The 56563-nt window shown below is 60.8% G+C and carries 53 protein-coding genes, 1 tRNA gene, 1 pseudogene and 1 riboswitch (2 of these 56 only partly in view); of the genes and pseudogenes, 31 read left to right on the forward strand and 24 right to left on the reverse strand.

The genetic code is table 11. From position 1 onward, the window contains the following. Both emhB and emhA read right to left on the reverse strand, forming a co-directional pair. Positions 1-2564, reverse strand: the 5' portion of a protein-coding gene (gene emhB, locus AB4N41_RS15100; RefSeq protein ID WP_252879566.1) for an efflux RND transporter permease subunit EmhB. The gene continues 601 nt to the left of window position 1, outside the view; 2564 of the gene's 3165 nt are visible here — the first part of the coding sequence; its start codon is at positions 2562-2564; the stop codon falls past the left edge of the window. Between the two features lie 3 nt (positions 2565-2567). Then, positions 2568-3725: an efflux RND transporter periplasmic adaptor subunit EmhA gene (gene emhA, locus AB4N41_RS15105; protein WP_039762673.1), complete on the reverse strand. Its 1158-nt coding sequence runs from the start codon at positions 3723-3725 to the stop codon at positions 2568-2570. A gap of 266 nt (positions 3726-3991) precedes the next feature. Between emhA and emhR the strand changes: the two genes are divergently transcribed. Continuing rightward, positions 3992-4624 (forward strand): efflux system transcriptional repressor EmhR, encoded by a 633-nt coding sequence (emhR, locus tag AB4N41_RS15110; RefSeq protein ID WP_016771330.1) that lies wholly within the window; start codon positions 3992-3994, stop codon positions 4622-4624. Between the two features lie 211 nt (positions 4625-4835). Here emhR and AB4N41_RS15115 read toward each other — a convergent pair whose 3' ends face one another. Genes AB4N41_RS15115 through AB4N41_RS15125 form a run of 3 tightly spaced genes read right to left on the reverse strand, consistent with a single transcriptional unit; the run spans position 4836 to position 7422 of the window. After that, positions 4836-5885, reverse strand: a complete 1050-nt coding sequence (locus AB4N41_RS15115) for an alkene reductase (RefSeq protein ID WP_016771329.1) — start codon at positions 5883-5885, stop codon at positions 4836-4838. A 33-nt stretch (positions 5886-5918) separates the two neighbouring features. Continuing rightward, a complete protein-coding gene (locus tag AB4N41_RS15120; RefSeq protein ID WP_150636450.1) occupies positions 5919-7085 on the reverse strand; it encodes an MFS transporter in 1167 nt (388 codons plus the stop codon). 34 nt (positions 7086-7119) lie between these two features. Beyond that, the gene (locus AB4N41_RS15125) at positions 7120-7422 is read right to left on the reverse strand and encodes an ArsR/SmtB family transcription factor (RefSeq protein ID WP_016771327.1); all 303 of its coding nucleotides are present in this window, start codon (positions 7420-7422) and stop codon (positions 7120-7122) included. A gap of 168 nt (positions 7423-7590) precedes the next feature. On the opposite strand from AB4N41_RS15125, the gene AB4N41_RS15130 reads away from it, so the two are divergent. Next, on the forward strand, positions 7591-8175 hold the full coding sequence (locus AB4N41_RS15130; RefSeq protein ID WP_095180569.1) for an acyl carrier protein phosphodiesterase: 585 nt from the start codon (positions 7591-7593) through the stop codon (positions 8173-8175). A gap of 105 nt (positions 8176-8280) precedes the next feature. Here the strand turns inward: AB4N41_RS15130 and AB4N41_RS15135 are convergent, their stop codons facing one another. Continuing rightward, positions 8281-9075: a lysophospholipid acyltransferase family protein gene (locus tag AB4N41_RS15135; protein WP_122691696.1), complete on the reverse strand. Its 795-nt coding sequence runs from the start codon at positions 9073-9075 to the stop codon at positions 8281-8283. Next, the gene (olsB, locus tag AB4N41_RS15140) at positions 9075-9830 is read right to left on the reverse strand and encodes an L-ornithine N(alpha)-acyltransferase (RefSeq protein WP_016771324.1); all 756 of its coding nucleotides are present in this window, start codon (positions 9828-9830) and stop codon (positions 9075-9077) included. Before olsB ends, AB4N41_RS15135 begins: the two co-directional genes overlap by 1 nt. Before the next feature lie 153 nt (positions 9831-9983). Between olsB and AB4N41_RS15145 the strand changes: the two genes are divergently transcribed. From AB4N41_RS15145 to AB4N41_RS15165, 5 genes are all read left to right on the forward strand, one after another. Beyond that, positions 9984-10862 (forward strand): acyl-CoA dehydrogenase middle domain-containing protein, encoded by an 879-nt coding sequence (locus tag AB4N41_RS15145; protein ID WP_252868924.1) that lies wholly within the window; start codon positions 9984-9986, stop codon positions 10860-10862. Positions 10863-11026: 164 nt separating this feature from the next. Further along, positions 11027-12106 (forward strand): serine hydrolase domain-containing protein, encoded by a 1080-nt coding sequence (locus AB4N41_RS15150; RefSeq protein ID WP_252877619.1) that lies wholly within the window; start codon positions 11027-11029, stop codon positions 12104-12106. Next, positions 12103-12399, forward strand: coding sequence for an amidase (locus tag AB4N41_RS15155; RefSeq protein ID WP_252868926.1), 297 nt, complete (start codon positions 12103-12105; stop codon positions 12397-12399). The genes AB4N41_RS15150 and AB4N41_RS15155 overlap by 4 nt, the downstream gene beginning before the upstream one ends. A gap of 170 nt (positions 12400-12569) precedes the next feature. Then, positions 12570-13160: a YceI family protein gene (locus AB4N41_RS15160; protein WP_016771320.1), complete on the forward strand. Its 591-nt coding sequence runs from the start codon at positions 12570-12572 to the stop codon at positions 13158-13160. 1 nt (position 13161) lies between these two features. Beyond that, entirely contained in the window at positions 13162-14319 is a 1158-nt protein-coding gene (locus tag AB4N41_RS15165; RefSeq protein WP_252877620.1) for a phospholipase D-like domain-containing protein, read from the forward strand. A 197-nt stretch (positions 14320-14516) separates the two neighbouring features. Here AB4N41_RS15165 and bglX read toward each other — a convergent pair whose 3' ends face one another. Beyond that, positions 14517-16808 carry a beta-glucosidase BglX gene (gene bglX, locus AB4N41_RS15170; RefSeq protein WP_252877621.1) on the reverse strand — a complete coding sequence of 764 codons (2292 nt, stop codon included), beginning with the start codon at positions 16806-16808 and terminating at the stop codon, positions 14517-14519. 258 nt (positions 16809-17066) lie between these two features. Here bglX and AB4N41_RS15175 point away from each other — a divergent pair, with 258 nt between their 5' ends. The 6 genes from AB4N41_RS15175 (at position 17067) to AB4N41_RS15200 (ending at position 21782) form a co-directional block, all read left to right on the forward strand. Then, positions 17067-17675, forward strand: a complete 609-nt coding sequence (locus AB4N41_RS15175; RefSeq protein ID WP_095180575.1) for a LemA family protein — start codon at positions 17067-17069, stop codon at positions 17673-17675. A gap of 13 nt (positions 17676-17688) precedes the next feature. Beyond that, positions 17689-18441 (forward strand): TPM domain-containing protein, encoded by a 753-nt coding sequence (locus AB4N41_RS15180; RefSeq protein WP_252877622.1) that lies wholly within the window; start codon positions 17689-17691, stop codon positions 18439-18441. 33 nt (positions 18442-18474) lie between these two features. After that, entirely contained in the window at positions 18475-19092 is a 618-nt protein-coding gene (locus AB4N41_RS15185; protein WP_252877623.1) for a TPM domain-containing protein, read from the forward strand. Between the two features lie 256 nt (positions 19093-19348). Then, positions 19349-20575 (forward strand): class I SAM-dependent methyltransferase, encoded by a 1227-nt coding sequence (locus AB4N41_RS15190; RefSeq protein ID WP_252868929.1) that lies wholly within the window; start codon positions 19349-19351, stop codon positions 20573-20575. Between the two features lie 200 nt (positions 20576-20775). Next, positions 20776-21357 carry a DJ-1/PfpI family protein gene (locus AB4N41_RS15195; protein WP_460137848.1) on the forward strand — a complete coding sequence of 194 codons (582 nt, stop codon included), beginning with the start codon at positions 20776-20778 and terminating at the stop codon, positions 21355-21357. An 80-nt stretch (positions 21358-21437) separates the two neighbouring features. Next, entirely contained in the window at positions 21438-21782 is a 345-nt protein-coding gene (locus AB4N41_RS15200) for a YegP family protein (protein WP_076566339.1), read from the forward strand. Positions 21783-21893: 111 nt separating this feature from the next. On the opposite strand, the gene AB4N41_RS15205 is transcribed toward AB4N41_RS15200, so the two are convergent. Beyond that, on the reverse strand, positions 21894-22913 hold the full coding sequence (locus AB4N41_RS15205; protein WP_252877625.1) for a DUF4917 family protein: 1020 nt from the start codon (positions 22911-22913) through the stop codon (positions 21894-21896). Between the two features lie 154 nt (positions 22914-23067). On the opposite strand from AB4N41_RS15205, the gene yiaY reads away from it, so the two are divergent. After that, positions 23068-24216 (forward strand): L-threonine dehydrogenase, encoded by a 1149-nt coding sequence (gene yiaY, locus AB4N41_RS15210; protein WP_150636475.1) that lies wholly within the window; start codon positions 23068-23070, stop codon positions 24214-24216. On the opposite strand, the gene AB4N41_RS15215 is transcribed toward yiaY, so the two are convergent. Next, positions 24177-24851: a hypothetical protein gene (locus AB4N41_RS15215; protein WP_252877626.1), complete on the reverse strand. Its 675-nt coding sequence runs from the start codon at positions 24849-24851 to the stop codon at positions 24177-24179. The genes yiaY and AB4N41_RS15215 overlap by 40 nt on opposite strands. A 216-nt stretch (positions 24852-25067) precedes the next feature. Here AB4N41_RS15215 and AB4N41_RS15220 point away from each other — a divergent pair, with 216 nt between their 5' ends. From AB4N41_RS15220 to AB4N41_RS15265, 10 genes and pseudogenes are all read left to right on the forward strand, one after another. Continuing rightward, positions 25068-26372 (forward strand): NHL repeat-containing protein, encoded by a 1305-nt coding sequence (locus AB4N41_RS15220; RefSeq protein WP_252877627.1) that lies wholly within the window; start codon positions 25068-25070, stop codon positions 26370-26372. Between the two features lie 62 nt (positions 26373-26434). Continuing rightward, complete coding sequence (locus tag AB4N41_RS15225) at positions 26435-27340, forward strand: LysR family transcriptional regulator (protein ID WP_122505788.1); 906 nt, start codon at positions 26435-26437, stop codon at positions 27338-27340. Between the two features lie 252 nt (positions 27341-27592). Then, entirely contained in the window at positions 27593-28786 is a 1194-nt protein-coding gene (locus tag AB4N41_RS15230; RefSeq protein WP_252877628.1) for a CaiB/BaiF CoA transferase family protein, read from the forward strand. Then, positions 28783-29709, forward strand: coding sequence for a hydroxymethylglutaryl-CoA lyase (locus AB4N41_RS15235; protein ID WP_056783466.1), 927 nt, complete (start codon positions 28783-28785; stop codon positions 29707-29709). The genes AB4N41_RS15230 and AB4N41_RS15235 overlap by 4 nt, the downstream gene beginning before the upstream one ends. A 187-nt stretch (positions 29710-29896) precedes the next feature. After that, complete coding sequence (locus AB4N41_RS15240; protein ID WP_252877629.1) at positions 29897-31228, forward strand: MFS transporter; 1332 nt, start codon at positions 29897-29899, stop codon at positions 31226-31228. A 192-nt stretch (positions 31229-31420) separates the two neighbouring features. Next, positions 31421-32155: a PA3715 family protein gene (locus AB4N41_RS15245; RefSeq protein WP_252877630.1), complete on the forward strand. Its 735-nt coding sequence runs from the start codon at positions 31421-31423 to the stop codon at positions 32153-32155. Next, positions 32154-32285 (forward strand): annotated as a pseudogene (locus AB4N41_RS15250) (glutathione transferase); the annotation flags it as partial. The gene AB4N41_RS15245 and the pseudogene AB4N41_RS15250, both read left to right, overlap by 2 nt. A 60-nt stretch (positions 32286-32345) precedes the next feature. Continuing rightward, positions 32346-32984: a LysE family translocator gene (locus AB4N41_RS15255; protein WP_041478891.1), complete on the forward strand. Its 639-nt coding sequence runs from the start codon at positions 32346-32348 to the stop codon at positions 32982-32984. Between the two features lie 75 nt (positions 32985-33059). Then, the gene (locus AB4N41_RS15260; RefSeq protein WP_252877631.1) at positions 33060-34409 is read left to right on the forward strand and encodes a sensor domain-containing protein; all 1350 of its coding nucleotides are present in this window, start codon (positions 33060-33062) and stop codon (positions 34407-34409) included. Positions 34410-34562: 153 nt separating this feature from the next. Then, on the forward strand, positions 34563-35066 hold the full coding sequence (locus tag AB4N41_RS15265) for a DUF4142 domain-containing protein (RefSeq protein ID WP_110644971.1): 504 nt from the start codon (positions 34563-34565) through the stop codon (positions 35064-35066). A gap of 162 nt (positions 35067-35228) precedes the next feature. On the opposite strand, the gene AB4N41_RS15270 is transcribed toward AB4N41_RS15265, so the two are convergent. Next, positions 35229-35639 carry a low affinity iron permease family protein gene (locus AB4N41_RS15270; protein ID WP_016771301.1) on the reverse strand — a complete coding sequence of 137 codons (411 nt, stop codon included), beginning with the start codon at positions 35637-35639 and terminating at the stop codon, positions 35229-35231. A 176-nt stretch (positions 35640-35815) separates the two neighbouring features. Between AB4N41_RS15270 and tam the strand changes: the two genes are divergently transcribed. Together tam and AB4N41_RS15280 are read left to right on the forward strand one after the other, a co-directional pair. Further along, a complete protein-coding gene (gene tam / locus AB4N41_RS15275) occupies positions 35816-36586 on the forward strand; it encodes a trans-aconitate 2-methyltransferase (protein WP_236167987.1) in 771 nt (256 codons plus the stop codon). Between the two features lie 587 nt (positions 36587-37173). Further along, positions 37174-37533 carry a DUF6124 family protein gene (locus AB4N41_RS15280; RefSeq protein WP_252877632.1) on the forward strand — a complete coding sequence of 120 codons (360 nt, stop codon included), beginning with the start codon at positions 37174-37176 and terminating at the stop codon, positions 37531-37533. Between the two features lie 64 nt (positions 37534-37597). Here the strand turns inward: AB4N41_RS15280 and AB4N41_RS15285 are convergent, their stop codons facing one another. Then, positions 37598-37807, reverse strand: a complete 210-nt coding sequence (locus AB4N41_RS15285; protein WP_374046327.1) for a hypothetical protein — start codon at positions 37805-37807, stop codon at positions 37598-37600. A gap of 299 nt (positions 37808-38106) precedes the next feature. Between AB4N41_RS15285 and AB4N41_RS15290 the strand changes: the two genes are divergently transcribed. Both AB4N41_RS15290 and AB4N41_RS15295 read left to right on the forward strand, forming a co-directional pair. Beyond that, a complete protein-coding gene (locus AB4N41_RS15290) occupies positions 38107-38403 on the forward strand; it encodes a helix-turn-helix domain-containing protein (RefSeq protein ID WP_095180586.1) in 297 nt (98 codons plus the stop codon). Continuing rightward, entirely contained in the window at positions 38403-39686 is a 1284-nt protein-coding gene (locus tag AB4N41_RS15295) for a type II toxin-antitoxin system HipA family toxin (protein ID WP_095180587.1), read from the forward strand. The genes AB4N41_RS15290 and AB4N41_RS15295 overlap by 1 nt, the downstream gene beginning before the upstream one ends. A 145-nt stretch (positions 39687-39831) precedes the next feature. On the opposite strand, the gene AB4N41_RS15300 is transcribed toward AB4N41_RS15295, so the two are convergent. The 12 genes from AB4N41_RS15300 to AB4N41_RS15355 form a co-directional block, all read right to left on the reverse strand. Continuing rightward, positions 39832-39905: transfer RNA gene (locus AB4N41_RS15300), tRNA-Gly, on the reverse strand. Between the two features lie 157 nt (positions 39906-40062). Further along, on the reverse strand, positions 40063-40947 hold the full coding sequence (locus AB4N41_RS15305) for an alpha/beta fold hydrolase (RefSeq protein ID WP_041478884.1): 885 nt from the start codon (positions 40945-40947) through the stop codon (positions 40063-40065). Positions 40948-41263: 316 nt separating this feature from the next. Further along, complete coding sequence (locus AB4N41_RS15310; RefSeq protein WP_056783483.1) at positions 41264-41956, reverse strand: pseudouridine synthase; 693 nt, start codon at positions 41954-41956, stop codon at positions 41264-41266. A gap of 33 nt (positions 41957-41989) precedes the next feature. Then, a complete protein-coding gene (locus tag AB4N41_RS15315) occupies positions 41990-42220 on the reverse strand; it encodes a cysteine-rich CWC family protein (protein WP_150636490.1) in 231 nt (76 codons plus the stop codon). Further along, the gene (locus AB4N41_RS15320) at positions 42213-43700 is read right to left on the reverse strand and encodes a sensor domain-containing diguanylate cyclase (protein ID WP_252877634.1); all 1488 of its coding nucleotides are present in this window, start codon (positions 43698-43700) and stop codon (positions 42213-42215) included. Before AB4N41_RS15320 ends, AB4N41_RS15315 begins: the two co-directional genes overlap by 8 nt. A gap of 217 nt (positions 43701-43917) precedes the next feature. Beyond that, positions 43918-45690 carry an allophanate hydrolase gene (atzF, locus tag AB4N41_RS15325; RefSeq protein ID WP_252877635.1) on the reverse strand — a complete coding sequence of 591 codons (1773 nt, stop codon included), beginning with the start codon at positions 45688-45690 and terminating at the stop codon, positions 43918-43920. Positions 45691-45715: 25 nt separating this feature from the next. Further along, the gene (gene uca, locus AB4N41_RS15330; protein WP_252877636.1) at positions 45716-49351 is read right to left on the reverse strand and encodes an urea carboxylase; all 3636 of its coding nucleotides are present in this window, start codon (positions 49349-49351) and stop codon (positions 45716-45718) included. A gap of 283 nt (positions 49352-49634) precedes the next feature. Further along, the gene (locus AB4N41_RS15335; protein ID WP_125917748.1) at positions 49635-50276 is read right to left on the reverse strand and encodes an urea amidolyase associated protein UAAP2; all 642 of its coding nucleotides are present in this window, start codon (positions 50274-50276) and stop codon (positions 49635-49637) included. Positions 50277-50287: 11 nt separating this feature from the next. Continuing rightward, positions 50288-51013 (reverse strand): urea amidolyase associated protein UAAP1, encoded by a 726-nt coding sequence (locus tag AB4N41_RS15340; protein WP_252877637.1) that lies wholly within the window; start codon positions 51011-51013, stop codon positions 50288-50290. A gap of 13 nt (positions 51014-51026) precedes the next feature. After that, complete coding sequence (locus tag AB4N41_RS15345; RefSeq protein ID WP_252877638.1) at positions 51027-51815, reverse strand: ABC transporter ATP-binding protein; 789 nt, start codon at positions 51813-51815, stop codon at positions 51027-51029. After that, positions 51812-52627 (reverse strand): ABC transporter permease, encoded by an 816-nt coding sequence (locus AB4N41_RS15350; protein WP_024011982.1) that lies wholly within the window; start codon positions 52625-52627, stop codon positions 51812-51814. Before AB4N41_RS15350 ends, AB4N41_RS15345 begins: the two co-directional genes overlap by 4 nt. 18 nt (positions 52628-52645) lie before the next feature. Continuing rightward, positions 52646-53713 carry a putative urea ABC transporter substrate-binding protein gene (locus AB4N41_RS15355; protein ID WP_095180593.1) on the reverse strand — a complete coding sequence of 356 codons (1068 nt, stop codon included), beginning with the start codon at positions 53711-53713 and terminating at the stop codon, positions 52646-52648. A gap of 63 nt (positions 53714-53776) precedes the next feature. Continuing rightward, a riboswitch (guanidine-I (ykkC/yxkD leader) is annotated at positions 53777-53877 on the reverse strand. A gap of 349 nt (positions 53878-54226) precedes the next feature. On the opposite strand from AB4N41_RS15355, the gene AB4N41_RS15360 reads away from it, so the two are divergent. The 3 genes from AB4N41_RS15360 to AB4N41_RS15370 all read left to right on the forward strand — a co-directional run. Next, the gene (locus AB4N41_RS15360) at positions 54227-54631 is read left to right on the forward strand and encodes a hypothetical protein (protein ID WP_039760873.1); all 405 of its coding nucleotides are present in this window, start codon (positions 54227-54229) and stop codon (positions 54629-54631) included. A gap of 196 nt (positions 54632-54827) precedes the next feature. After that, positions 54828-56072: a glycosyltransferase family 4 protein gene (locus AB4N41_RS15365; RefSeq protein WP_150636496.1), complete on the forward strand. Its 1245-nt coding sequence runs from the start codon at positions 54828-54830 to the stop codon at positions 56070-56072. Position 56073: 1 nt separating this feature from the next. Further along, positions 56074-56563, forward strand: partial view of a hypothetical protein gene (locus AB4N41_RS15370; protein WP_056783506.1) — the 5' portion only. 365 nt of this gene lie beyond the right edge of the window; the window shows 490 of its 855 coding nt (coding positions 1-490); it begins with the start codon at positions 56074-56076; the stop codon falls past the right edge of the window.

Raw genomic sequence — 56563 nt, forward strand, 5'->3', positions numbered from 1 at the left:
GGCAGCTTCTTGGCAATCGCTTCGACTTCAGCCATCGCTTCACCGGTGGAGTAGCCCGGCGCCGGAGCCCCGAGGACCTCGACCGCTTCCACACCGTTGTAACGCGCCAGTTTCGGCGAACCGTAGACCCACTCACCCTTGGCGAACGCCGAGAACGGAACCATGGTGCCTTCGGCGTTGCGCACGTACCACTTCTTCAGGTCTTCGGGGCTCATGCGCGAATCCGGCTGGCCCTGCACGTAGACTTTCTTCACCCGACCACGGTCGATGAAGTCGTTGACGTAGCTACTGCCCAGCGCGATCGACAGGGTGTTGTTGATATCGCTGATGGTGATGCCGAGGGCACTGGCCTTCTCGTCGTCGATTTCCAGCTGGAACTGCGGCTCATCGTTCAGGCCGTTCGGACGCACTTGGGTCAGCACCTTGCTTTGCGCCGCCATGCCAAGGAACTGGTTGCGCGCTTCCATCAGTTTTTCGTGACCGATACCGGCGCGGTCTTGCAGGAACACGTCGAAACCGGTGGCGTTACCCAATTCCAGAACCGCTGGCGGGGCGAAGGCAAACACCATCGCGTCACGGAAACTGAAGAAGTGTTGCTGGGCACGCGCGGCGAGCTTGAACACGCTGTTGTCGGCGTTACGTTCGCCCCACGGTTTGAGCATGATGAACGCCATACCCGAGCTCTGCCCACGGCCGGCGAAGTTGAAGCCGGTCACGGTGAACACCGAAGCCACCGCGTCCGCTTCACCACCGTCCTTGTTCGGACGCAGCAGGTACTCACGCATTTCATCCACGACCACCTGCGTGCGCTGGGCACTGGAACCGGCCGGGGTCTGAACCTGGGCGAACAGTACGCCCTGGTCTTCTTCCGGCAGGAACGCGGTCGGGATGCGGGTGAACAGCCAGATCATGCCGACGACGATCAGCAGATACGCCAGCAGGTACGGCGCCTTGCGGGTCAGCATGTTGCCGACGCCGCGCTCGTAGCTGCGTACGCCACGGTCGAAGTTACGGTTGAACCAGCCGAAGAATCCTTTCTTCGGAGTACCGTGCTCGCCTTTCGGAATCGGCTTGAGCATGGTCGCGCACAGCGCCGGGGTGAAGATCAGGGCAACCAGTACCGACAGGGCCATGGCCGACACGATGGTGATCGAGAACTGCTTGTAGATCACACCTGTCGAGCCGCTGAAGAATGCCATCGGCAGCAGTACCGCCGAGAGTACGAGGGCGATACCGACCAGTGCGCCCTGGATCTGGCCCATGGATTTCTTCGTCGCTTCCTTCGGTGACAAGCCTTCTTCGCTCATCACCCGCTCGACGTTTTCCACCACGACGATGGCATCGTCCACCAGCAGACCGATGGCCAGCACCATGCCGAACATGGTCAGGGTGTTGATGCTGAAACCGGCGGCGGCGAGGATGCCGAACGTACCGAGCAGTACCACTGGCACGGTCATCGTGGTGATGACGGTGGCGCGGAAGTTCTGCAGGAACAGGAACATCACCAGGAACACCAGCGCGATCGCTTCGACCAGGGTGTGCACCACGCCTTTGATCGACTCGGTCACCACCGGAGTGGTGTCGTACGGGAACACCACTTCCATGCCTTGCGGGAAGAACGGCTTGAGGCTGTCGATGGTGTTGCGCAACGCTTTGGCGGTATCGAGAGCGTTGGCACCGTTGGCCAGTTTCACCGCCAGACCGGACGCCGGGCTGCCGTTGAACTGGGCGCTGATCGCGTAGTTCTCGCCGCCGAGGCCGACTTCAGCCACGTCTTTGAGGCGAACCTGCGAGCCGTCCTTGTTGACCTTGAGCAGGATTTCCTTGAACTGCTCAGCGGTCTGCAGACGGGTCTTGCCGATGATCGTCGCGTTCAGTTGCTGGCCCTGCACGGCAGGCAAGCCACCGAGCTGACCGGACGACACCTGGACGTTTTGCGCGGCAATGGCGTTTTTCACGTCGACCGGGGTCAGGTTGAAGTTGTTCAACTTGGCCGGGTCGAGCCAGATACGCATCGCGTACTGCGCACCGAAGACCTGGAAGTCACCGACACCGGCGGTCCGCGAGATCGGGTCCTGCATGTTCGACACGATGTAGTTGGACAGGTCGTCCTTGGTCATGCTGCCGTCACGCGACACCACGCCGATCACCAGCAGGAAGTTCTTCACTGCCTTGGTCACGCGGATACCCTGTTGCTGCACTTCCTGCGGCAGCAGCGGGGTGGCCAGGTTCAGCTTGTTCTGGACCTGTACCTGCGCGGTGTCGGAGTTGGTGCCTTGCTCGAAGGTCGCGGTGATGGTCATGCTGCCGTCGGAGTTACTTTCCGACGACACATAACGCAGGTTGTCGATACCGTTGAGCTGTTGCTCGATGACCTGTACCACGGTGTCCTGCACGGTTTGTGCGGACGCGCCCGGGTAGGTCACCTGGATCGCAATGGCCGGCGGCGCGATGCTCGGGTATTGGTTGATTGGCAATTTCAGGATCGAAAGTGCCCCGACCAGCATGATCACCAGGGCGATTACCCAGGCGAAAATCGGACGGTCGATGAAGAATTTTGACATGGGTTACTCCCCTTTGCCGCCGGCGGCTTTGTCAGCTGCCTGTGCGGGGGCCGGGTTCTTGGTGCCGACGTTAGTCGCTTCGGTCGCTTTGACCTCGACGCCCGGTTTGACGTACTGCAGCCCTTCGGTGATCAGACGATCGCCGGCTTTCAGGCCGTCTTCGATCAGCCACTGGCTGCCGACGGTGCGGCTGGCCTTGAGCTGACGCAGTTCGACCTTGTTGTCGGCGCCGACGACCAGTGCGGTCGGGGTGCCTTTGAGGTCGCGGGTCACGCCTTGCTGTGGCGCGAGGATCGCTGCGCTGTTGACGCCGGCCTGCAACTGGGCGTGGACGAACATGCCTGGCAGCAGGGTGTGATCGGGGTTGGGGAACACGGCGCGCAGGGTCACCGAGCCGGTGGTCTGGTCAACCGAGACTTCGGAGAATTCCAGCTTGCCGTCGAGCTTGTACTGGCTGCCGTCTTCCAGGGTCAGCTTGACCGCAGCGGCGTTGTCGCCAGCCTTCTGCAGACGGCCGCTTTCCAGTTCGCGGCGCAGTTCCAGCAGTTCCACCGACGACTGGGTGACGTCGACGTAGATCGGATCGAGCTGCTGAATCACTGCCATTGCATCGGCCTGGCCATTGCTGACCAGTGCGCCTTCGGTCACCGAAGAACGGCCGATACGGCCGGAGATCGGCGCATAGACCTTGGTGTAACGCACGTTGATCTGCGCAGTCTGAAGCGACGCTTCCGATTGCAGGCGGTTGGCCAATGCGGTGTCGTATTCCTGACGGCTTACGGCTTGCTCATCGACCAGTTGCTTGTAGCGGTCGGAGATGGACTTGGTCGAACGCAGGTTGGCTTCGGCACTTTTCAGCGTCGCTTCATAGACCGACGGATCGATCTGATAAAGCTGCTGACCGGCTTTGACGTCGGCGCCTTCCTTGAACAGGCGCTTGAGAATGATGCCGTTGACCTGCGGGCGAACTTCAGCGATGCGGAACGCACTGGTGCGGCCCGGAAGTTCCGAGGTCAGGGTAAAGGCTTGTGGTTGCAGGGTGACGACGCCGACCTGAGGGGGCGGAGCGGCTGGGGCCGCTTCTTCCTTTTTACATCCGCTGAGCAGCGATGCCAGGGCGACGGCAGTGACCAGAGCGGTAACAGCTGGCTTGAATTGCATGAAGATCCTCGGGTCAGGCGCGCATGAAGCGCACAAGAAGTGTGAAAGAGTAAAAATCGGGCACCGGGTGGATAAGTAGCTTGCTAAGTAATATACTTACGTTCATGGTTGTTTGTAAACACCTGCGCCGCGTACCCACCCTGTTACAAAAGTCGTCGCAAGGTTTGAAATTGTAGGCCGGGGAGTCGATTCACGAGAGATCGCCCCCTCTTTATTCAGCGGATATTCAGCCATCCCTGAAACATCCTGTTTGAGGTTTTACTGCCATGGTCCGTCGTACCAAAGAGGAAGCTCAGGAAACCCGCAGCCAGATTCTGGAAGCGGCCGAGAAAGCCTTTTATGAAAGGGGGGTTGCCCGCACCACCCTGGCGGACATCGCGACCCTCGCCGGCGTGACGCGTGGCGCCATCTACTGGCATTTCAGCAACAAGGCCGATCTGGTCCAGGCGATGCTCGACAGCCTGCACGAACCGCTGGATGAACTGGCCAAGGCCAGCGAAAGCGAGGACGAACCGGACCCGCTGGGCTGCATGCGGCAGTTGCTGATTCATTTGTTTCATCAAGTTGCACTGGACCCGAAAACCCGGCGCATCAACGAAATTCTGTTTCATAAGTGCGAGTTCACCGATGAAATGTGCGATCTGCGCCAGCAGCGCCGGACGGCCAGTCTCGATTGCAATCTGCGCATCGGCCTGACCCTGCGTAATGCGGTGAATCGCGGCCAGTTGCCGGAAGACCTCGACACTGCCCGCGCGGCCATCAGCATTCATGCCTACATCGACGGCCTGCTGTACGGCTGGCTGCTGGCCCCGGACAGCTTCGAACTGCACGCCGAGGCTGAACGCTGGGTCGACACCGGGCTGGACATGCTGCGCCTGAGCCCAAGCCTGCGCAAATGAAACAAAATGCGCAATTGCCCGGCAGGATGTCAATCAGCCGCCATGGCTGATCATCGCGGCGGGGAGTTTAAACGTAGCGAGTCGTGGATTTTGTAGGGAAATTGTGTCGCTGTTGTTAAACGGTGTTTGCTTGCGCTTGTCCTGCGCCAATAGCAAAAAGCCCCTGACTCTCAAAAGTCAGGGGCTTTCTTATTTCTGCGCTACAGCGTGATTACAAGGTCGGATAGTCGATATAACCGACCGGACCCTTGCCGTAGAAAGTCTCCGGATGCGGCTCGTTCAGCGGCGCATCAGCCTGCAAACGTGCCGGCAGGTCCGGGTTGGCAATGAACGGCACGCCGAACGCTACGGCGTCTGCCTTACCGCTGGCCAGCCACTCGTTGGCGCTTTCCTTGGTGAACTTCTCGTTGGCGATGTACGGGCCACCGAAAGCTTCTTTCAGTTGCGGGCCGAGGCTGTCGGCGCCTTCTTTTTCGCGCGAGCAGATGAACGCGATGCCACGCTTGCCCAGTTCACGGGCGACGTAGGTGAAGGTCTCGGCAAGATTGTCATCGCCCATGTCATGGGAATCGGCACGCGGTGCCAGGTGCACACCAACGCGGCCAGCGCCCCAGACTTCGATCGCGGCGTCGGTCACTTCCAGCAGCAGGCGCGCACGGTTTTCCAGCGAGCCGCCGTACTGGTCGGTGCGCTGGTTGGTGCTGCTTTGCAGGAACTGGTCGAGCAGGTAGCCGTTGGCGCCGTGGATTTCCACGCCGTCGAAACCGGCGGCCTTGGCGTTCTCGGCACCGGTGCGGTAGGCGTCGACGATGTCGGCGATTTCAGCGGTTTCCAGAGCGCGCGGCGTTGGGTAGTCGGCCAGCGGACGCACCAGGCTGACGTGGCCCTTTGGCTGGATGGCGCTTGGCGCGACCGGTGCTTCACCATTCAGGTACGAAGGGTGAGATATGCGGCCGACGTGCCACAGTTGCAGGAAGATCTTGCCGCCGGCGCCGTGAATCGCTTTGGTCACGTTGGCCCAGCCACGCACTTGATCGTTGGACCAGATGCCCGGGGTGTCCGGGTAGCCGACGCCCATCGGCGTTACCGAAGTGGCTTCGCTGAGGATCAGGCCGGCCGAGGCGCGTTGTACGTAGTATTCGGCCATCAGCGCGTTCGGCACACGGCCTTCGTCGGCGCGGCAGCGGGTCAGCGGGGCCATGATGATGCGGTTGTTCAGCTCGATGTCGCCGAGTTTGATCGGGTCGAAAATAGTCGCCATGTCTAAAAGCCTCTCTTTAATAAAGGAAGTTGATCAGTTGGAAGCAGGGGCCAGCTCGGCATTGCCGTTCTGGCGGAAGGTAATCAGGGTTACCAGCAGGGCCAGTACAGCCAGCGCGGCGGCAGCCAGTGGCACGCTGGTCAGGCCGTAGCCGTGGGCGATGACGCTGCCGCCGACCCAGGCGCCAAGGGCGTTGCCGACGTTGAAAGCGCCGATGTTCAGGGTCGAAACCAGGTTCGGGGCAGCCTTGCCGAAGGTCACCACGTTGACTTGCAGTGCCGGCACAGCGGCGAAACACGCGGTGGCCCAGAGGAACAGAGTGATTTCAGTCGGGATCAGCGCGACGCTGGTCCAGCTCAGCACCGTGGAAACCACGGCCATGGCGATGAACACGCCGATCAGCGTGGCGGCCATGCCTTTGTCGGCGAGTTTGCCGCCGATGATGTTGCCGACCGTCAGGCCCAGACCGATGAGCATCAGCGTCCAGGTCACGCCACGCGGCGACACACCGGTGACTTCACCGAGCAGTGGGGCGACGTAGGTGAACAGGGTGAAGACCGAGGCGGCGAACAGCGCGGTCATGCTCAGCGACAGCCAGATGCCGGCGCCTTTGAGGGCGGCGAGTTCGGCGCGCATGTCGAGTTTCTCTTCGTCACGCTTGGCCGGCAGAAAGCGGATCAGGCCGATCAGCGCGATCACACCGATGACGGTCACTGCCCAGAAGGTCGAACGCCAGCCGGCTTCCTGACCCAATGCGGTGCCCAGCGGTACGCCAAGTACGTTGGCCAGGGTCAGGCCGGTGAACATCAAGGCTACTGCCGAGGCACGTTTGTTGGGCGCGACCAGATTGGCCGCCACCACCGAGCCGATGCCGAAGAACGCGCCGTGACACAGCGCGGTGACTATCCGGGCAAACATCAGCACGTTGTAGTCGCTGGCGATGGCGCAGAGCAGGTTGCCGACAATGAAGATGCCCATCAACGCCACCAGCGCTGCCTTGCGCGGCAACCTGGCGGTGGCCAGCGCCATGAACGGTGCACCGATGGCCACGCCCAGGGCGTAACCGGTGACCAGCCAGCCGGCGCCGGGAATCGACACACCGAGATCCGCCGCCACGTCGGGCAGCAGGCCCATGATGACGAACTCGGTGGTGCCGATGGCGAAGGCGCTCAGGGCGAGGATGAGAAGCGAAAGGGGCATGCAGGTTTCCTTGTCGGCTGACTGACGTTAAGGGTCAGAGCTCTTTACTGAGAGTGCTGAGAAACGCCTGGATGACGTCCTCGTTACGTTTGAAGAAATGCCACTGCCCGGCCTTCTGGCTGCTGATCAGCCCGGCCCGTTGCAGGGTCGCCAGGTGGGCCGACACGGTCGATTGCGACAGGCCGCAACGCTGATCGATCTGCCCGGCGCAAATACCGTATTCGTGGTTGTGCAACTGCTCGGGGAATTCGCCTTTCGGGTCCTTCAGCCAGTTGAGGATGTCTCGCCGTACTGGGTGCGCCAGGGCTTTTATTATTTCGTCGAGGTCGAGGTTCATGGCTTGGGCTCGTGTTGGCAGTAGCGATATATCGCGATGGGACGAACTTTAAATCGTCGGATCGCGATATACCAATATGAATTCGGTCTGACGAGCGCATAAATCGTTATATCGGGTTATAACGATACGAGGATGCTGGAGCAGCAAGCGCAGTGCTAAGCTGCGCCCATGAACTATCTCGCGCATTTGCATCTCGGCGGCCAGCGCCCCGGTCAATTACTCGGCAGTCTCTATGGCGACTTCGTCAAAGGTCGGCTGCAAGGCCAGTTCGACCCGGAGGTAGAGGCGGCGATTGCGCTGCATCGGCGGATCGACGTGTTCACCGATCGGCATCCACTGGTGGACACTGCCCTGGGCCGCTTCAGCGAAACGCGGCGGCGTTATGCCGGAATCGTCCTCGATGTGTTTTTCGATCATTGCCTGGCGCGGGACTGGACGCTGTATGCCGACCGACCGCTGGAGCAGTTCACCGCAGACGTCTATCAGGTGCTGTCCCGCGAACGGCAATTGCCGGAGCGGCTGGCAAAGATCGCCCCGCACATGGTCGCCAACGACTGGCTGGGCTCGTATCGCGAGTTTGAGGTGCTGGAGCAGGTGCTGCGCGGGATCTCGCGACGGCTGACCAGGCCGGAGGAATTGGCCGGGGCAATGGCGGAGTTGCGGCGGTTGTATGAGCCGTTGAGTGAAGACTTCAGCTTGTTCTACCCGCAATTGCAGGATTTCGCACAAAACTCTGATCCACTGAAGATCTGAATGTGGGAGCGAGCCTGCTCGCGAAGGCGTCCTGTCAGTCAATATATTCGGCGACTGACAGGTCGCATTCGCGAGCAGGCTCGCTCCCACAGGGGATTTGTATTTTCAGGCGGCGATCAAATCGCCTGCGCGACGCGGTTCGGCAGGTTTCGCCACCTCACCAAACAACACCTTCTGCACCGCCTGCTGCGCTTCGAACGCCAGCGCCGCGCGCTCGCGGCCCTGACAGGCAATCGGCTTGAGCAGATGCACCTCGACATCGCCGCAGTCATGGCTGAACAGGCGCATCAGGTGCGAGAGCAAATCATCGTCACCAATGAACGGCGCCAGCGTATCGATTTCGCCGTCGCGCAGATAACGAATCGCCACCGGTTGCAGCATCACCTCGGAATCGATCGCCGCCGACAGCAGGCGACCGTGAAAGGTGCGCAGCGAACGGCCATCGGTGGTGGTGCCTTCGGGGAACATCAGCAGTGCATGTTCGGTTTGCAGATGGCGGGTCATCTGCTTGCGGATCAGCTGGCTGTCGCCCGACCCACGGCGGATGAACAGGCTGCCGGCCTTGGCCGCGAGCCAGCCGGCCACCGGCCAGGTGCGCACTTCGGCCTTGGACAGAAACGACAGCGGTGTGAGCATGCCCAGCAGCGGAATATCGGTCCACGACACGTGATTGCTGACCCACAGCATCGGCTGTTTCGGCAGCTCGCCATGCACGCTCACGCGAAACGGCAGGGCGTTGCTCAGCCGCGCCATGAAGAAGCGCGACCAGCGCTGGCGCCGCTCCATCGAGTGGGCCAGACCGATGCGTTCGAACACGCCGAAGACGCTCGCCATGGTCAGCCCCAGCGTCACCACCAGCAGCACTCGCGCGATTCGCGCGTACACCCGCAACCGGCTCATCACACCGCCGCCTTGAAGTGTTTGGCGTAGCGCGGGCAGAGTTCGTCGCGCTTGAGCAGGATGAACACGTCGGCCACCTGGAAGTCTTCGTCCCAGCACGGCTCGCCGCAGATCTTCGCCCCGAGGCGCATGTAGGCCTTGAGCAGCGGCGGCATTTCGGCGATGACGTTGGACGGAATATCCAGCGTCGGCAGCGGATTTTTCGGCTCGGCGCGCAGGTGTTCGGTGCACAGATAACGTTCGCGCAGACGCTGCATGATCGCGTGGGCCTGAATGCCGCCGTCCTGCATCGGGATGCTCGCGCAACCCATCAGGTAGCTGTAGCCGCCCTGATTGAGCACTTCGGCCAATTCGCCCCAGAGCACGGCGATGGTGCCGCCGTTGCGGTACGCCGGATCGACGCAGGTGCGGCCGATTTCCAGGATCGGGCCTTGCAGATGGGCGAGGCCGTGCAGGCTGAATTCTTCTTCGCTGTAGAACTTGCCGAGGCTGCTGGCGGCGGTGTGATCGAGCAGACGCGTGGTGGCGACCAGGCGCCCGGTGTTCAGATCACGCACGCCGATGTGGCTGCAGTGAACATCATAATCATCCATGTCCAGACCCAGTTCGGCGCCTTTCAGTTTGGCGTTGAACTCCCCGCTGAAGACGGCGAAGCGCAGGGCCTGGGCTTGCTGCAAGGCTTCGGCGCCGATCAGGCGTTCGGCTTGCAGGCGGCGTTCATTGCCGGTGTCGCTGATGCGGGCGATTTGCGTCATGTGAATCTCCGTACGGGCCTTTAACCCGTCGTGGGTTGCAGCCGATCGACTTTCTTTATGCAGCCGTGTTGTGCAAAGTCAGGCTATGTAGCCCCGGTGTCATCGCCATGAACGTTCGGTGATGCTTATATGACAGCCCACAAGGAGGCGCCCATGCCCTGGCCAGATCTGCTGCACCGCCGTGAACGCTTGCCCGCCGCAGCTGATCTGGCCGAGGGCTTTGCAACGTTGTTGCAGACGCTGGGCAACGTCACGCCGTTCGAATTGGCGGTGGCCGGCGGGCGGCGGATGGCGACGCCGGGGCTGGCGTTTCTGGTGGGTTATCAGGCGGCGCTGCGCATGTTGTGGCCGAGCGCGCCGCTGAGCCTCGGCGCCTTGTGCGCGACCGAGCAACGCAGCCTGCGTCCGGCCGATATGCAAACGCGGCTGCGCGATTTGCGCTTGAGTGGGCGCAAGGATTTCGTCACCGCAGGCGACGCCGCCGATTGGTTACTGGTGGCTGCGCGCAGTGAGGAGCCTGGCGAAACACCGCGCCTGAGTCTGGCGGTGGTGTATCCCGGCGAGCCCGGCGTGAAGGTGGAAAAACTTCCGGCGTTGCCGTTGATGCCGGACATCAGCCACGGTCGCCTGTACCTCGACGGCGCCCTGTGCGAATTGCTCGCTGGCGATGGCTGGGACGCCTACGTCAAACCGTTTCGCACCCTTGAAGATGTCTACGTGCTCAGCGCCATGACCGCGTGGTTGTACGGCGTCGGCCAGGACAGCGACTGGCCGCAGGCCCTGCAATTGCGTTTGCTGGCGCTGCTGGCCGGGTGCGCCGAGGCCAGCCGGCAAGCGCCGAACAATCCGCCCGGGCATGTGCTGCTGGGCGGGTTGTTTGCGCAGTTTGAAGCGCTGGCGGGGGAGGTGGACCAGGCATTGGGCAATGGCCCGGTGGAGTGGGCGCAGATGTGGCAGCGGGACAAGGGCGTGATGCAGTTGGCGGCAGGGGCGAGGGCGAAGCGGTTGGCCAAGGCTTTGGCGGTGACCTGAGCGGCCCCTTCGCGAGCAGGCTCGCTCCCACAGGGACGGTATTCTTCAATTGAAATGCGATCAACTGTGGGAGCGAGCCTGCTCGCGAAGGCGGCCTCAAAATCACCATACATCTGTCATAAACCCCGACTAGTCTCGACAGGTTCATTCCCTGAGCGCCCACCATGTTCAAAGGCCTGTCCCTGTTCCTGCTGCTGATCAGCCTCACCGTCCGCGCCGAACAATGGCCCGGCGAGCAATGGCCCATTGCACCGCAGATCACCGGCCCGGCCGTCGAGGCGCTGGAACACTACGCCTTCGCGCCCCGCAACGACACCACCCGCGACGGCATCCGCACCGACGCCTTGCTGATCATCCATGACGGCCAGATTCTCTACGAACGCTACGCCGCTCCGACCACTGCACAGACACCGCATCTGACCTGGTCAATCAGCAAAAGTCTGCTGGCAACCGTTCTCGGTGTGGCCTACGGCGAAGGCCGGTTCAAACTCGATGATCCAGCGCTGAAGTTCTACCCGGCGCTGGAAAAACACCCGGCGATCACCCTCGGCCATCTGTTGAACTGGGCCTCCGGTCTCGATTGGCAGGAAGACTACGAATACGCCCCGCTGAAATCTTCGGTGGTGGCAATGCTCTACACCCGCGGCCATCGCGACATGGCCGCGTTCACCGCCGCACACGACAGTTATGCCGCAGCGGGTCAGGCTTTCCGTTATTCCAGCGGTGACAGCAATCTGCTCGCCGTCGCCCTGAAAACCATGGTCGGCCCAGCACGTTACGCCGACTATCCGTGGACAGCATTGTTCGAGCCGTTGGGCATTCGCCACGCCGTGTGGGAAGGCGATGCCAGCGGCACATTTGTCGCCTCGTCCTATGCCTATCTCACCGCGCGGGATCTGGCGCGGGTCGGTCTGCTGATGGCGCGCGGCGGGCGCTGGAACGATCGGCAGTTGCTGCCCGAGGATTGGCTCGCGTTCAATCTCACACCGTTTGCCGGCTACAAGGCGCATCAGGACGAAGCCGTACCCGGTGGCCATTGGTGGCTCAATCGTCCTGTCGACGGCGCCACATCACCATGGCCCGACGCCCCACCCGACACCTTCGCCGCCCTCGGCCACTGGGGCCAGGCGCTGTATGTGATGCCCAGCCAGAAACTGGTGATCGTGCGTTACGGCGATGACCGCGATGGCAGCTACCGGCACAACGAACTGCTCAAACGCGTGTTGCAGGCGGTGCGGCGATGAAGCGCTTTCTATTGTTGCTGTTGGTCGTGCTGCTCGGCTGGGGTTGGTATGAGCGGGAGAATCTCTGGGCTTTCCCGGACATCATCAGCGCCTACACCGCCAAGGAATATTGCTCGTGTCGTTATGTGATGAACAACGATGCTGGGTATTGCCGTGGCTATGTGAAGCAATGGCTGCCAACCAGCCGTTTTACCGATGACGCTTCGAGCAAAACCATCACCGTCAGCGGCATGGGCCGCAGCAACAGCGCGCAGTGGCTGAGCGAACGCCAGGGCTGTCGCCTGAATCCTTGAATTATCTGGTCTCCCCTGTGGGAGCGAGCCTGCTCGCGAAATCGTCGCAAGCCGCAATACATGCTGTGCGGGGAGCATTGCATTCGCGAGCAGGCTCGCTCCCACAGGGCTTGCAATAACTTGGCGGGCGGTTAAGGTTCGTGCAGGTTTATCGCCCCCACGAGTGTTCAATGTTCAACCGCTCCCTCTATACAACCTTCGCCAGTCTGCTGTTGACCGCCGTTGCGCTGCCGGCCCAGGCCAATTGGTATCTGGACGGCGAGTCGTCGCGGCTGTCGTTCGTCAGCACCAAAAATGCCAGCGTTTCGGAAGTGCAGCGCTTTCTGGTGCTGCACGGCAAGGTCGACCCCAACGGTCGCGCCGAGGTCGAAGTCGAGCTCGAATCGATCAACAGCGGCATTCCGCTGCGTGATGAGCGCATGCGCAAGGAGCTGTTCCAGATCGAGCAGTTTCCCGCAGCCACCATCACTACCCAGATCGACCTGCGTCCGATCAACGATCTGGCCCCCGGCGCGCAGCTGGAGTTGCGCCTGCCGCTGACCGTCAGCCTGCACGGCAAGCAGCACGAATACCCGGCCGAGTTGCTCGCCACTCGTCTCGATGACCGGCGTTTTCAGGTGGTCACGCTGGAGCCGCTGGTGATCAATGCCGAGGATTTCGATCTGGCGCCTGGCCTGGAAAACCTGCGCAAACTCGCCGATCTGTCGGCGATCAGTCTGTCGGTGCCGGTGGGTGCGGTGCTGATCTTCACGGCGCGCTGACATGCGCGGTGCGGTGTTCCCCTGGCGTGACGGCAACCGTTTCGAACTGTTGATCGACGGCCCGCAGTTCTTTCCGCGCATGCTCGAGCACATCGCTGGAGCTACAGAGCAGATCGAACTGGAGCTGTACCTGGTCGAGGCCGGCGCCTGCGCCGAAGCCATCGTCCAGGCGCTGGTCGCGGCGGCCGAGCGCGGAGTGCGCGTGCGTTGCCTGTTCGATGATTACGGCAGCCTCGCGTTCACGCTGCACCTGCGCCAGCGCCTGACTCAGGCCGGGGTCGAGCTGCGTTTCTACAATCGCCTGAGCTGGCGGCGCTGGGTCGGCAATTTCTATCGCGACCACCGCAAGTTGCTGCTGGTCGACCAATGCCTGGCCGTGGTCGGCGGCACCGGCGTGACCGATGAATTCTGGACGCCGGGCCATGATGTCAGCGAGTGGCACGAAGTGATGGTCGAGATCAGCGGCCCATTGGTGATCGATTGGCAATTGCTGTTTGATCGCCAGTGGATCGCCAACCGTTACCGCCGCGCCTGGCGCCCGGCGGCGCATTTCGGCTTGCCGCGCCTGCCCCGCGTACCGGACAAGGGCGAAGGCATGGGCCGCGTGGCGTATGCCGATGCCCGTCAACATCGCGACATTTTGCAGTCGTTGTTCCGTGCGTTGAACAGCGGGCAAAAACGCATCTGGATGGCCACGCCGTACTTCCTGCCGACCTGGAAAATCCGCCGCTCGCTGCGCAAGGCTGCCGCGCGCGGCGTCGATGTGCGCTTGCTGCTGACCGGGCCGCGCACCGATCACCCGTCAGTGCGCTACGCCGGCCATCGCTACTACCCGCGCCTGCTCAAGGCCGGGGTGCAGATCTTCGAATACCAGCCGTGCTTCCTGCACCTGAAAATGGTTCTGGTCGACGAATGGGTAAGCATCGGTTCGTGCAACTTCGATCACTGGAATCTGCGCTTCAATCTGGAGGCGAATCTGGAAGCGCTGGACCCGGCGTTGACGGCAGCGGTGGAGGCGAGCTTTGTGAAGGACTTCGGCTTGAGTCAGCTGGTGAGCCTGGAGGAATGGCGGCGCCGACCGTTGTGGCGGCGGGTCAAGCAGCGGGTGTGGGGCTGGGTGGATCGGTTGGTGGTGAATATTCTCGATAGACGCGGATAACCACGATTTTGAATACACCCTGAATCCAATGTGGGAGCGAGCCTGCTCGCGAAAGCGGTGTGTCATTTGATCGTTCCCACGCTCCGCGTGGGAATGCCTCTAGGGACGCTCCGCGTCACTGGACGCGGAGCGTCACGGGCTGCATTCCCACGCAGAGCGTGGGAACGATCAGTGCAGGGGGGGCGGTGTGCTTGCTGTTACAGCAATTCAAAGCTCTGCTGCGTCACCGCCTGCGAATCCAGGCCGATCTGCACGTTGAACTTGCCAGGCTCGGCTGCGTATTTGAGCTGGGCGTTGTAGAACTTCAGGTCTTCCTCGGTGATGGTGAAGTGCACGACCTTCTGTTCGCCGGCCTTGAGCATGATCTTCTGGAAGTTCTTCAGTTCTTTCACCGGGCGAATCATCGAACCGGTGACGTCCTGGATGTACAACTGCACCACGGTTTCGCCGTCACGCTTGCCGGTGTTCTTGACCATGACGCTGGCGTCGAGCTTGCCGCTGGCGTTCAGGGTGGTCGATGACAGCGCCATATCGCTCAGGGCGAAGGTGGTGTAGCTCAGACCATAACCGAACGGAAACAGCGGGCCGGTGGTGTCATCGAAATACTGCGAGGTGTAGTTGCCCGGTTTGCCCGGCGTGAACGGCCGGCCGATGCTCAGGTGGTTGTAGTAGGTCGGGATCTGGCCCACGGAACGCGGGAAGGTCACCGGCAGTTTGCCCGACGGGTTGTAGTCGCCGAACAGCACGTCGGCGATGGCGTTGCCGCCCTCGGTGCCGCTGAACCAGGTTTCCAGAATCGCATCGGCCGACTGGTTCTCTTCGAGAATCGTCAGCGGACGGCCGTTCATCAACACCAGCACCAACGGCTTGCCGGTGGCTTTCAGCGCGCGGATCAATTCGCGCTGGGTTTCCGGGATGTTCAGGTCGGTGCGGCTCGAGGATTCGTGGGACATGCCACGGGACTCGCCCACCGCTGCAACGATCACGTCAGCATCCTTCGCCGCTTTCACCGCTTCGTCGATCAGCACGCTGGCCGGGCGCGGGTCATCGACCACTTCCGGGGCATCGAAGTTGAGGAAGTTCAGGTAGTCGAGGACCTTCTTGTCGCCCGTGATGTTGGCGCCACGGGCGTAGATCAGGTTGGCCTTGTCGCCGATCACTGAATTCATGCCATCGAACAAAGTGACCGATTGCGCCGGGCGCCCGGCGGCGGCCCAGCTGCCCATCATGTCGATCGGCGCTTTCGCCAATGGGCCGACCAGCGCGATTTTCGCGTCTTTCTTCAGCGGCAGGGTTTCGTTGTGGTTCTTCAGCAGCACCAGACTGCGACGTGCCACTTCGCGGGCCTCAGCGCGATGCAGGCGGCTTTCGGCGTAGGTATCGGCCGGGTCATCCTCGGCCTTGCCGATGCGCAGGTACGGGTCCTTGAACAGGCCCATGTCGTACTTGGCCGCGAGCACTTCGCGCACAGCGTTGTCGATGTCTTTCTGTTCGATCTCGCCGGACTTGAGCAGCCCCGGCAGCTCTTTGCCGTAGAGGGTGTCGTTCATGCTCATGTCGATGCCCGCCTTGATCGCCAGCTTCGCCGCTTCGCGACCGTCGCGGGCGACGCCGTGCTTGATCAGTTCGAAGATCGCGCCATGATCGCTGACCGCCAGACCTTTGAAGCCCCAGTCCTTGCGCAGCAGGTCGTTCATCAGCCAGGTGTTGGCCGTGGCCGGAATGCCGTTGATCGAGTTCAACGCCACCATCACACCGCCAGCACCGGCATCGATCGCGGCGCGGTAGGGCGGCAGATAATCCTGGTACATCTTCACCGGGCTCATGTCGACGGTGTTGTAGTCGCGGCCGCCCTCGACCGCGCCGTAAAGGGCGAAGTGCTTGACGCTGGCCATGATGCTGTCGGCGGCGCTTGGGGTCTCGCCCTGATAGGCCTTGACCATGACTTTGGCGATGCGCGAGGTCAGGTAAGTGTCTTCGCCGAAACCTTCGGAGCTGCGGCCCCAGCGCGGATCGCGGGAGATATCCACCATCGGCGCGAAGGTGATGTCGAGGCTGTCAGCGGCGGCTTCTTTAGCCGCAACGCGACCGGACTGGCCGATGGCGTCCATGTCCCAGCTCGACGCAAGGGCCAGCGGAATAGGGAAAATCGTACGGTGACCGTGGATCACGTCGTACGCGAAAAACATCGGAATCTTCAGGCGACTGCGCATGGCCGCGTCCTGCATCGGACGGTTTTCCGCGCGGGTGATCGAGTTGAACGTGCCGCCGATGTTGCCGCCGGCAATTTCCTTGCGGATCAGCTCGCGGGGCATTTCCGGGCCGATGCTGATCAGGCGCAACTGGCCGATCTTCTCGTCGAGGGTCATTTGTTTCATCAGGTTGCTGATGAAAGCGTCCTTGTTTTCCAAAGGTACCGGGGTCGTGGCGGCCAGTACCTGATGACTGGCCAGGCTGACGAACAGACCCAGCAAACACAGCTTCTTCATGAATTTTTTCTCTAGAGCCCAAACGGTGATGTAACACCGGCCAGCCAAAATGTAGGGAGCGACTATTGTTGTTCGGGTGCCGGCGCAAAATCCTGAGCCGGAAAACCGCAGCCGACAGCGGCAACGTGAACGCGAAGGGCACTTTTTAGCCGATTAACCCGTCGCATGCCAGTGGCGGCGCCGATTATGCCCCAACCGCTGGCCGGGAATGCCCAGCGCTCGGTTTTTAAATCAAATGTGTCATGGAGCATCACTGCAATGAATATCAGCTCAACCTCCCGTTCACGGCTACAGATCGCCACGTTGCTGGTGTTCGCCACGCTGTTGACCGCGTGCGGCATCAACAATATCCCGACCCTCGACGAACAGGTCAAAGCCGCCTGGGGCCAGGTGCAGAACCAGTATCAGCGCCGCGCCGACCTGATCCCCAATCTGGTGGAAACCGTGAAGGGCTATGCCGCCCATGAGCAGGAAACCCTGACCGCCGTGATTGAAGCGCGGGCCAAGGCGACGTCGATTCAGGTTGATGCCAGCACCCTCGACAATCCCGAGAAGCTCAAGCAGTTCCAGCAGGCGCAGGATCAACTGACCGGCGCATTGAGCCGTTTGATGGTGGTCTCCGAGCGCTATCCGGATCTGAAGGCCAACCAGAACTTCCTCGCCTTGCAGTCGCAACTTGAAGGCACGGAAAACCGCATCGCCGTGGCGCGTCGCGACTTCATTCTGGCGGTGCAGAAGTACAACACCGAGATCCGCACCTTCCCCGGTCGCCTGTGGCACAGCGTGATGTACAGCGATCTGCCGATGCGCGAAACCTTCGAAGCCACCACGCCCGGCGCGGAGAAGGCCCCGGAAGTGAAATTCTGATTCGAGGTTGCCCATGCGTGTGTTGAAACTGGGCCTGGTGCTGATGCTCTGGCTGTTCGCCGTCAGCGCCCGGGCCGAACTGACGTTTCCGCCGCTGAGCGGGCGCGTGGTCGATCAGGCGCAGATGCTCGAGCCATCGATTCGCGCGCAACTGAGCCAGCAATTGCAGGCGCACGAACAGGCCACCGGCGAGCAATTGGTGGTGGTCACGTTGCCCGATCTGCAGGGCACCACCATCGAGGATTTCGGCGTTCAGCTCGGTCGGCACTGGGGCATCGGTCAGAAAGACAAGAACAACGGCGCCTTGCTGATCGTCGCCCGTGACGAGCGCAAACTGCGCATCGAAGTCGGCTATGGCCTGGAGGATCGCCTGACCGATGCGCAGTCGTCGGTGATCATTCATCAGGTCATCACGCCGGCGTTCAAGTCCGGCAATTTCAGCAAAGGCATCAGCGACGGCGTTGCGGCGATGCTGGTGGTGCTCGGTGGCAATCCGCTGGACGAACCGTCGACCGTGTACGAATCCAGCGGCGACCCGGCGGATGATTTCATCTCACGGCATCCGGCGCTGTTCATGTTTCTGGTGATGTTGTTCATCCTGACGGTGTTTGTCTGCCAGATGCTCGGTATCCTGCCTGCCGGCCGGGGTGGCTCCGGAGGAGGGGGCGGCTTTGGCGGAGGCGGCGGATTCGGCGGCGGTGGCGGTGGCGGCTTCAGCGGTGGCGGGGGCAGTTTCGGCGGCGGCGGTTCGTCCGGCGGCTGGTGAGATCAAAAGAATAATGAGCAGGCACTTTTCGACATGGCATTACTGACTGAACACGAACAACGCAAAGTCGCCGAGGCCATCGCCCGGGTCGAACGCGACACCGACGCCGAACTGGTCACGGTGCTCGCTGCCCGCGCCGATGACTACGCGTACATCCCGCTGCTCTGGGCCAGTCTGCTGGCGCTGGTGTTGCCGGGCATCGTCCACTACCTCACGGGCTGGCTGACCCTGCGCAGTCTGCTGCTGGTGCAATGGGGCATGTTCATCGTCCTGTGCCTGCTGTTTCGTCTGCCGAAAATCACCACGCATCTGGTCCCGCGCCGCGTGCGCCACTGGCGCGCCTCCAACCTGGCGCGGCGGCAGTTTCTCGAACAGAACCTGCACCACACCGTGGGCAGCACCGGCATGCTGATTTTTGTCTGCGAGGCTGAGCGCTATGTGGAGATTCTGGTGGACGAGGGGATTTCCAAACGGCTGGATAACAGCAACTGGGACGCGATTGTCGCAGCGTTCATCGAACAGGTCCGCCAGGGCCGCACGCTGGAAGGGTTTGTCACTTGCGTGGAGGCGTGTGGCGAGTTGTTGAAGGTGCACGTGCCGGTGACGCAGGTGCGGAACGAGTTGCCGAATCGGTTGGTGGTGTTGGGCTGACGCAGTCGCGCATATTTGGCCTCTGTGGCGAGGGGATTTATCCCCGATCGGCTGCGTAGCAGTCGCAACACCTGCGCGCGTGGTTTGACGGGCCGAACACAGAGGGCCGCTTCGCGCGCCATCGGGGATAAATCCCCTCGCCACAAAGGTCGTTGTCATGGATTTTGCCGTTGGGTAAATAAGAGGGTGTCCCCAACCCCCATCCCCCCTAAAATACCCGCCATTCCCGATTCCGCCCGTCCGAGGCCGTTTGTCCATGTCCGTTTCCGCTGCTTCCGCGCCGTCCGCCAAACCGGCCGCCGATCACCACGCCCAGTTCATCGAGCTGCTGCAAGCCAGCCTCGACGACAGCGGTTTCATCAAACTGGTGCTGGCCAAGTACGTCGGTGAAGAGGCGGATCTGCAACGGGTCATCATCAAACCGGTGACGGTCAAGGCGCAGCCGTGCCTGTCATTCGTTTATCGCTACAAGACCCGCGACATCACCAAAAATCTGCCGCTGAGCGAAGGCGTGGCGCTGATCGCCGGGCTGCTGCCGGCCTCGTTCAAAAATGCTCATTTACTGGCGCTGACCGACGAAGCGCAGCTGGAATACAGCAAAAAGGGCAAGAGTTCGCTGTTCAAGAGCAAACCTCAGCAATTGCGTGAAGCGCCGTCCGCCGAGCACAACCGTGAGAAAAACCGCTTCCTCGAATTGAGCCGTCCGTTCCTCAAGGACCTGGGCGTGACCAATGCACAACACGAGCTGATCCCGGCGATGTCGCGCAAGTGGAAGCAGATCAACAAGTTCATCGAAGTGTTCAGCCATGCCCTGACCTCGTCGCCGCTGGCGCTGGACAAACCGGTGCGGGTCGCCGATTTCGGTTCGGGCAAGGGCTACCTGACGTTCGCCATTCACGACTACCTGCGCAACACGCTCAAGGCCGAGGGCGAAGTCACTGGCGTCGAGCTGCGCGAAGAAATGGTCACCCTGTGCAACGCCGCAGCGAGCAAGCTCGAGCATCCGGGGCTGGTGTTCAAGTGCGGTGACGTGCGCACAGTGGCGCCGAGTGAGCTGGACGTGATGATCGCCCTGCATGCCTGCGACATCGCCACCGATTACGCGATTCACACCGGCATCCGCTCGGGTGCGTCGATCATCATGTGCTCGCCGTGCTGCCACAAACAGATCCGCCTGCAGATCCAGAGCCCGGCGCTGCTCAAACCGATGCTGCAATACGGCTTGCACCTCGGCCAGCAGGCGGAAATGGTCACCGACAGCTTGCGTGCACTGTTCCTCGAAGCCTGTGGTTACGAGACCAAAGTCTTCGAGTTCATCTCGCTGGAACACACCAACAAGAACAAGATGATTCTCGCGGTGAAACGCGCCGAGCCGGTTAATCCAGCGCAATTGTTGGCAAAGATCGAAGAGCTGAAAGCGTTCTATCACATCAGCGAACACTGCCTGGAAACCCTGCTGCGCGCTGACGGTTTTCTCGCCTGATAGCCTGAAATACACCCCTGTAGGAGCCGCCGAAGGCTGCGATCTTTTGATCCTGATTATTTAAATGCAAGATCAAAAGATCGCAGCCTTCGGCGGCTCCTACATTTATCGCGATCGAGCGTAGTAAGCCTGGAATTACCGCAACCCTTGGATACGGTCTACCTTGAATACTCCCAGACCTTTCCCCGAGGAGTTTTCCCATGGCCGCGAAAAAGATCCTGATGCTGGTCGGCGATTACGTCGAAGACTACGAAGTGATGGTGCCGTTCCAGGCCCTGCAGATGGTCGGCCACACGGTCCACGCCGTGTGCCCGGACAAGTCCGCCGGCAGCACCGTGCGCACGGCGATTCATGATTTTGAAGGTGATCAGACCTACAGCGAAAAACCCGGTCACCTGTTCGCGCTCAATTTCGACTTCGCCAAGGCCCGCGAAGCCGATTACGACGCGCTGCTGATTCCCGGCGGTCGCGCTCCGGAATACCTGCGACTGAACGAAAAAGTCCTCGAACTGGTGCGCGCCTTCGATACCGCCGGCAAGCCCATTGCCGCGGTCTGCCATGGCGCGCAACTGCTCGCGGCGGCGGGTGTGCTCAAGGGGCGTGAGTGCAGCGCGTATCCGGCCTGCGCCCCGGAAGTGCGTCTGGCCGGTGGCACCTATATCGACATTCCGGTGACCGACGGCCATGTTCAGGGAAATCTTGTCACCGCTCCGGCCTGGCCGGCGCATCCTAAATGGCTGGCCGGTTTCCTCGGTCTGCTCGGTACGAAAATCACCTTGTAGTCGATGCAGGCGACAGATCGCAGGCGCTGGTCTTTACTCTGAAGCGCGAAATCTCTCAATCGCCCCTAGGAGAAACAGACATGTCCGGATGGTACGAAGTGAGCAAAAGCAGCAACGGCCAATTCAGGTTCGTGTTGAAAGCGGCGAACGCCGAAACGATTCTGACCAGCGAGCTCTACAGCACCCGCGCCGGCGCCGACGGCGGGATTGCCTCGGTGCAGGCCAACAGCCCGCTGGACGAACGTTACGAGAAAAAATCGACCAAGGACGGCCACCCGTACTTCAACCTGAAGGCGGCCAATCACCAGATCATCGGCAGCAGCGAGTCGTATTCATCGGATGGCGCGTGTGACAAGGGCATCGCCAGCGTGAAGGCCAACGGCCCGACGAAAACCATCAAGGACAAGACCCTGCCTGTCCTCTGAGCTCAGGGCATGAGCCTTTGAAATCAAAAGATCGCAGCCTTCGGCAGCTCCTACACCTGGAATGCATTTCCATGTAGGAGTTGCCGAAGGCTGCGATCTTTTGATCTTGCTTCATACCTCAACCGGTACCGACAATTTCGGATCACCCAACGCATGGCTCTTGGCATCAAAGAACCGCAACTCAACCCCGGTACCTTCAAACACCTTGGCGTAGTGACGCTTCTGATGCTGGATGAACGCGGCACTGCGCGGGTAAATCGAGACCGCCACGCACTTCGGTCGGGCCAGGCGCAACGCCCGCACCAGATGCGCATCCTGCTCGCCCAGCGCGTGGCCGAAGATGCACAGGCTGTCGCCATGGGCCAGTAACTGCTCGTAGCAGAACGACAGATAATCCGAGCTGCGAATGGTCTTGAGCTTGTCTGCGCTCGGCCCTTCGGTGACGAACAGCGGCACGTCATCCAGCGTCTTGATCGTGTTGTTGATGGCGAAGCTGCCGAGCAGGGTGCCCTCGGTCGAGGTCAGTTTGCGTGCGGTGCCGTCCTGATTGCGCACCAGATGCAGACCACCGTGCAGGTACAGCAGACGCGGTTTGTCGGTGGCGCTCTGGCTCAGATCGAAACTCGCGTCGGCGCCGTTGAACAGGTCGTCGATGGTCTCGCCGGGATGTTGCAGTGCCCAGTAATTGAGCAGGTCGTAGTTGGTGGTGAACACCGTGTGATAGCGCGCCAGTTCTGCATTGAGCACCGTCAGTGTCGAAGGCTGCACCAGCCGCCACGGGATGTGCACCGCGTGCACGGTGTTGATCAGCGCTTCCTTGATTGCGTAATAGCGATTGCGCGGCGCCGCCGAGCTGACCGCCAGGGCCTTGTTGACCCGGCTGGTGGTTTTCAGGGCGCCCAGCACTTGCTCGAAGCTGCGGGTTTGCAGCGCGTCGAACACCGCCAGTTCCGATGGGCTCAGCGGTTTCTCTTCGACCGTACGGGCGTTTTCGAACAGCGAGTCGTAGCCGAAGTCATCCCACACCGCGCGGCTGGCGCCATTGCCCACCAGCAAACCCTGAAAATCGTTCGCGGCGCGCAAGGCGTTCCAGTCTTCGAGGGTGGCGTCGACATTGAGAAAATCGGTCATTGCGTGGGCGGTCTCAAAACAAAGGGCAGATGGACGGCGACTTTATCACGAGCGGACATTGAGCCAGATCAACATCGCTCGTGACCGATCGGTCGATTCTGTGCGCACCCGCCGAATCGAGGCAGTCGATCCGGCTCCAGTCAGGAGACACACGATGAGCAGCACCTTCTTCATTCCGGCGGTCAACATCATGGGCAGCGGCTGCCTCGACGAAGCCATGGTCGCGATTCGCAATTATGGCTTTCGCAAGGCGCTGATTGTCACCGATACCGGGCTGGCCAAGGCGGGCGTGGCCGCAATGATCGCCGAGAAACTGGCGATGCAGGACATCGATTCGGTGATCTTCGATGGCGCCAGACCGAACCCGACCACGGCCAATGTCGAATCCGGTCTGGGACTGCTGAAGGAAAGCAAATGCGATTTCGTCGTGTCGCTGGGTGGCGGCTCGCCACATGATTGCGCCAAGGGCATCGCCCTGTGCGCAACCAATGGCGGGCAGATTGGCGATTACGAAGGCGTCGACCGCTCCAGCAAGCCGCAATTGCCGCTGATCGCCATCAATACCACCGCCGGCACTGCCAGCGAAATGACCCGCTTCTGCATCATCACCGACGAGTCGCGCCACGTGAAAATGGCCATCGTCGACCGCAACGTCACGCCACTGCTGTCAGTCAACGATCCGGAACTGATGGTCGCGATGCCCAAAGGCCTGACCGCCGCCACTGGCATGGATGCACTGACCCACGCTATCGAAGCCTACGTCTCGACCGCCGCCAACCCGATCACCGACGCCTGCGCTTTGAAGGCCATGAGCCTGATCAGCAGCAACCTGCGTCTGGCTGTGCGCGACGGCAGCGACCTCGCGGCGCGGGAGAACATGGCTTACGCGCAGTTCCTCGCCGGCATGGCGTTCAACAACGCCTCGCTCGGATTTGTCCACGCCATGGCGCATCAGCTCGGCGGCTACTACGACTTGCCCCACGGCGTGTGCAATGCCGTGCTGTTGCCGCATGTGCAGAGTTTCAATGCGCTGGTCTGTGCTGACCGACTCAGGGATGTCGCCCACGCCATGGGCGCGGATATTCGTGGTTTCAGCGCGGAGGAGGGCGCACAGGCGGCGATCAATGCCATTCGCAACCTTGCCAAGGACGTCGAGATTCCCGGCGGACTGCGTGAGCTGGGCGCGAAACTCAGCGATATCCCGGTGCTCGCCACCAACGCCTTGAAGGACGCCTGTGGACTGACCAATCCACGGGCGGCGGATCAGCGCCAGATCGAGGAAATTTTCCGCAATGCGTTTTGAATGAAGGCGCGCAGGCGAGCGAAGTCGAAAAGTCCTTCGCTTGCTTCTGCGACCACGGCAAATGTCCGCACACGGCCCCAATCTGAAACCTTGCCGGCGATGTTGTGGACGGCGGAGATACGGTACTGCCCGACCGCCAGGGAGGGTGCTGCCGGGGTTTGCCATTTCCGGTCGCTTTCGACCGCTGCTCTGGCAATCTCCAGGCCAGTGTCCAGATCGAAAATACTGACGAAACCCTCGGCTCGCATGACATCTCCCGAAAAGATCAGAGGCGTATCGACCTGCGCGCCCTCAATCGGTTCGACAACGACCGGGACGTCGATCTCGGGCCGCAGTCGCACCTCATATCCGCGCTCTTCGCTCCATTCGGACGTGATGCCTGCATACGTCTGGTGGGCGTGAATCTTCTGCTGGCCCTGGGCCTGAACGCCGGTGATGCTGAACGCCCATCGTCCATTTGCGCTGACCAGCCCTTCGCCAAGCGAATGGGTGTTTTCAATGTTCCAGACCTGCACAAGAGCATTGGGTATGCCGCTGCCGAGCAACAATGTCGCAGGTCCCGTCGTGCTGGCCTCCTCGGGATAAGTGATGGTCGGGGCCGGTTGTGAAATTTGCTCGTCGCGAGTGCTCATCATGCTTCTCGTCCATGGCTGATTTGAACGCTGAGGTTGGCATGACATGCCTGAATTCGAACCTGTAAGAACTACCAGTCATTCAGTCTTTTTTACACAGTAGGTAATTTCTTTTTCTTCTAAAAAACTGTCATTTCTGTCAGTTGTCCGGCGTGGCGACCTGGGGTCGAATGCTCGCTACGAGGGGGTCGACGTCGATCTCTTGAGGAGCATACGAACATGTCGGAATCTATCGCGCCATTGTCCCCAAACGTGCAGTCAGCCGGGGAGCTGGATGCGCTCTTTGGTCTGCGAACGCTGAAATTCCCCGGAGCGGGCAAGACCATTGCCAAAGGCGTGGCGATCACGCCTTCGGAGCAGATCATGGTCAGCGCTACCGTCGAGCAATCGGGCCATTCGTACTACGGCCTTGCGCGCCTGGATGCCGATGGCAATCCGGATCCGGCTTTCGGCACCGGCGGATATCTCAGCGGCCAGTTCGGCACAGGCTCGCTCACGCAAGGCGGGCCGTTGATTGTTGATGCGCTCGGACGATTCTGGATGTGCGGTGTGATTGGCGTGGTCAAAGACCAGACGCTTGAATATCAGCAAGTCATCGCCCGGTTTTTGCCCGATGGCTCGCCGGACATTGATTTCGGCGGCGACAGGAATGGCTACCGGATTGTGCCCATGCGTATTCCTTCCCTGTTCGGTGCCACCCATGGGCAACTGCTGCTGGCGAAATCCGATCCGCAGCTTGCGCAGCCGGACAGGCTGCTGTTCGTGACCGCGCAAAAGGGTAGTGGCTTGCTGACGCGATTCCATCTCGATGGCTCGGACGATTTATCGTTCGCCAGCAACGGTTGGCTGCCCCTGTCGCTGCCAGGGGTGGCCATTTCGCTGTCCGGGATCATCCAGCTCGACGATGGGAGGATCCTGCTGCATGGCAAAACGGAAGTAACCAATCAGGGATTGGTCATGGCGTTCGACCACAACGGGAAAGTTGCAGAAGGCTTCGGCGAAAAGGGCCTACTGCTATTGAACCTTCAGCGTAATGGCAAGCCGCTCGAAAGCCACGTGACCGACATCGTTGTGCAAACTGCGCAGCGCCTGCTTCTGCTCGGTTCGGCGGTCGAGTCAACGGACGGCACGAAACTGCAACACGCGTTGATCAGTGGTATTACCTACGCCGGCCAAATGGATGACGCGTTCAACAACCCTGTCCTCAGCCCGACGTTGCATGAACTCGACCTGAGAGGTTGGCAAGCAGGGTTTGCGCTGGATGATATCGCTGGCAAACGGATTGTGGCGGTCGGACAGACCTCGGGCAGCACACGAGGCTTGTTGACGGCAGGCTTTCTGGTCGATGGTGCAGTGGATGATTCGTTTGATGTCGAGGGCGCGAAGGACATTTCATGGCCAGCCATCGATGCCTGCCTGCAAGGCTCTTCGATCCTGGTGTTGGGTCGCAGGGACGACAGCGCGCAGCTGGTTCGCTTGCTGACCGCGCCTGTCACAAAACAGCGCGCCAGCATGGGCAACTGAGCAGTCAGCGGTAAAACCGGGCTATCCTGCCGGCTCGGATGAACCCTGCCTTCGAGCCCACCATGCTGCAAAAAAGCCTGATCCGCCGTCTCGACCTGATCACTCTGCAACTGTTCGTCGCCGTCCACGAGGAAGGTACGTTGACCCGTGCGGCTGCGCGCGAAGCCATCGCGGTGTCGGCGGCGAGCAAGCGCCTGATGGAGTTGGAGGAGGCGCTGGGCATCGCTTTGTTCGTGCGCCAAGCCAAAGGCATGATCCTTACGCCGGCCGGTGAAACCCTGCTGCACCACGCCCGGCAGATGCTCTTCAATGTGGAAAAGATGGGCCTGGAGCTGGGTGAGCACAGCCATGGTGTGCGCGGTTACGTGCGCATGCTGGCCAATCTTTCGGCGATCATTCAGTTCCTGCCCGAAGACTTGCGCGACTTCTCCGCGCGGCAGCCGCAGGTCAAGACCGACCTTGAAGAACGCCCCAGCGCCGGGGTGATTCAGGGCGTGCTCGATGGCGTCGCCGACCTCGGCATCTGCTCCGACGACAGCGACACCAAAGGCCTGCACAGCGTGTTGTACCGCCAGGACAAACTGGTGGTGGTGATGCTCCCGGAGCATCCGTTGGCTACGCGCGCATCGGTGACTTTCGATGAAACTCTCGACAGCGATTACGTCGGCTTGCACGCAGCCAGTTCGATCAACATGCGTACCCATGCGGCGGCGCGGCAGGCCGGCAAAGTCCTGCGCATCCGCATTCATGTGCCGGGATTCGATGCGGTGTGCCGGATGGTCCAGGCGAACATGGGCATCGGCATTCTGCCGCAGCGAGCCTATGAGTTGTTTGGTCAGGCACTGGGCTTGCGTGCGGTGCCGCTGACCGATGCCTGGGCGGATCGCGCTCTGATTGTGGTGGTGCGCGATGAGGCAGGGTTGTCGCCGGTGAGCCGGATGTTGTTTGAGCATTTGCGCGGGCGGTAGATCTTCATTGCGGCTGATGGCCTCTTCGCGAGCAGGCTCGCTCCCACATTGAACTTGTGTGAACACAGAATCTGAAACCACTACAGATCCTTGTGGGAGCGAGCCTGCTCGCGAAGGCGGCCCTGAATTCACCCCGCAATCACAGCGGAGCATTCGCATTTCGCGAACGCCCATTGCCGAGAGACGGCTGGATTCGCTGACGATCGTTCCTCTAGCCTTGGCGACATATTCCAAGAACAAGAGGTACCCGCGATGACTGCCCCTTTGAGTGCAATCAAAGTGATCGAGATCGGCACCCTGATCGCCGCGCCGTTTGCCGCGCGCATGCTTGCCGAGTTCGGCGCCGAGGTGATCAAGATCGAAGCCATGGGTCAGGGCGACCCGCTGCGCAAATGGCGCAAGCTGCACGAAGGCACATCGCTGTGGTGGTACCTGCAATCGCGCAACAAGAAATCCCTGGCGCTCAATCTGAAATCCGCTGAAGGCATCGAACTGGTCAAGCAACTGGCCGGCGACGCCGACGTGATCATTGAAAACCTGCGCCCCGGTGCGCTGGAAAAACTCGGTCTGGGTTGGGACGTGCTACATGCGCTGAATCCGAACCTGACCCTGGTGCGTATCTCCGGCTACGGCCAGACCGGCCCTTACCGTGACCGGCCCGGTTTCGGTGCGATTGGCGAGGCCATGGGCGGCATCCGCTACACCACCGGCAATCCCGATTCGCCACCGGCGCGGGTCGGCGTCAGCCTCGGCGATTCGCTGGCCTCGTTGCACGCGGTGATTGGTGCGCTGATGTCGCTGTTGCGGGTCAAGACTGGGCAGGGCGGTGGGCAGATCGTCGATGTGTCGCTGGCCGAAAGCGTGTTCAACGTCATGGAAAGTCTGGTGCCGGAATACGACATGCTCGGCCATGTCCGCGAACGCAGCGGCGGCGCCTTGCCGGGCATCGCGCCCTCCAATACTTACCTCACGTCCGACGGCGCTTATGTGGTGATTGCCGGCAACAGCGACCCGATCTACAAGCGCCTGATGCACACTATCGGCCGCGCTGATCTAGCCGAGGCAGAAGAATTCGCCCACAACGACGGCCGCGCGGCGCAGAGCGGTTTGCTCGATGCGGCCATCACACACTGGACCAGCAGCCTGCCGATCGACGAGGTACTGGCTGCTCTCGAAGCTGCCGAAGTGCCGGCCGGGCGCATCTATTCGGTGGCTGATATCGTCGCCGATCCGCACTATCAGGCGCGGGACATGCTGCTCGATGCCGAGTTGCCCGGTGGCGCAACGGTGAAGATGCCCGGCATTGTCCCCAAACTCTCGGAGACCCCCGGCGGAGTGAACTGGTCCGGGCCGAAACTGGGCCAGCACACCGACGCTATTCTCGCCAATCTTGGCCTGACTGAACTCGACATCGAACGCCTGAAAAACCAAGGGGTGGTGCAATGATCACTGACTATTCGCAAACCCTGATCGTCCAGGAAGTCTCACCCCGCGACGGTTTGCAGATCGAGCCGACGTGGGTGGAAACCGCTGACAAGATCGCCCTGATCAATCAATTGTCACAGGCCGGATTCAGCCGCATCGAGGCCGGCTCGTTCGTCTCGCCCAAAGCCATTCCGGCCCTGCGTGACGGCGAGCAAGTGTTCAACGGCATTCAGCGCCAGCCGGGTGTTATTTACGTGGCGTTGATCCCCAACCTCAAAGGCGCGCAACGCGCATTGGCAGCGAATGCCGATGAGTTGAATCTGGTGATGTCCGCCAGCCAGACCCACAACCTGGCCAATATGCGCATGCGTTGCGAAGAGTCGCTGGCGGCATTCGCTGACATTGTTGCGTTTGTCAGCGGCTCAGGTGTGCGCCTCAACGGCAGCATCGCCACCACGTTCGGTTGTCCGTTCGAAGGCCGGATCGATGAGGATCGCGTACTGCAGATCGTCGACGCTTATCAAGAGCTCGGCATTCAGGGCATCAGCCTCGCCGATACCACCGGCATGGCCAATCCGCGTCAGGTCGATCGCTTGGTGCGGCGCGTTTTGCAGCGGGTTTCGCCGGCCGATCTGACCCTGCATTTCCACAACACCCGCGGCCTCGGCCTGTGCAATGTGCTGGCCGCTTACGAGGCCGGCGCGCGGCGCTTCGATGCGGCGCTGGGTGGCCTCGGTGGCTGTCCGTTTGCGCCGGGGGCGTCGGGCAATATCTGCACCGAAGACCTGGTGAACCTGTGCGCTGAAGTCGGCATTCCCACGGGGATCGATTTGCCGCTGCTGCTGAAGCTTTCGCGCGGCTTGCCGGCGCTGTTGGGCCACGATGTCCCCGGCCAACTGGCCAAGGCCGGGCGCAACTGCGATCTGCATCCGATGCCCACCTGAGAAACACCAGTACCCCTGTGGGAGCGGGCTTGCCCGCGATGACGGCAGCAAATTCAACGAAAGCGTTAGCTGAACTGACGCCATCGCTGGCAAGCCAGCTCCCACACAAAAGCGCTCCACAGGGAGCGTCATCACCAGACAACAAAAACAATCGGACGCCCATCGGCAGTCCGCCTGGAGAAAATCTATGAGCCTCAATGTAATGGAGGCGGGCGTGAATCCGTCCGTCGATCACGACGCCGAAAAAGCCCTGGTCAGCAAAGTTGCCTGGCGCCTGATGCCGCTGATCATGGTCTGCTACCTGTTCGCCTTTTTCGACCGCATCAACATCAGCTTCGCCAAATTCCAGTTGCAGACCGACCTGAGTCTGAGCGACACCGCGTATGGCTTGGGCGCCGGGCTGTTCGTGGTCGGTTACGTGCTGTTCGAAGTGCCGAGCAACATGATGCTGTACAAGGTCGGCGCGCGGCGCTGGATCGCGCGGATCATGATGTCGTGGGGCGTGGCGACGGCGGCGATGGTCTTCGTCAACAGCGAATGGCAGTTCTATGCGCTGCGCTTCGTCATCGGTGCGATGGAAGCCGGGTTTGCTCCGGGCGTGCTGTATTACCTGACGCTGTGGTTTCCGCAGCACTTCCGTGGCCGCATCACCTCGATGCTGTTTCTCGCCTCGGCGTTTGCCGGGCTGGTCGGCGCACCGTTCTCAGGGCTGGTGTTGCAACACCTCGATGGCGTATTGCAGATGCGCGGCTGGCATTGGTTGTTCCTGCTCGGAGGCGTGCCGTGCATCGCGCTGGGTTTTCTGGTGCTGACGCAGCTGAAGGACCGCATCGAGGATGCGCACTGGCTGACGGCTGACGAGAAGAAATTGCTCTCCAGTCGCATCGCTCATCACGAACCACACAAGAGCGGCGGCTCATTGCTCGCGGCGCTGAAAATTCCCGGGTTCCTGACGTTGGGTTTGATCTACTTCCTGATCCAGGTCGCGTCCTACGGTTTGAATTTCTGGGCACCGCAATTGATCCGCAGCGCCGGCACCGAAAGCCCGGTGATGATCGGCCTGCTGACCGCCATTCCGTACATCTGCGGGGCGATCAGCATGGTGGTGATCGGACGCTTGTCCGACGCCACCGGTGAACGGCGCAAGTTTGTCGCCGGGCTGGTGATCGTCGGCGCGATCGGCTTCTTCAGCGCGGGAATCTTCGCCAGCCACACGACCTTCCTGATCATCGCGCTCGGCCTGCTCGGCGCCGGCATCATCGCTTCGATTCCGAGCTTCTGGACCCTGCCACCGAAACTGCTGGCGGGCGCAGGTGCCGGCGCGGCGGGCGGGATCGCAGTGATCAATACCCTGGGGCAGTTCGGCGGGATCGTCAGCCCGGTCATGGTCGGACGCATCAAGGACCTCACCGGCAGCACCACCCCGGCGCTGTACGTCATCGGCGTCGCCGCGCTGATTGCGGCCGCTTTGCTGCTGTGGGGCTTGCCGCAGAAGTTGCGTACGCTGGACAAGTATTGAGATTGGCGGCGTCGGCGATGACGCCTTCGCGAGCAGGCTCGCTCCCACTTTGGAATGCGCTTTCCTGTGCGAGCGTGCCTGCTCGCGAATTCCGACTTCAGACACATGAGAAGATTCGCTGGCCAGATCTGTTGAATCCTCCGATGCAGAAAGGGATAGTGCGCGCCTGGAAATATCTTCAAGGAGCGGGAAGTGACAATGAAGTCCACGTGGATCAGCGCTGCCGCGCTCTGCGGGTGGTTGATGGCTGGGCAGGCGTGGGCAGATTGCACGCCGCCGGCGGTCAGCGCGGAAGCGGATTTCTCGCTGTGCAAAGAATGGCCGGCTTATCCGCAGCTGACGATTACCGCGCTATCGACGTTCGTGCCCGATCCCGTCTATGGCCAAGACGGCAGCGTGGGCTCGTACGATCTGGATCTGGCTATCATCACGGCCGGCAGCCCCAAACCGCTGGCGACCTATCATCAGCGGTCGGCGTTTCTCTCCGATGCCATCGCGCTGGAGAGTCTGGAGCTGGATACGGCGCGTTATAAACTCACGCCCGACTTTCGTGCATTCGGCGTCCGCGCCCATTTCAAAGGCTCGTCGCGCGTCAATCCGCTGGATGAAACCCTGCTGTCGCTCTACGTGAAAGAGGGCAACAAGGTGCGCCCGGTGCTGGATCGCTTGGTCGTCTACAGCTTCAGTGGCGAGTGGGATGGCAATTGCGCCGGAGAGCGAGCGGAGACGGTGCGTACGCTTGAGATGGGCAAAACCAGTTCCCATGGTTACGCCGATATCATTGTCCGCTCACTCACCACGGGTCTGGTCGGCGAGGGTCCACCCGACACCTGCGAGTCGAAGACCACCCACGAAAAGCCGGTGCTAACCACGTTGCGCTATGACGGACAGCAATATTTCGTTCCCGAAAATCTGAGAGGCTATTGAAGGCGCGTCGTTCTACTTCCTCGATCCCGACCGACACAAGCTCGAGGTCCACGTCGGCGATTTGCAATCGCGGCTGGACGCATGTCGCCAGAAACCGTACCCCGGCATGCGTTTTCACGACGCGCAGTGATCCGCCGTGACCCTCTGATATAGACTGGCCACCAAGTATTCTGGCGCTTGCAGGTTTCTCATGACTCCATCATTGCTGTTGGCCGTTCTGGCTTCGGGTTTCATCTACGGGATCACGCCCGGGCCGGGCGTGCTGGCGGTGTTCGGGATTGGCGCGGCCCATGGCCGGCGGGCCGGGGCGGGGTTTCTGTGCGGGCATCTGCTCGGCGATGTGATCTGGTGCAGCACCGCGCTGGTGGCGATTGTCGGTGCGCGGGAAATCGGCAGCACCGCGTTCGATGTGCTCGGCGTGCTCAGCGCGTTGTACCTGTTCTGGCTCGGCTGGCGTGCGGTGCGTGCCCAACGCCGCAATGGCGACGAAGCGCAAGGGGCGGCGCGGCAGCCGTTCTGGCACGGCATCGTCTTCGGCCTGACCAATCCCAAGGCCTATCCGGTGGCGGTGGCGACCTTTACGGCGCTGTTGTCGAGCCGCGCCGAACTGCTCAACTGGTCGATGCTACCTGCACTGATCGCCCTGAGTTTCATCGGCGGTGCGCTGGCCTACGCTATCCTCATCGGCGTGGTCGGCGCACAGCGAGTGCGCATGGTGTATCAGCGGCATGAGCTGCTCATCACGCGTTTATGCGGCGTGATGTTTATCGGCTTCGCCATCAACGCGTTGATGCACGCGCTGCCGGGGCTGCTGCCGAACAAGACTTGATGGAATGGGCAGGGACGCGCAATCACGATCATGGATGATTGAAATCGCTGCACTGCGCGGACACCCCGTAGAACCATGCAAAGCCCCAACCCTGCGCCGCTGGCGAGCTACATTGACCTGTTGCTGGATGCCGTTTGCGCGGTCGACAAACAGGGCCGTTTCGTTTTTGTCAGCGCTGCCTGCGAGCGGATTTTCGGTTACACGCCTGACGAACTGATCGGCCGCTCGATGATCGAGCTGGTGCACCCGGCTGATCGCCAGCGCACCCTTGCGGCCGCTGGCGAAATCATGGGCGGCGACCCAAAGCACAATTTCGAGAACCGCTATCTGCGCAAGGACGGCAGCGTCGCGCACATTTCCTGGTCGGCGCGCTGGTCGGAAGTCGATCAACTGCGCATCGCCGTCGCCCGCGATATCACCGAGCGCAAGCAGGCCGAGTCGCGGCAAGCGGCGTTGTACGCGATTTCCGAAGCGGCGCACGCGGCGGAAGATTTGCTGGCGCTGTTCAAACGCATCCATCTGCTGATTGGCGAGTGGCTGCCGGCGCTGAATTTTTCCGTGGCGCTGTACGACGAACACTGCGCGCAGCTGAATTTTCCCTATCACGTCGACGATCACGAATTGCAGCCCGAGCAGCCCGGCACCGTCATCGGACGGCTCTGCGCGCAAGTGATCCGCAGCGGCCAGCCGATGTTGCTGACGCCGGACAGCGCCGATGCCACGCCCGATTTTGCTGAGCTGGTGGCGGAACAAAACGCGCCTTGCTGGCTCGGCGTACCGCTGAGCTCAAAAAACGGCACCATCGGCGCCTTGATCGTCAAAAGCCTCGCTGGCGGCGAACGCTACACCGAGCAGGACAAGGAACTGCTGCAATACGTCTGCGCACAAGTCGCCACGGCCATCGAGCGCCAGCAACTGCACGCGCGGCTCAAGCGCATGGCGCAATACGATCAACTGACGCAACTGCCCAATCGCGAACTGCTGCGTGATCGGCTCAGGGCTGCGCTGGCCGATGCGCGAACCCTGCACGGACACATGGCGCTGCTGTATGTCGATCTGGATCGCTTCAAACAGGTCAACGACACCCATGGCCATGCCGTCGGTGACATGCTCCTGCAAACCGTGGCCAACCGACTGAAGGGCTGCGTGCGTGAAACCGACACCGTGGCGCGTATCGGTGGCGATGAATTTGTCGTGCTGTTGCATAGCGTGCATGCCGCCGAAGATGCCGACAGTGTCGCCGGAAAAATCCGACAGGTGCTGGCGCAGCCCATGCGCCTCGACGGCCATGACCTGCGTATCGAACCGAGCATCGGCGTGGCGCGTTTCCCTGAACACGGTGAAGAAGAACAGCAACTGTTCCGGCATGCCGATCAGGCCATGTATGCGGCCAAACGCCTGAATCATCGAGCGTTGGGCATCTAAAGCGAGCGCACCGTTCGTCGCGGCCTCGGCAGATTTTCTAAACCTTTGAACGCCAAAGCATTCCTAACTGAGGCGGACCATTGTCCGCCGCGACTATTTGAGCAGCGGGCGAATCACGGCCCGCTTGAATTTTCCACGAAGGAGGGCGCGACCATGAGCCGGATGGCCACCCGTTTACGTAACGTCAGTTTTGCAACCCTGCTGGGCCTGTGCGCCAGCAGTGCGTTCGCCCAGTCGCCTGCCGAATTCATCAACGATGCCTCCGCCAAAGGCATGGCCGACATCGAAGCCAGCCGTCAGGCCCACGGCAAGACCGAATCGAAAGAGGTCAAGGATTACACCATCGTTGTGATCAACGACCGCACCACGGCCAACCAGCATCTGGCGAAAATCGCCAAGAAACTCGATCTGCCGGTTGCCCCCCGCGAAGAACTTGCTGACAAGGCCAAAGAACTGATGCCGGAAGTGAAGGACGGCGCGACATTCGATCAGGCTTACGCCGCCAGTCAGGTCAAGGCGACCGAAGAGGCCATCACCCAGATCGAGCAACAGGCACAGACCACCGATGTGCCGGAAATCAAAGCGTTTGCCGATGAGACTTTGCCGAAACTGCAAAGCCATCTGGAGAAAGCTCGAGCGTTGCAGGCCAGTCGCTAACTTCGCCTTGTTGTTGCAGCGCGAGCGAAACCTTCAGTTGAAATGCGATGCTTACCCTGTGGGAGCGAGCCTGCTCGCGAAAGCGGTGTATCAGTCAATGATGTTTTGACTGACCCTGCGTCTTCGCGAGCAGGCTCGCTCCCACAGGGTGTGTTTACTTGCTCAGCACTCATTCAAATCCTGCTTTGGCTTGCTCTTGTCGCCAAGCCCCTCAAGATCAAACACCTGATTCTCACCCAGCGCGCGGTAATGCCGGCGCAGCGCTTCGAGCTGCTTCAGATCCAGCGCCTCCAGCCCGAGCATCGCGTTCTGCGCTTCCTTGTTCACTCGCAACAGCTCATCGAGTTTCAAATGCAGAATGTCGGTATCGCGGTTCTGCGTGTTCTGAATCAGGAACACCATCAGGAACGTGATGATCGTCGTCGAGGTGTTGATGATCAGCTGCCACGTGTCGTTGTAACCAAAAATCGGCCCGCTCAACCCCCACAGCCCGATCAGAATCAACGCCCCCATGAACGTCTTCGGGCTACCGGCCCACAGGGCAAGTTTCTGGGCAATCTTTGCGAATTTCATGATGGAAGTCCTTGTTTTGGGAGCTTGAAATTCAGACATCGGTGTTGTGCTGAAAATTCTAATTACAAATAACCGGGCCGGACGCCGGAGGCGAGGCGAGCTCATCGGCCTTATCGCTGTATGGTATGGGCAGCTGCACTTCCCGGTTTCAAGCCATGCCCCGACAGGAGAACGCAATGAGTTGGTCTGCCAAGCAATACGTCGCTTTCGAAGATGAACGCACCCGCCCGGCCCGTGATCTGTTGGCGGCGATACCCACCGCGCAGGCCCGGGCGGTGGTGGACATTGGTTGCGGACCGGGCAATTCCACCGAATTGCTGGTGCAGCGTTTTCCCGAGGCGAGCGTCAGTGGCCTCGACAGTTCGGCGGACATGATTGCAGCCGCGCGCAAGCGCTTGCCTGACGTGCAGTTTCAGGTGGCCGAGGTCGACAAATGGGCTGACCAGGGGCCGTTTGATGTGATCTTCGCCAATGCGGTGCTGCAATGGGTGCCTGATCACGCTTCGTTGCTGCCAGCCCTGGCGAGCAAGCTTTCAGACGGTGGCAGCCTGGCGATTCAAATGCCGGACAACCTCAACGAACCGTCCCACCGCTTGATGCGTGAAGTCGCCGCCAATGGGCCGTGGGCGAGCAAGCTCGCAGACGCTGCCGGGCAGCGCACCGACATGGCCAGTGCCAGTGAGTATTTTTCAATGCTGCGGCCGCACTGCGCGCGGGTCGATGTGTGGCGCACCACCTATCACCACCAACTTCGGGACGGGGCGGCGGGGGTGGTGGAGTGGTTCAAGGGTAGCGGGTTGATTCCATTCCTGAGCCCATTGACCGAGGAGGAGCGGGCTCAGTATCTGCAGCGGTATCTGGCGGAAGTTGCCAAGGCTTATCCGGCCTTGGCTGACGGCTCGGTGCTGTTGCCGTTTCCACGTTTGTTCATTGTTGCGACCCGCTGAGTTACGCCTCCGGGTTCCTTGGGTTCGCCACGTTATCTCTGGTCGGCGCATCTCTTGAACGCAACACGGTCGGTCCCCTCTCCCTCGGGAGAGGGTTAGGGTGAGGGGCTTATTGGCGCAGAAACCCGATCACCGCTGCACCGCCAACATCATCGTCCTCTGGCATCCTTTCAACTCGTTCACGCTGAGCTCGTCGGAAATTTCCTTCTGTTTTCCAGGCTTTTACACGTGGTGCGCTATGGCTGTTTAAAGTTGAATCGCGTTACGTCCCGATGCCTACAAATCCTTGCGCTGCTGCCTACCGGTACGCCAGAATCCGCCGGCTTGTGCGCCTGGAGGGCGGTCGGTAACTTGGTTCGCGTCACTGATTTCCAGTGATCGGGTTTAGTAGCCCGGTAATGTCCTCCTCGTAACGGTTGCACGAGTTCCGTTGAATCAGGCGCGTGCCTGTATTTTATGGTGGCTGTGCGCATGGCGCCTTCGGGTGCGCCGGATGGGGGATGGGTCCGGTCTACTAACTTGCGTACAGCCGCCACCCTCCCGTTTAGTAGCGTGGTGGATGCGGCTCAAATGAAAGGTACCGCCCCGTGTTCAAAGTAACGCCAAATCCGCCGGAAACCGATCCGGCTTCTCCGTGCGAGTCCCTCGATTCGAAAAAACTCCACGAAGCCGCCGAACGCGCCCTCGACCACTATCTCATCCCACCAAAAACAAGCTCACCGCCGTACCAGGCCAGCAGCATGTTCATGGTTAATCCGGGCACCGATACCGAGTCGCTATTGGTCAACGCCAGCGAGTCCCTCGGCTCGGCCAGCGTCATGCTTGGCGACTTTGCCGCCTTGCTCGACGGCAGCCAGCGCAAAACCCTGCTCGGCATCGCCCAAGTCGTCATGCTGGGCGAGCTGGCGGTGAATCAGGTGCTGGATAATGTGGTGCCGGTGGGTTAGCCGGCGTTGATTTCCGAGTAAAAAGTAACCGGTCGTTGCGACCGGTTTTTCGGCTAGTGCAGCGTCAAAACCGCTGACCAATACCAGGTTTGTCCTCTTGAAAGGGCTCGGAAGGGGGAATCGGGAATTGCTGCTCCTCATACTCGCCCACCCGCCGAGCGAGAATTTCCAATTCATCGCCTTCCGGCGAGTTCATCTCAGCGCCCCAAATCTGCTCGATACGCAGCAATGCTGCGGACAAGTCTTCAGTGCTCCGAATGGGTTTGATGTCCATAAATGATGTCCGCTTTGGTAACCACATGAGCGGCGATCTTGAACGGCACAACAAACGCTGTGTTCATCATTACGTTGCCAAATATGACTGCATTGCGGAGAGTCAGATTCGCGGTGACAAAAGCGGCCACGCGTGACCCAACCGCGTAATCCTCAATGTCAGCTGTGTAGCAATCAGAAGATCTCTATTGCTCCACGAAATTAGTGAAATTTTTCAAAAATGGTCATATCTGATCCTTAAGGGAGGTTAGATGGCTACAATGGCTCTATTAAGATCCTTAAGAATTGGAAGGGTTTGCCATGTCATTCATGCATTTGCTTCACTCGCCGGCTGAGATCGCTAGAAATGTCGGAGAAAACGCAAAAATCCTGCGGCTCTCCAAAAACCTTTCCCGCAAGACGCTCGCAGAAAAGGCGGGGGTTTCCGAATCCACCATCAAGCGATTCGAAGCGACCGGCCTCGTGACGTTGGAGGCTTTGATCCTGATAGCCACTGCGCTTGATGAACTCAACGCTGTGACCAGGCTGTTCAAACCAGAGCAACCGAGCTCGCTGGATGAGCTGAAGAATGCCAGGCGCAAGAGAGGGATGCGCTGATGATCAAGCCTTTCAAACACACAGAAGCGCTGGATGTTTTGAAAGAGGGCGCCAAGGTTGGTGAGCTGGTCAGAGTCGCGGGCCGGGGGATTTACTTCGCTTACGATCCGGGTTGGCTTGCCACTGGCTACAATCTTTCGCCGCTGACAATGGCTTGGGACGAAAAGCCCCAGTTGGCCAGGAACACCAGCCTCTTCGAAGGGCTACACGGACCGTTCGCCGATTCACTGCCTGACGGCTGGGGCATGCTGCTGATGGATCGATATTTCGACAGCACCTTCGGTGACGGCACCCACCTTACCCTCACAGCGCTTGATCGCCTTGCTTATATGGGCGAGCGCAGTATGGGGGCGTTTGAATATCAGCCGAAGGCGGAAAAAACAGAGCTCACAGGCCCTTTGGATATTTGCCAACTCTACGAAGCTTCAATCGAAGTTCAAGAGGGTGAGACCCCTGCTGTGCTTACCAAATTGCGACTGGCCGGTGGCTCACCGGGGGGCGCACGACCGAAGGCAATCGTGGCGCTGTCTGCCGACAAAAAACACGCAATTTCGGCCTTTGATGCCCTGCCCGAGGGCTATGCACATTGGATCGTGAAGTTCAGGGCATTGTACGAACCGATTGAAACCGGCGGCATTGAACTCGCCTATGCCGAGATGGCTCGTGCCGCCGGAGTGACCATGGCTGAATCGGATCTTCTGGATGTGCAGATGCCTGGCGGCGAGGTTGAGCGTTTCTTCGCAACCAAGCGCTTCGACCGCGACGGCGAGCGCAAGATTCACATGATGACCGTCTCGGCGCTCATGTACGCGGACTACCGCGCATTGTCATCCATCGACTACCCGAACCTGCTCAAGCTCACTCAGGTGTTGACCAGAAGCTCCGTCGAAGTGGAAAAGATGGCCAGGTTAATGATCTTCAATGCGCTGTCTCACAACCATGACGACCATGCGAAGAACTTTGCCTTTCTCTGCCACAATCCTGAAAAAAAAGGCGAGAAAGAAACCTGGACGCTGTCCCCGGCATACGACCTGACTTTCGCAAACGCCATGGGCGAGCACACCACTGACTTCGGTGGCCGCACTCCCGGCACGCCTACGCGCAAGCGAATCATGGAGATCTGCAAGGATTACAAATACCTCAAGGCCGAGGAATACATCGAGCAGACTCTCGCAGCGCTCGCCGACTGGAAGAAAGTATTCACTCGATTGAATGTCCCGCACAAAGCCGGGGAACCGATCTTCAATGTACTGGCGAGGCTGCATCAGGATTTCGAGAAGTAATCCGGGGAGGAGGGGCTCAGCGATCTTCTGGAAGTCTTCACCGCCAACACGCTTCAACTTCCAGACACAAAAAAACCGGCCATCAAGGCCGGTTTTTCATTTCTGCATCCCCCGTCGGACAACACAACGCGAGATCAATATTCGGTGGAGCGGGTAGAGGGAATCGAACCCTCATCTAAAGCTTGGGAAGCTTTCGTTCTACCACTAAACTATACCCGCTCAGAGCGGCTGACTTTGTACCAGACTCGGCCACGGATTTGAAGTTTTCTTTTCTCTGCGAGGGCTTTGCCACGCAGAAAACGGTCGATCGCGAGCAAGGGCTGCGCCGGTGCAACAGGCACTTCAAGCTTGCAGCCTTGCCCGCGAAGACGCTGTTTCAAATGGCCAAAGCATGTTGATCCTGCACAAACGAGTAGCGCGTTCGGCTGGCTTGCGGCGCAGGTTTCAGAAAGCCGAGCAGGGCGTTCTGGCTGTCGCGGCAGGCGGCCTTGTGCTCCATGTCGAGAAAGTGTCCGGTGGCTTGCAGGGTGGTGAAGCTGCTGTGGGCAACGTGGTTGCCGAACAGTCGCGCATCCTCGGCGGCGGTGTATTCGTCCCATTCGCCGTTGAGAAACAGCACCGGCACGTTGATCTTTTTCGCCGCATTCAGATAGCACTGGCGATCGCTGTGCAGCACGTCGTTGATATGAAAATGCATCTGTCCGTATTCATGCTCGGCGAGACTGCTGACGTGGCGATAGTTGAAACGCTTGAACAGCGACGGCAGGTGTTTGCCGATGGTGTTGTTGACCAGATGGCCGACCCGATCGCCGTCGCGGCTGCCGAGGTAATCGACGCCGCGCTCAAGGTAATCGAGCATGTGCGCATTGATCACCGGGGAGAACGAGCTGATCACGGCTTTTTCGATGCGCCGGGGCTGCTGGGCGAGGGCGACCAGAGTGGCGGCGCCGCCCCAGGAGAACGACAGCACGTGTTCGGCGGCGAAGTGGTCGATCAGCTCCAGCAGAATCTGCCCTTCGACTTCCTTCGTCAGATGTTTCTCATGCCGGTTGTGGGCTTTTGACCGACCCGCGTAGGGCTGGTCGTAGCAGACCACGTTGAATTGCGGGTGCAGGTTTTTCACGGTCTGTGCAAACGACGCAGTCGTGGCCATCGAGCCGTTGACCAGAATGATGGTCTTTTCTGCGGCGTCTGCGCGATAGAACTCCGTGTAAACCCGATACTGACCCTGTATATCCAGCACAGCGATTTCTGGCCTCATGTCATAAGACTCCTGGCAAGCAAGCGGGTATGCGCGCAATCGAGATTGCACGAGCTTTGTGACAGGTAGGCATACGCCTGAAATTTGCTGGCCCATGTCGATCCGGTACGGCAGGTCGACGGGTGTTGTTATTGGCGGGCAGATTGTCGGCTGAGGCGCAGCCCTTGAGGGCAGACGACCGACAAAAAGTTTCTTGGAAGTATGTGGTGACTCATCGGTCACATTTCGGCCGACGTCCTGATTCAAGCAGGGGACTCAGGATCACGCAAGTGCCGTCGGCGAATTGTTCGACAACTTCGGCTGAGCGGTCGCCGGCTTAGAACAAATGAATCTCTTCGGTGCGCAAAGCGCGGTACTCGCCCGGTTTTAGCGCGTGATCGAGGGTCAGTTTGCCCATGGATTCGCGGTGCAGGCGCAGGACTTTGTTGTTGAAGAACCCAAACATGCGCTTGACCTGATGGTAGCGGCCTTCAACGATGCTCAGCCGTGCCGAGCGTGGGCCGAGCAGCTCAAGCTGTGCCGGTTGAGTGGTCAGATCTTCGAAAGCGAAGTAGATGCCCTCGGCAAATTTCAGCGCGTAGCTCGGGTCGATGTCCTGTTCGGTTTCGACGTAATAGACCTTCGCCAGTTTGGTTTGCGGCTGCGTCAGGCGCCGCGACCAGGCGCCGTCATTGGTGATCAGCATCAGCCCGGTGGTGTTGAAATCCAGACGCCCGGCGATGTGCAGATCGTCCTTGTGCGGTTCATCGAGCAGGTCGAGCACGGTCGCATGCTGCGGATCGCGGGTGGCGCTGACGCAGCCCGGCGGCTTGTGCAGCATGAAATAGCGAGCCGGCTTACCGCTTTGCAGCACCTCATCGTCAACTTCGACCCGGCTGAATTCCAGCACCTCACTGTGCGGGTCGTTGACGACTTTTCCGTCAATCCGCACGCGCTTTTCCACCAGCAACAGGCGCACCTGCTGACGGTTGTAGCGGGGCAGATTGCTGAGGAAGCGGTCGACGCGCATGGTCAGAATTCAACGGACAAAGGGCCGCGCATCTTACGGGATCGGCCGCCGGTCTGCTTGCAACTGCGCTTCGACCTGGGCGCAACGCGGGCACAGGCAGGCTTGATTGCGCAACTCGGCCGGCAGCGCTTCGAGCACTGCAGGGTCGATGGTCACGCCGTAGCACCAGCATTCGCGGTCGGCGGTGCGCGGGTCGGCGAGGCTGCAATCGTTGCGCGCACCGCAGGCCGGGCAGTGGTCGGGTTTGACGTCGTTATCAGGCATAGGTCGAGTGCGGCATTTCCATGCAGGTGCGGTTGCGCCCGGTTTGCTTGGCGCGGTACATCGCATGATCGGCCCGCGACAGCAGGGTGTGCAAGGTGTCATCGCGTTGCACGGTGGTGGCGCCGATGCTCACGGTCAGATGCAGGCTGTGGCCATCGTAGGCATATTCGTGTTGTTCGACGTGTTGGCGGATCTTCTCGGCAATTTTCTGCCCGGTCTCGCCGTCGGTGTCTTTCAATAGAACGATGAACTCTTCACCGCCCCAGCGGCAGACGATATCGGCGTGACGCAGGCAACTTTGCAGGTCGCGGGCGAAACCGATCAATACCTGGTCGCCAGCCATGTGCCCGTAGGTGTCGTTCAAGGCTTTGAAGTGGTCGAGGTCGAGCAGCAACGCGGTCAGCGGCTTGGTTTCCCGTTGGGCCTCGTGCAGCGCTTGCGCGGCGAGGATGTCGAAGCCGCGTCGGTTCGGCAATTCGGTGAGACTGTCGAGGGTGGCGTGCGCCTGGATCTTCGCCTGGAAGCGTTTGATCACCCGATTGAGCAGCGCCAGTACGATCAACGTCACCAACAGGCAGATCAGCAGGTTGAGATACAGCGACTGGCGGATCTCGCTCAGCGCGCCGTCTTCGCGTTTATCGACGAACAGGTACCAGTTCAACTCGGGGATAAACCGCACGTTGAGAAAATGTCCCTGGCCGTGGGTGGAGTATTCGTAGCTGCCGCTGTGCGGCTTGGGCAACTGGCTGACCAGACCTTTCATGCTCTCCAGTTCGCCAAGACTCTGGCCGATGTGCGCGCCTTCCGGACCACCCTCGGCACCGGTCAATACGAGGCGGCCGAAGGTGTCGACGAAGTACACGCTGCGTTGATAGCGCTGTTGATACTTGTCGATCAGCTTGATCACCGCGTCCACGGTCAGGCCCACGCCCGCGGCGCCGATGAAGCGGTTGTGGTAGTCGTAGACCTTGTAGTTGATGAAGAACGTCAGGTTGTCCTTGTTGGCCAGATCCGGGTCGACGTTGATCTCGTACGGGTCCTGCATGTCGCGCACGCGGAAGTACCAGGTGTCGCGCGGCTCGTCGACTTTGACCTGCTTGAGCACGCCTTTGGCGTGGTAGTAGGTGAGCGTGGCATTGGAAACGAAGAACGCCGTGTAGGCGCCGTAATGGGTCATGACCTCGTCGAGATAGCGGGTCATCTGCTCGGGATTCTGCTCGCCGTTGACCACCCAGTCGCGCATGAACGTGTCACGGGACATCATTGAGGAAATCAGGATCGGCCGGACCAGGTCTTTCTGGATTTCCGAATAGACCGTATCGGAGGTCAGTGGCAGTTCGGTGTTGACGATGTTGTCGCGGATCGACGCGCGGGAGGCGAAGTAGCTCAACAGTGACGTGGCGAGAAAGCCGGCGCCGAGCAGGGCGACCAGGGTGAGCACCAGTGAACGTTGCGAGTACAAGGGAGAACGAAGCGGCATGGCAGATCCGTTGGCAGTGGCCCGATGGGATGCATTCTAGTGGCACTGCGCGCAAATAACTGCTCCCTGTGCGGCGTGAATGGTCGTTCCTTTATTCGGGGGTGGTGCGCCAGAACCTGTGGGAGCGAGCCTGCTCGCGAAAGCGGTGGGTCAGCCACATCCATGTTGAATGACATACCGCATTCGCGAGCAGGCTCGCTCCCACAGGGCGACAGATTCAGGCCAGGGTTTTGAGGTATGCCCGCCATCCCCCGAAATGACTGATATCCACCGCACCCTCCAACCCATACGGCTCACAGATAAACCCGCTCTCCCAGCGCCCATCCGCCAGTTGCACCTTGCCCAACCCGAGCGGCGCCGGAATTCCGGTGAGAAACGAGCCCAGCTCGCTGCTCGGCAATTCCCAGACCTCCACGGCAATCGCCACGCCGCCGTCCTTGACTCGTACCATCCCCGGACGCAGCGGTGGGCCGCCGGCGAGGGCGTGCAGTCGATAGTCCGGCGAACTGAATGTGGTTTCCAGCAAGCGCCCGCCACGCTGGGTCAGTTGCCAGTTCAGCGCCAGCCCTTGCAGATGCGCGCCACACACCACCAATCGAGCGCGGTCGTTGCGCGCAGCGTTCGCCGGAGCTGGCAGGGCGCTGTCCTGCTGGCGCTGCAACGCATCCGCCACGCTCAACAGATACTGATCGGTAAATACCCGCCCGAACAACGTCACGCCCCACGGCAAACCATTGTCCATGAACGCGGTCGGCACGGCGACGGCGGCGTAGTCGAGCAGGTTCATGAAGTTGGTGTAATAGCCAAGTTCGGAATTGCGCAGCACCGGTTCCGCCTCAAGTTCGGCCAGGGTCACTGGACGGCCGATGGTCGGTGTCAGCACGCAGTCGAGATTTTCCAGGGCTTCGTCGCACAGGGCCTTCAGCGCCTGCAATCGATATTGCGCGCGGAAGGTCTGCACGCCAGTCACTGCCGGAGCCCTGGCCAGCACCGCACGGATCACTGGCAGCACCGCTTCGGGATTCTGCTCCATCAGCTCACCGGCGACGCTGTAGCGCTCGGCCACCCATGGCCCGTCGTAAAGCAACCGCGCTGCTTCCAGAAACGGTGACAGGTCCAGCTCGACGGCTTCGCCACCCAAGGCCTTGAGCCGTTCGATGGCGGCTGCGAACAACTGTGGCCCCTCGTTGCAGCCGAAAAATTCAAGGTCCTGTGCCCGTGGCACGCCGAAGCGAAACGGCCGTGGCGCGCCAAATGCCGAGCCGTCGTTCCATGCCGGATTGCCTCGGCTGTATTCATCGCGAGGATCGTGTCTGGCCGTCAACGCCAGCAACTGACTGGCCTCACGGGCGGTCGCGGTGAAGGTGGTTACACAGTCCAGCGTGCGGCACGCCGGCAGCACGCTAGCGGTGGAAATCAGGCCTTTGCTCGCCTTCAATCCCACCACATTATTCAGCGCCGCCGGCACTCGCCCGGAACCGGCGGTGTCAGTGCCCAAGGCAAAACTCGCCACACCCAGCGCTACCGCCAGCGATGAACCCGCACTGGAACCGCCGGACGGATACTCCGCCAGCACGCTGTTCGGGCACGCACCATAAGGCGAGCGGCTGCCATTGAGGCCGGTGGCGAACTGATCGAGATTGGTCTTGCCCAGCGGGATCGCCCCCAGCGCCAACAGTTGCTCGACGATGGTCGCCGACTGCTGCGGCACATAGGCAAACGCCGGGCACGCGGCTGTGGTGGGAATGCCGGCCAGATCGATGTTGTCCTTGATCGCGAATGGCACGCCATACAGCGGCAGACTGTCGAGGTCACGACCGTCGAGGGCGGCGAGGTACGGCTCCAGTTCATCGACGCTGAGCAAGTGAATGAACAGGTGATAGTCGGAATTCAGCGCGGCCGCTTTTTCGCGCAATTGCAGCAGCAGTTGGCGCGGTGTGGTGTCGCCATTGCGATAGGCCTGGCGCAGTGCATCGAGTTGCAGATTCATCGGTTGATCCTTATAAAAAATGGCTTCAGTCGAGTTCCAGCACCACCACCCTTTGTCCGGCGCGCACCGCCGAACCGGGTTGCACGCGGATCTCGCGCACCACACCGGCCAGCGGCGCGAGCACAGGGATTTCCATCTTCATCGACTCGAGAATCACCAGCACATCGCCCGCCGCGACACGCTGGCCGGCCTCGACCTGCACCTGCCAGAGATTGCCGGCGATGTGGCTGTCGACGCTGTGTTCACCGTTTTCCAGTGGTGCTTCTTCGCTGGCGTCAGGCACGGCTTCTTCGCTGTCGAAATGCGCCTGGCCGCTGGCGATCCAGCGCTCGCGTTCAGCTTTGAACGCGCCCTGTTGCTGCGCACGGAAAGCGCTGATGCCCGCGGCTTGCTGACTGAGAAATGCCTGATAGTCGGCGAGGTTGAGCTGGCTGTGTTCGATGTTCAGATCGAAGCGCCCCAACGGGAAATCGCGGCGAATGCGCAGCAGTTCTTCGGCGCTGACCGGGTAGAAGCGGATCTGATCGAAGAAGCGCAGCAGCCACGGTTTGCCGTCGAACGCGGCGACTTCGCGATAGCGATTCCACATCTGCAGGGTGCGCCCGACAAACTGATAACCGCCCGGGCCTTCCATGCCGTACACGCACATGTAGGCGCCGCCGATGCCGACCGAATTTTCGGCCGTCCAGGTACGTGCCGGGTTGTACTTGGTGGTCACCAGACGATGACGCGGGTCGAGCGGCGTGGCCACCGGCGCGCCGAGATAGACGTCGCCAAGGCCCATCACCAGATAGCTCGCATCGAACACCGTGCGCTGCACTTCGTCGAGATTTGGCAGGTCGTTGATGCGCCGGATGAACTCCAGATTGCTCGGGCACCACGGCGCGTCCTTGCGCACGGTGGTCATGTATTTCTCGATCGCCAACTGACAGGCCGGGTCGTCCCACGACAGCGGCAAGTGCACGATGCGCGAAGGCACCTGCAAGTCCTTGGCGGCGCACACCGCGTCCCATTCGCCAGCGATGGTGCCGAGCAGATCGGCCAGCGGCAGTTGCTCGGGCTGGTAGTGCACTTGCAGCGAGCGAATGCCCGGGGTGAGGTCGATCACGCCATGCAGGGCTTGGCTTTCCAGCGCCTGCATCAGCGCGTGGGCGCGAAAGCGCAGGACCAGATCAAGCTCCGGCGCGCCGATTTCCAGCAGTAAATGAGTGTCGCCAGAAACCCTCCCGACAAGCCGCCGATCCCCCTGACCCAACTCAAGAACCACAGGCGACACAATCCCTTGTGGGAGCTGGCTTGCCAGCGATGAAGTTGATGCGGTGTCAGATCGGGCACCATCGCTGGCAAGCCAGCTCCCACAGGGGGCATCCCATTTCAGGGCGAGATTGCGGGCGGTGCCGAGGTCGACGGGGATGAACTGAATTTTATCGCCGGCCTTGAGCTGCCCCAGCTGCCACAGGTCCGCCTCAATCACCGTCACCGGGCAGACAAACCCACCCAGGCTCGGGCCATCCGGGCCGAGAATTACCGGCATGTCGCCAGTGAAGTCCACCGCCCCGATCGCATACGGATTGTCATGGATGTTCGACGGGTGCAGACCCGCTTCACCGCCATCCTCACGCACCCACTCAGGTTTCGGTCCGATCAGGCGCACGCCGGTGCGGCTGGAGTTGAAGTGCACTTCCCACTGGGTCGCGAAGAACGTGGCGATGTAGTTTTCGCTGAAGTATTCCGGGGCGCCGTGCGGACCGTAGATCACCCGGATCTGGCGCACGCTCGGCAGCGTGGTGATGTGCTGCTCGGCCAGTTGCTGGCCGGCGCTGTGGTCGGCCAATGCCGGCACATGCAACACGTCACCGGCCCTTAACGCCCGTCCGCCATGCCCGCCGAACTGGCCGAGAGTGAAGGTACTTTTGCTGCCCAGATAATCCGGCACCTGCACGCCGCCGCGCAGGCACAGATAACTGCGCGCGCCGGCGCCGCTGATGCTGCCCAGTTGCAATGTCGCGCCGGCCGGGATCAGCAGCGCGGTGTTCATCGGCACCGGTTCAGCGTCAAGGGTCAAGGCAATCGGCGCGCCGGTCACCGCGACCACCGCGTCACAATTGAAGCGCAGGATCGGCCCGCTCATGGTGATTTCCAGTGCGGCGGCGCCTTGTTCATTGCCGAGCAGGCGATTGCCCAGACGCAGCGCTCGGCTGTCCATCGGCCCCGAGGGTGGCACGCCGACGGCCCAGTAACCGAGGCGTCCGGGATAGTCCTGCACGCTGGTTTGCGTGCCGGCGCTGAGCACTTCGAAGGTGTTGGCGTGATAGAGCAGATTTTCCAGGCAACGGGTCCACGGCTGGCCGCTGGCGAATGGAGTATCGAGGAGAATCTGCCGCAGGTAATCGCGGTTGGTTTCCACGCCATACAGCAGGCTATCGCCCAGTGCCTGATGGAGTTCGGCGCGAGCCTGTTCGCGGCTCGGCGCCCAAGCGATGAGCTTGGCAATCATCGGGTCGAAATACGGCGGGATTTCCACACCGGCTTCGACCCAGGTGTCGATGCGCAACTCAACGCCGTTGGCTGGCGGAAACTGCACAGCGGTCAGCAGGCCCGGGCTCGGCTGGAAATCACGCCCCGGATCTTCCGCGTACAGACGTGCCTGAATCGCATGGCCCTGCGGTTCCAGGCCTTGATACAACTCGTTCAGCGGCGGCAGATCACCGGCGGCCAACTCGATCATCCAGCGCACCAGGTCCACGTCCCACACCTGTTCGGTGACGCCGTGCTCGACCTGCAAGCGCGTGTTCACTTCGAGAAAATAGAAGCGCTGGCCCTCGCTGTCGAAGACGAATTCGACGGTGCCGGCGCTGCGATAATTCACCGCTTGCGCCAGTTTGATCGCCGCTGCGCACAGCTCATCGGCCATGCCTTCTGGCAGGTTCGGCGCCGGGGTTTCTTCGAGGACTTTCTGGTTGCGCCGCTGCACCGAACAGTCGCGCACACCGAGAGCGATGACTTCACCGCAGCCGTCGCCGAACACCTGCACTTCCAGATGCCGCGCGCGTTCGATGTACTTCTCGATGAACACCCCGGCGTCGCTGAAGTTGTTCTGACCGAGGCGTTTCACCGCTTCGAATGATTCGCTCAATTCACTGGCGCTGCGGCACACGCGCATGCCGATGCCACCACCGCCAGCGGTGCTTTTCAGCATCACCGGGTAGCCGACCTGTTCGGCGGCACTCAGCGCGCAATCGAGGCTGTCGAGCAGGTCGGTGCCTTCGAGCATCGGTACGCCGTGCTGTCTGGCCAATGCGCGAGCAGTGTGCTTGAGGCCGAACACCCGCAATTGCTCCGGCGTCGGGCCGATGAAGGCGATGCCCTGCGCTTCGCAGGCTTCGGCGAACGCTGCGTTTTCCGAGAGAAATCCGTAGCCGGGATGAATCGCCGTGGCGCCGCTTTGTTTGGCGATAGCGAGGATTTTATCGACGGCCAGATACGTCGCGGACGCCGCGCCTTCGCCGAGGCTGTACGCTTCAGCGGCCTGGGAGATGTGCAGGCTGGCAGCATCGGCTTCTGAGTACACGGCGACGCCTTGGGCCTTCAGCACGTTGATCGTGCGCAGGATGCGACAGGCAATCGCGCCACGGTTGGCGATCAGGATTTTTTCGAACATGGCATAACCCCTGAAGGGGGAGCGGGCCGTCCCGCTGTTTTTCGACAGACATCCGGGCCGTCCCGGATGGAAAAAACACACTTCACTCAAACCCACCACAAACCCCCTGTGGGAGCGAGCCTGCTCGCGAAGGCGGTGGATCAGCCACATCAATGCTGAATGACACGGCGCATTCGCGAGCAGGCTCGCTCCCACAGGGTTCAGGGTTGTCTGGTGGATTTCAGGCACTGCCCGGAACGCGCCTGGCACAGGGCAAAAAGCCAACGGCGTAAACGGCTGATGGTCAGTTCCATACGAGCAACTCCGCCGGGGTCGGGTTGTAGGCATTGCACGGGTTGTTCAACTGCGGGCAGTTGGAAATCAGCACGATCACGTCCATCTCGGCGCGCAAGTCGACATACTTGCCCGGCGCCGAAATACCGTCCTCGAAAGTCAGCCCGCCGTCCGCCGTCACTGGCACGTTCATGAAAAAATTGATGTTCGGCCCGATGTCACCTTTGCTCAATCGGCCGTCGTGGGCGCAGGCGCGCAGGTAGTTGTCGCGGCAGCTGTGCATGTAGCGTTTTTCCAGGGCGTAGCGCACGGTGTTGCTCTCTTGCGCGCAGGCGCCGCCGAGGGTGTCGTGGCGCCCGCAAGTGTCGGCAACGATGGTCAGCATCGGCTGGCCGAGGTTGGAATACAGCACGCTGCCGGTGCTCAGGTAGACGCTGTTCTGCCTACGCAAGGTGCGTTGCACGTCGTAGCGTTCCTTCGGGTTGGCGAGGCTGTAAAACAAAGTGTCGACGGCCTGATTGCCTTCCAGATCAAGGATGCGCAGGGTCTGCCCGGCCTTGACTTCCATCAGCCAGGGCTCGCCGGCGGGAATGGTGGCGCGGTAGATCGCGCTGTCGGCTTGCTTGTGCGAAGTGGCAATTGCGAGTGACATGGCAGCGATCCTCAGGCGAACAAACGGTCGGTGTTGATAAAGCCGCGCTCGTTTTCCGGGCGCGAAGTGCGGCAGTGTTCGGCGACGCTGGCGTCGGCGTTCATCCAGCTCAGCTTCAAGGGTTTCGGGGCGTATTCGGGTGACGGGTCCATCGGATGTTGCAGGGCGGTGAGCACCACCAGGGTGTCCATCGGCGCGTACAACTCGATGTAGTCACCTGCCTTCGAATTGCCCTCGACGAAGTGGAAACGCCCGGCCTCATCGACGTTCACGCGGCTGAACAGATTCAGGGTCATCAGCAGGTCGGACAGGCCCAGGCCCCACTTGCCGAGTTCCACCAGCAGGTTGTCGGTGCCGTTGCGAAAGAAGCCGTTGCGCAGTTCCTGGTAGCGGCCCTGGCCGTACTTTTCGGCGACTTCCTGTGCGCAAAGCACACCGCCGAGGCTGTCGCTCCAACCGCAGGTGTCGCCGGTGATCGCGGCGAGTACGCGGCCCATGTCCGAGTACAGGCAGTGGCCGGCGGTGAGCTTGGCGGTGTGTTGGCATTTGAGGCTGTCGGGCAGGTTCAGCCGCTCGGTTTTTTCATTGGCATTGAGCAAGGTCAGGCTGACATTGGCGCCGCCGCGCAGGTCGGTCAGGCGCAGTAACTGGCCGCGCTTGAGCACGAACGAACGGTGGCCGCCGCCCGGCAGCAGTTCTTCAGCGAAGGGTGGGAAGAGTTGGATTGAATCAGTCATTGGAGCAGTCCTCTCAAGCAGTGCGAAGGGTGCCCGCCAGCGGCAGCGGCAGCGCCTCGACGGCGGCGCGCTGGGCGCGGCGGTCGCTGTTCAACGGGATGTCGTAGGTGATGCGGGCGCCATAGGCGCCGGGGGCGTGCGGGTCGAGGCGCACCTTGTCGAACACCAGCAGACGCGTGCCGAGGCTGAAGCCTTCGGGCAGGTCGTGGGTGACCATGAACACCGTCAGTTGCGTCTCGCGCCACAGTTCCAGCAGCAGCGCGTGCATGTCTTTGCGAATGCCCGGATCGAGCGCGCCGAAGGGCTCGTCGAGCAGCAACACGCGCGGCTTCATGATCAGCGCCTGGGCGATGGCCAAGCGTTGCTGCATGCCGCCGGACAGCTGTGCCGGGTACTTGTCCAGCGCATGGCCGAGGCCGACTTTTGTCAGCAGGGCTGCAGCCTGCTCGCGCGCCTCGCGTTTGGCGTTGCCGAACAGCCGGCCAAGCAAGGGCGCGCGCGGCAATTCGAGACCGAGGGCGACGTTGTCGAGCACGCTCAGGTGCGGGAACACCGAGTAGCGCTGAAAGACCACGCCACGGCTGGCATCCGGCTCGCTGGCCAAGGGCTGGCCGTCGAGCAGAATCTCCCCGCGACTGGCGCTTTCCTGGCCGAGCAGCAGGCGCAGGAAGGTCGATTTGCCGCAACCGGAGGCGCCGACCAAGGTGCAGAACTCGCCCTCGTTGACGCTCAGGTTCAAGCCTTCCAGCACCACTTGATCGGCGTACTGCTGCCAGACGTTTTTTACTGTGATGAAGCTCATTTCGCCGCTCCCTCATACCAAGGGAAAGCGCGCTGGGTCAGCTGTTTCAGGCCCCAGTCCATCAGCCAGGCGAGCAGGGTGATCCACACCACATAGGGCAGGATCACATCCATGGCGAGGTAGCGCCGCACCAGAAAGATCCGGTAGCCGAGGCCGTCGGTGGAGGCGATCGCTTCGGCGGCAATCAGGAACAGCCACGCCGAACCGAGCATCAAGCGCAGCGAGATCAGCAAGCGCGGCAACAGCTGCGGCAAGACCACGCGCAGCATCAGCGTCCAGGTCGAGGCGCCGAGGGTCTGCGCCTTGATCAGCAGTTCGACCGGAATGTCGCGGGCACGCTGTTCCAGATCCCGGGCCAACGCCGGGGTGATGCCGATGACGATCAGCATGACTTTCGACAACTCGCCCAGCCCGAAGACGATGAACAGAATCGGCAGGATCGCCAGCGGCGGCACCATCGACAGCACCGTCAGCAGCGGCGACAACGGCGCGCCGAACAGCGGCAGGGTGCCCGCCGCAATACCCAGGCAAAGACCCGCCAGCGCTGCGATGCCGAGGCCGATAGCCAAGCGCCGCAGACTCGACGCGGTGTCTTGCCACAACAGATATTCGCCGGTGCGGCTGTCGGCGTTGAAGGCCAGGCGTTTTACCGCGTCGCTCATCTGCACGGCGCTGGGCAGCAGTTTGTCGTTGGGGTTGTCCGCCAGGCGCTCGGCCGAGCCTGTGAAGTAGGCGAACAGCACGAGCGCGAACGGCAGGATCACCAATAACAGGCGACTCGGGCGATCGGGGTGGCGATTGATCAGGCGCATGGCCAAATCCTCCGTGGCTTACAGCTTGGCGTCGGCGGCCATCTGCACGTAGGTCGGATCGAAGCGCAGCTTGAGATTGGCGGTGTCGCCGCTGGTCACGCCGTTGGCGAAGGACATGCCGACCGCGCTCGGGTCCTTCGCGCCTTCGCCGAGCAGACCATGCTCGAAGGAGAATTCGGCGACCTTGCGCATGGTGTCCGGCAGTTGTTTGCTGGTGGCGAAATTCAGCGCTTCGCTCGGCGTGGCGAACAGTTTTGTGGTGTCCAGTTGCGCCTGGAAGCCGGCGAGATCAGTTCCCGAGGCCTTGGCCATGTGCTCCAGCGCAGCTTTGCTCGCGGCACTTTTCGCGTTCATCAAAGCGACCACTTCGAACCACGCCCCGGTCAGCGCTTTGCCCAGCGCCGGGTTGTCTTTGAGGGTGGCGCTGTTGACCACCATCATGTCCATGATCTCGCCGGGGATCTGGCTGGAATTGAACACTTCGGTGACGCCGGGTTTGGCTTTGATATCCGAGAGCATCGGGTTCCAGGTGGTCACGGCGTTGACGTCGTCGGTGTTGAACGCGGCGGCAATGTCGGCGTCGGAGGTGTTGACCACCTTCAGGTCTTTCTCGGTCAGGTCCACCGAGTCCAGCGCCCGGGCCAGCAGGTAATGGGAGACCGACAGCTCGACCAGATTGACGTCCATGCCCTTGAGGTCGGCGACTTTCTTGCCTTCACCCTTGAGCACGATACCGTCGTTGCCGTTGGAGAAATCGCTGACGATCAGCGCGGTGCTGTCGACACCACCGGCAGCCGGAATGGTCAGCGCATCCATGTTGGTCATGGTGCAGCCGTCGAACTGGCCGGCGGTGTACTGGTTGATCGATTCGACGTAGTCGTTGAGCTGCACGACGTCGATCTTGATCCCGTATTTCTTCGCCCATTTGTCGACGATGCCCTGGCTGCCGGCGTATTCCCATGGCATCCAGCCGGCGTAGATCGTCCAGCACACGCTGAAGTGGTCTTTCTGGGCGGCGGAAGATTGCGTGCTGATGAGCGCGGCGAAGGCGGCGGCGAGCAGGGCGGGGAAACGTAGTCGGATCATTGCGGATTCTCCAGTTGATCGAGGGCGGACAGGAAGGCAATGCGGCACCGCGAACGGTGGCTTGTCTCCCGGGCTTTTGTCCCGCCGTGTAACCTCAACTGGAGGTCGCCAACTCTCGGACCAGCCACTCGCGCTTGCGAGCCGGAACCCTAGTCAGCCATTGCAAATTGTGGTGCCGCGAACCTGTGATGACTCCTGCACGGGTTTGCTAAAGCGAGAGGCGTGCCAAGTCGGGCCGAGGCCTCTGCGGCGGGGATCTGCTGGATTGTCGAAGTGAGCGGGGCGAGCGACAGCGCATCGTGGTGGTGCGTGGTTGCACCGTCATGCAGCGTGTTCAGGGTTCACGGGGCGTTGATTTGCGGATTAACAAGATTTCATGATCACTTGTTTCAACTTGTTGCAGGAACGCACCAGATTCCGAAACCGCTGTCTGATTCTTCGACAGTCATGCAATTGCTGACGGTCGCCTGCCAGCGTCGCTGGTGTGGCCAACCCGCGGTCCAGGAGGCCGCCATGTATCGCCGAATCGTACTGCTTGCCGTGATGCTTTTTTCCCTTGGCGGATGCGTTCCTTATTCCTATGGAGACAGCTACTACAGGTCAGAGGTCTACACATCACCCGCACCGGCCTATTACAGCGGTGGCGGCTCCTATTACCGCAGCGGCGGCACCTATTACACCCAGCCGCGCTACTACCAGCCAGCGCCGCGGTACTACCAGCAACCACGTTATTACCAGGCGCCGCGGCACTACCAACCGGCCCCGCGTTACTACGAAAGCCGTCGCTGGCACGGCAATGATCGCGGACGCTGGGACGGCCACCGTCGCGGCGGTTGGGACAATGACCACCGCGGTCGCGGCAACTATGATCGCCACAGCGGTCGGCGTGACTACAACGGCCGTGGCAACCGCTGGTAAATCTCTGCAATGAACAAGCGGCGCATCAAGCGCCGCTTTTTTTTGCCCGGCGAAAAGTTGTTCCGTTGGCCATCTCCTAGGAGATTCCCGGAAGCGTCCTACAGTTTCATTTCGTGGCGTTTGTTAGCGTTCGTGGATGCCGAACGAGGCGAGCAATCCTCAGCTCGATAGCGGCGAAAAATGGACGTTTAGCGCTATGAAGCTTCTGGTTATTCACCAAAATTTTCCGGGTCAGTTCCGTCATGTGGTGCTGGCGGCGCTGGAGCGCGGTGATGAGGTTGTGGCGATAGGTCGGGACACTGCACCGGGCGTCGCCGGTGTGGAAATCCATCGATATCGAGCGACCAGCCGAGCGCCCGGCAATATTCACCCGTATCTGATCCGCTACGAACAAGCGGTGATCGACGGGCAGAAGGTTTTTGAAATCCTGGGCAGGCTGAAACGTTCGGGCTATCAGCCAGACGTGATTCTTGCTCATCCCGGATGGGGAGAGACGCTGTTTGCCAAGGACGTCTATGCCGATACGCCGCTGATTCACTATTGCGAGTATTACTATCGAGCGCAGGGCGCCGATTGCGGGTTCGACCCTGAATTCCGGCGAGCCGCAAGGGAGTCGTCACGGCTGCGAGTGCTCAACTCGCTGCATCTGTTGAATCTTCAACAATGCGATATCGCAATCGCGCCTACGCAGTGGCAGCGCAGCCTGTTTCCGGCCGCTTACCGGTCGGCGATTCGGGTCATTCACGAAGGTGTGATTCAAAATTCTGACCTGGCGAAAGTCGGGGCAGTCAGATTGCCCAATGGAATCGAGGTCAAAGCCGGACAGCCGATCGTTACCTATGTCGCCAGAAACCTTGAGCCTTATCGCGGCTTTCACAGTTTCATGCGAGCTATCCCGCTTATTCAGGCCGAGTGCCCCGACGCGCAGATCATCGTGGTTGGCGGTGACGGTGTCAGTTATGGGAGTAAGCCGGTCGGGTACCCGGATTGGCGCAGCAGGATGGAGGCGGAGGTCAGTTTCGATCACTCCAGAGTGCATTTCACAGGGAAACTTCCTTACCAGACTTATCGAGCGGTTCTGCGGTGTTCGAAAGTTCATGTCTATTTGACGTATCCGTTTGTCTTGTCCTGGTCGTTACTGGAGGCGATGGCGTCCGGTTGTGTGGTTGTTGCGTCGGATACGGCTCCGGTAAGGGAAGTCATTGTCGAGGGGGCGAATGGCATATTGGTGGATTTCTTCGACCATCAAGAAATTGCCAGAAGTGTATGCAAGGTTTTGAAGTCGGCAGGTGAGTACGATGGTCTTGCCAGCGCCGCGAAGTTGACGGCAGGTCGGTTCAGTGTGGAATCGGGCGTGAGCCAATATTTTGAGGTTTTTGCAAGCGCGATATCCGGGCATAGCGACATACCAACCGTTCCGCAGTTTGAGCGGGAGGTTTGAAATGTCCAGGAAGTCGCGTAAGCAGGCGATCAAGTGGTTTAAAAGGTTGTTGAAGTATGGATTGTTCTTTTATGTCTGTTACTGCGTAGCGGAATTTTATATTCGCAAAGAACAAACTGCCGAGTCGGCGGCTATTCACCAGGCAAACGAGAAAGCTTGCCAGAACAAGCTGGCGAGCATGCAGCAAGTGCCGATATTAGGCGGCGCCTATATAGATAAGACGCTGGTCCCTGAGTTTTACGTAGGCATGCCTGAAATGGTCAACAAGAAAGCGTGTCTGGCGATTGCTCTGAAGGGGCTTTTCTGGTGGACCGGGACGGGGCTGCACCGGTACCAGAATCAGCGCCCAGAGTCGATCCCCAAAAGTTGGCGGCTCTATAAATTGAACGCCGGACTTTTTACCAGGAAAGAAACCACCGAACCCCATGAGCGGGGTTATCGGCACGTCAACTGGCCGGATGAGTTGATTGTGAAACTAAAGAATTATCCGG

This window comes from Pseudomonas sp. S2_A10 (genome assembly GCF_054668465.1).

Excerpts from the sequence above, each read along its gene's own strand:
- AB4N41_RS15135 (WP_122691696.1), bottom strand. The coding sequence starts at position 9,075 with ATGAGCCGGTTGCGGGTGTACGCGCGAATCGCGCGAGTGCTGCTGGTG.
- AB4N41_RS15195 (WP_460137848.1), top strand. The coding sequence starts at position 20,776 with ATGGCCGCGAAAAAGATCCTGATGCTGGTCGGCGATTACGTCGAAGAC.
- AB4N41_RS15230 (WP_252877628.1), top strand. The coding sequence starts at position 27,593 with ATGACTGCCCCTTTGAGTGCAATCAAAGTGATCGAGATCGGCACCCTG.
- atzF (WP_252877635.1), bottom strand. The coding sequence starts at position 45,690 with ATGAATCTGCAACTCGATGCACTGCGCCAGGCCTATCGCAATGGCGAC.
- AB4N41_RS15255 (WP_041478891.1), top strand. The coding sequence starts at position 32,346 with ATGACTCCATCATTGCTGTTGGCCGTTCTGGCTTCGGGTTTCATCTAC.
- emhR (WP_016771330.1), top strand. The coding sequence starts at position 3,992 with ATGGTCCGTCGTACCAAAGAGGAAGCTCAGGAAACCCGCAGCCAGATT.
- AB4N41_RS15345 (WP_252877638.1), bottom strand. The coding sequence starts at position 51,815 with ATGAGCTTCATCACAGTAAAAAACGTCTGGCAGCAGTACGCCGATCAA.
- AB4N41_RS15285 (WP_374046327.1), bottom strand. The coding sequence starts at position 37,807 with ATGGACATCAAACCCATTCGGAGCACTGAAGACTTGTCCGCAGCATTG.
- AB4N41_RS15240 (WP_252877629.1), top strand. The coding sequence starts at position 29,897 with ATGAGCCTCAATGTAATGGAGGCGGGCGTGAATCCGTCCGTCGATCAC.
- AB4N41_RS15355 (WP_095180593.1), bottom strand. The coding sequence starts at position 53,713 with ATGATCCGACTACGTTTCCCCGCCCTGCTCGCCGCCGCCTTCGCCGCG.
- AB4N41_RS15115 (WP_016771329.1), bottom strand. The coding sequence starts at position 5,885 with ATGGCGACTATTTTCGACCCGATCAAACTCGGCGACATCGAGCTGAAC.
- yiaY (WP_150636475.1), top strand. The coding sequence starts at position 23,068 with ATGAGCAGCACCTTCTTCATTCCGGCGGTCAACATCATGGGCAGCGGC.
- AB4N41_RS15180 (WP_252877622.1), top strand. The coding sequence starts at position 17,689 with ATGCGTGTGTTGAAACTGGGCCTGGTGCTGATGCTCTGGCTGTTCGCC.
- AB4N41_RS15310 (WP_056783483.1), bottom strand. The coding sequence starts at position 41,956 with ATGCGCGTCGACCGCTTCCTCAGCAATCTGCCCCGCTACAACCGTCAG.
- AB4N41_RS15265 (WP_110644971.1), top strand. The coding sequence starts at position 34,563 with ATGAGCCGGATGGCCACCCGTTTACGTAACGTCAGTTTTGCAACCCTG.
- AB4N41_RS15145 (WP_252868924.1), top strand. The coding sequence starts at position 9,984 with ATGCCCTGGCCAGATCTGCTGCACCGCCGTGAACGCTTGCCCGCCGCA.
- AB4N41_RS15235 (WP_056783466.1), top strand. The coding sequence starts at position 28,783 with ATGATCACTGACTATTCGCAAACCCTGATCGTCCAGGAAGTCTCACCC.
- AB4N41_RS15150 (WP_252877619.1), top strand. The coding sequence starts at position 11,027 with ATGTTCAAAGGCCTGTCCCTGTTCCTGCTGCTGATCAGCCTCACCGTC.
- AB4N41_RS15290 (WP_095180586.1), top strand. The coding sequence starts at position 38,107 with ATGTCATTCATGCATTTGCTTCACTCGCCGGCTGAGATCGCTAGAAAT.
- AB4N41_RS15160 (WP_016771320.1), top strand. The coding sequence starts at position 12,570 with ATGTTCAACCGCTCCCTCTATACAACCTTCGCCAGTCTGCTGTTGACC.
- AB4N41_RS15175 (WP_095180575.1), top strand. The coding sequence starts at position 17,067 with ATGAATATCAGCTCAACCTCCCGTTCACGGCTACAGATCGCCACGTTG.
- AB4N41_RS15205 (WP_252877625.1), bottom strand. The coding sequence starts at position 22,913 with ATGACCGATTTTCTCAATGTCGACGCCACCCTCGAAGACTGGAACGCC.
- AB4N41_RS15315 (WP_150636490.1), bottom strand. The coding sequence starts at position 42,220 with ATGCCTGATAACGACGTCAAACCCGACCACTGCCCGGCCTGCGGTGCG.
- AB4N41_RS15270 (WP_016771301.1), bottom strand. The coding sequence starts at position 35,639 with ATGAAATTCGCAAAGATTGCCCAGAAACTTGCCCTGTGGGCCGGTAGC.
- emhA (WP_039762673.1), bottom strand. The coding sequence starts at position 3,725 with ATGCAATTCAAGCCAGCTGTTACCGCTCTGGTCACTGCCGTCGCCCTG.
- AB4N41_RS15295 (WP_095180587.1), top strand. The coding sequence starts at position 38,403 with ATGATCAAGCCTTTCAAACACACAGAAGCGCTGGATGTTTTGAAAGAG.
- olsB (WP_016771324.1), bottom strand. The coding sequence starts at position 9,830 with ATGACGCAAATCGCCCGCATCAGCGACACCGGCAATGAACGCCGCCTG.
- uca (WP_252877636.1), bottom strand. The coding sequence starts at position 49,351 with ATGTTCGAAAAAATCCTGATCGCCAACCGTGGCGCGATTGCCTGTCGC.
- AB4N41_RS15350 (WP_024011982.1), bottom strand. The coding sequence starts at position 52,627 with ATGCGCCTGATCAATCGCCACCCCGATCGCCCGAGTCGCCTGTTATTG.
- AB4N41_RS15200 (WP_076566339.1), top strand. The coding sequence starts at position 21,438 with ATGTCCGGATGGTACGAAGTGAGCAAAAGCAGCAACGGCCAATTCAGG.
- AB4N41_RS15365 (WP_150636496.1), top strand. The coding sequence starts at position 54,828 with ATGAAGCTTCTGGTTATTCACCAAAATTTTCCGGGTCAGTTCCGTCAT.
- AB4N41_RS15260 (WP_252877631.1), top strand. The coding sequence starts at position 33,060 with ATGCAAAGCCCCAACCCTGCGCCGCTGGCGAGCTACATTGACCTGTTG.
- AB4N41_RS15320 (WP_252877634.1), bottom strand. The coding sequence starts at position 43,700 with ATGCCGCTTCGTTCTCCCTTGTACTCGCAACGTTCACTGGTGCTCACC.
- AB4N41_RS15215 (WP_252877626.1), bottom strand. The coding sequence starts at position 24,851 with ATGATGAGCACTCGCGACGAGCAAATTTCACAACCGGCCCCGACCATC.
- AB4N41_RS15360 (WP_039760873.1), top strand. The coding sequence starts at position 54,227 with ATGTATCGCCGAATCGTACTGCTTGCCGTGATGCTTTTTTCCCTTGGC.
- AB4N41_RS15155 (WP_252868926.1), top strand. The coding sequence starts at position 12,103 with ATGAAGCGCTTTCTATTGTTGCTGTTGGTCGTGCTGCTCGGCTGGGGT.
- bglX (WP_252877621.1), bottom strand. The coding sequence starts at position 16,808 with ATGAAGAAGCTGTGTTTGCTGGGTCTGTTCGTCAGCCTGGCCAGTCAT.
- AB4N41_RS15130 (WP_095180569.1), top strand. The coding sequence starts at position 7,591 with ATGAACTATCTCGCGCATTTGCATCTCGGCGGCCAGCGCCCCGGTCAA.
- AB4N41_RS15340 (WP_252877637.1), bottom strand. The coding sequence starts at position 51,013 with ATGACTGATTCAATCCAACTCTTCCCACCCTTCGCTGAAGAACTGCTG.
- AB4N41_RS15190 (WP_252868929.1), top strand. The coding sequence starts at position 19,349 with ATGTCCGTTTCCGCTGCTTCCGCGCCGTCCGCCAAACCGGCCGCCGAT.
- AB4N41_RS15120 (WP_150636450.1), bottom strand. The coding sequence starts at position 7,085 with ATGCCCCTTTCGCTTCTCATCCTCGCCCTGAGCGCCTTCGCCATCGGC.
- AB4N41_RS15305 (WP_041478884.1), bottom strand. The coding sequence starts at position 40,947 with ATGAGGCCAGAAATCGCTGTGCTGGATATACAGGGTCAGTATCGGGTT.
- AB4N41_RS15225 (WP_122505788.1), top strand. The coding sequence starts at position 26,435 with ATGCTGCAAAAAAGCCTGATCCGCCGTCTCGACCTGATCACTCTGCAA.
- AB4N41_RS15125 (WP_016771327.1), bottom strand. The coding sequence starts at position 7,422 with ATGAACCTCGACCTCGACGAAATAATAAAAGCCCTGGCGCACCCAGTA.
- AB4N41_RS15165 (WP_252877620.1), top strand. The coding sequence starts at position 13,162 with ATGCGCGGTGCGGTGTTCCCCTGGCGTGACGGCAACCGTTTCGAACTG.
- tam (WP_236167987.1), top strand. The coding sequence starts at position 35,816 with ATGAGTTGGTCTGCCAAGCAATACGTCGCTTTCGAAGATGAACGCACC.
- AB4N41_RS15335 (WP_125917748.1), bottom strand. The coding sequence starts at position 50,276 with ATGTCACTCGCAATTGCCACTTCGCACAAGCAAGCCGACAGCGCGATC.
- AB4N41_RS15185 (WP_252877623.1), top strand. The coding sequence starts at position 18,475 with ATGGCATTACTGACTGAACACGAACAACGCAAAGTCGCCGAGGCCATC.
- AB4N41_RS15220 (WP_252877627.1), top strand. The coding sequence starts at position 25,068 with ATGTCGGAATCTATCGCGCCATTGTCCCCAAACGTGCAGTCAGCCGGG.